This window comes from Ideonella sp. (assembly GCF_041287625.1).
Lineage (GTDB): Bacteria > Pseudomonadota > Gammaproteobacteria > Burkholderiales > Burkholderiaceae_C > Ideonella.
Window position 1 is genome coordinate 1 of record NZ_JBGGNH010000010.1, and the last position, 57261, is coordinate 57261.

The 57261-nt window shown below is 65.8% G+C and carries 47 protein-coding genes and 7 tRNA genes (1 of these 54 only partly in view); 10 read left to right on the top strand and 44 right to left on the bottom strand.

Features of this window, described 5'->3' with window-relative positions; all coding sequences use genetic code 11:
- A partial coding sequence (locus ACAH41_RS02130; RefSeq protein WP_325648138.1) for a transposase occupies positions 1-412 on the bottom strand: 412 nt, incomplete at its 3' end.
- A gap of 94 nt (positions 413-506) precedes the next feature.
- Positions 507-2762 carry a ribonuclease R gene (rnr, locus tag ACAH41_RS02135; RefSeq protein ID WP_370538147.1) on the bottom strand — a complete coding sequence of 752 codons (2256 nt, stop codon included), beginning with the start codon at positions 2760-2762 and terminating at the stop codon, positions 507-509.
- A gap of 142 nt (positions 2763-2904) precedes the next feature.
- Here rnr and ACAH41_RS02140 point away from each other — a divergent pair.
- A tRNA-Leu gene (locus ACAH41_RS02140) sits at positions 2905-2989 on the top strand.
- A gap of 137 nt (positions 2990-3126) precedes the next feature.
- Here ACAH41_RS02140 and ACAH41_RS02145 read toward each other — a convergent pair.
- The 16 genes from ACAH41_RS02145 to rlmN all read right to left on the bottom strand — a co-directional run bounded on the left by ACAH41_RS02145 (position 3127) and on the right by rlmN (position 19501).
- Positions 3127-3648 (bottom strand): phosphoribosyltransferase, encoded by a 522-nt coding sequence (locus ACAH41_RS02145; RefSeq protein WP_325648139.1) that lies wholly within the window; start codon positions 3646-3648, stop codon positions 3127-3129.
- Positions 3649-3699: 51 nt separating this feature from the next.
- A complete protein-coding gene (locus tag ACAH41_RS02150) occupies positions 3700-5052 on the bottom strand; it encodes an adenylosuccinate synthase (RefSeq protein WP_325648140.1) in 1353 nt (450 codons plus the stop codon).
- A 61-nt stretch (positions 5053-5113) separates the two neighbouring features.
- Positions 5114-6277 (bottom strand): ATP phosphoribosyltransferase regulatory subunit, encoded by a 1164-nt coding sequence (locus tag ACAH41_RS02155; RefSeq protein WP_325648141.1) that lies wholly within the window; start codon positions 6275-6277, stop codon positions 5114-5116.
- Between the two features lie 74 nt (positions 6278-6351).
- Entirely contained in the window at positions 6352-6540 is a 189-nt protein-coding gene (locus tag ACAH41_RS02160) for a DUF2065 domain-containing protein (protein ID WP_325648142.1), read from the bottom strand.
- A 62-nt stretch (positions 6541-6602) separates the two neighbouring features.
- Positions 6603-7499, bottom strand: coding sequence for a protease modulator HflC (gene hflC / locus ACAH41_RS02165; protein WP_325648143.1), 897 nt, complete (start codon positions 7497-7499; stop codon positions 6603-6605).
- Between the two features lie 34 nt (positions 7500-7533).
- Positions 7534-8835 carry an FtsH protease activity modulator HflK gene (gene hflK / locus ACAH41_RS02170; protein ID WP_325648144.1) on the bottom strand — a complete coding sequence of 434 codons (1302 nt, stop codon included), beginning with the start codon at positions 8833-8835 and terminating at the stop codon, positions 7534-7536.
- 61 nt (positions 8836-8896) lie between these two features.
- A complete protein-coding gene (hflX, locus tag ACAH41_RS02175; RefSeq protein WP_325648145.1) occupies positions 8897-10144 on the bottom strand; it encodes a GTPase HflX in 1248 nt (415 codons plus the stop codon).
- Positions 10145-10193: 49 nt separating this feature from the next.
- Positions 10194-10436 carry an RNA chaperone Hfq gene (hfq, locus tag ACAH41_RS02180; RefSeq protein ID WP_141286981.1) on the bottom strand — a complete coding sequence of 81 codons (243 nt, stop codon included), beginning with the start codon at positions 10434-10436 and terminating at the stop codon, positions 10194-10196.
- Positions 10437-10517: 81 nt separating this feature from the next.
- Positions 10518-11852, bottom strand: a complete 1335-nt coding sequence (gene der, locus ACAH41_RS02185; protein ID WP_325648146.1) for a ribosome biogenesis GTPase Der — start codon at positions 11850-11852, stop codon at positions 10518-10520.
- Positions 11853-11874: 22 nt separating this feature from the next.
- Positions 11875-13014, bottom strand: coding sequence for an outer membrane protein assembly factor BamB (gene bamB / locus ACAH41_RS02190; RefSeq protein WP_325648147.1), 1140 nt, complete (start codon positions 13012-13014; stop codon positions 11875-11877).
- Positions 13011-13679, bottom strand: coding sequence for a tetratricopeptide repeat protein (locus ACAH41_RS02195; RefSeq protein WP_325648148.1), 669 nt, complete (start codon positions 13677-13679; stop codon positions 13011-13013). The genes bamB and ACAH41_RS02195 overlap by 4 nt, the downstream gene beginning before the upstream one ends.
- Positions 13680-13781: 102 nt before the next feature.
- A complete protein-coding gene (gene hisS / locus ACAH41_RS02200) occupies positions 13782-15101 on the bottom strand; it encodes a histidine--tRNA ligase (RefSeq protein WP_325648149.1) in 1320 nt (439 codons plus the stop codon).
- Positions 15102-15213: 112 nt separating this feature from the next.
- The gene (ispG, locus tag ACAH41_RS02205) at positions 15214-16518 is read right to left on the bottom strand and encodes a flavodoxin-dependent (E)-4-hydroxy-3-methylbut-2-enyl-diphosphate synthase (protein ID WP_325648150.1); all 1305 of its coding nucleotides are present in this window, start codon (positions 16516-16518) and stop codon (positions 15214-15216) included.
- Between the two features lie 10 nt (positions 16519-16528).
- Positions 16529-17560, bottom strand: a complete 1032-nt coding sequence (locus tag ACAH41_RS02210; protein ID WP_325648151.1) for a RodZ domain-containing protein — start codon at positions 17558-17560, stop codon at positions 16529-16531.
- On the bottom strand, positions 17553-18329 hold the full coding sequence (gene pilW / locus ACAH41_RS02215) for a type IV pilus biogenesis/stability protein PilW (RefSeq protein WP_325648159.1): 777 nt from the start codon (positions 18327-18329) through the stop codon (positions 17553-17555). Before pilW ends, ACAH41_RS02210 begins: the two co-directional genes overlap by 8 nt.
- A gap of 92 nt (positions 18330-18421) precedes the next feature.
- On the bottom strand, positions 18422-19501 hold the full coding sequence (gene rlmN / locus ACAH41_RS02220) for a 23S rRNA (adenine(2503)-C(2))-methyltransferase RlmN (RefSeq protein ID WP_325648160.1): 1080 nt from the start codon (positions 19499-19501) through the stop codon (positions 18422-18424).
- Between rlmN and ACAH41_RS02225 the strand changes: the two genes are divergently transcribed.
- Positions 19439-19582, top strand: coding sequence for a hypothetical protein (locus ACAH41_RS02225; RefSeq protein ID WP_325648161.1), 144 nt, complete (start codon positions 19439-19441; stop codon positions 19580-19582). The two genes, rlmN and ACAH41_RS02225, sit on opposite strands and share 63 nt — an antisense overlap.
- Before the next feature lie 25 nt (positions 19583-19607).
- On the opposite strand, the gene ndk is transcribed toward ACAH41_RS02225, so the two are convergent.
- The 4 genes from ndk to ACAH41_RS02245 all read right to left on the bottom strand — a co-directional run bounded on the left by ndk (position 19608) and on the right by ACAH41_RS02245 (position 24654).
- A complete protein-coding gene (gene ndk / locus ACAH41_RS02230; protein ID WP_325648152.1) occupies positions 19608-20033 on the bottom strand; it encodes a nucleoside-diphosphate kinase in 426 nt (141 codons plus the stop codon).
- Between the two features lie 168 nt (positions 20034-20201).
- Positions 20202-22349 carry a pseudouridine synthase gene (locus ACAH41_RS02235; RefSeq protein WP_325648153.1) on the bottom strand — a complete coding sequence of 716 codons (2148 nt, stop codon included), beginning with the start codon at positions 22347-22349 and terminating at the stop codon, positions 20202-20204.
- Between the two features lie 10 nt (positions 22350-22359).
- Positions 22360-23142: an SMC-Scp complex subunit ScpB gene (gene scpB / locus ACAH41_RS02240; RefSeq protein WP_325648154.1), complete on the bottom strand. Its 783-nt coding sequence runs from the start codon at positions 23140-23142 to the stop codon at positions 22360-22362.
- Between the two features lie 501 nt (positions 23143-23643).
- Positions 23644-24654 carry an RluA family pseudouridine synthase gene (locus ACAH41_RS02245; protein WP_325648155.1) on the bottom strand — a complete coding sequence of 337 codons (1011 nt, stop codon included), beginning with the start codon at positions 24652-24654 and terminating at the stop codon, positions 23644-23646.
- Positions 24655-24778: 124 nt separating this feature from the next.
- On the opposite strand from ACAH41_RS02245, the gene ACAH41_RS02250 reads away from it, so the two are divergent.
- Complete coding sequence (locus ACAH41_RS02250) at positions 24779-25585, top strand: outer membrane protein assembly factor BamD (protein ID WP_325648156.1); 807 nt, start codon at positions 24779-24781, stop codon at positions 25583-25585.
- A 48-nt stretch (positions 25586-25633) separates the two neighbouring features.
- Here the strand turns inward: ACAH41_RS02250 and ACAH41_RS02255 are convergent, their stop codons facing one another.
- Positions 25634-27646 (bottom strand): ATP-dependent DNA helicase, encoded by a 2013-nt coding sequence (locus ACAH41_RS02255; RefSeq protein ID WP_370538148.1) that lies wholly within the window; start codon positions 27644-27646, stop codon positions 25634-25636.
- Positions 27647-27654: 8 nt separating this feature from the next.
- Positions 27655-27858 (bottom strand): DUF465 domain-containing protein, encoded by a 204-nt coding sequence (locus tag ACAH41_RS02260; protein WP_325648823.1) that lies wholly within the window; start codon positions 27856-27858, stop codon positions 27655-27657.
- A 44-nt stretch (positions 27859-27902) separates the two neighbouring features.
- Between ACAH41_RS02260 and ACAH41_RS02265 the strand changes: the two genes are divergently transcribed.
- Positions 27903-28670 carry a PP2C family serine/threonine-protein phosphatase gene (locus ACAH41_RS02265; protein WP_325648785.1) on the top strand — a complete coding sequence of 256 codons (768 nt, stop codon included), beginning with the start codon at positions 27903-27905 and terminating at the stop codon, positions 28668-28670.
- Positions 28671-28778: 108 nt separating this feature from the next.
- On the opposite strand, the gene zapE is transcribed toward ACAH41_RS02265, so the two are convergent.
- The 4 genes from zapE to ACAH41_RS02285 all read right to left on the bottom strand — a co-directional run bounded on the left by zapE (position 28779) and on the right by ACAH41_RS02285 (position 35778).
- On the bottom strand, positions 28779-29876 hold the full coding sequence (zapE, locus tag ACAH41_RS02270) for a cell division protein ZapE (protein ID WP_325648787.1): 1098 nt from the start codon (positions 29874-29876) through the stop codon (positions 28779-28781).
- A 95-nt stretch (positions 29877-29971) separates the two neighbouring features.
- Positions 29972-31399 (bottom strand): dihydrolipoyl dehydrogenase, encoded by a 1428-nt coding sequence (lpdA, locus tag ACAH41_RS02275; protein ID WP_325648789.1) that lies wholly within the window; start codon positions 31397-31399, stop codon positions 29972-29974.
- A gap of 80 nt (positions 31400-31479) precedes the next feature.
- Positions 31480-32748, bottom strand: a complete 1269-nt coding sequence (odhB, locus tag ACAH41_RS02280; RefSeq protein ID WP_325648790.1) for a 2-oxoglutarate dehydrogenase complex dihydrolipoyllysine-residue succinyltransferase — start codon at positions 32746-32748, stop codon at positions 31480-31482.
- A gap of 171 nt (positions 32749-32919) precedes the next feature.
- The gene (locus ACAH41_RS02285) at positions 32920-35778 is read right to left on the bottom strand and encodes a 2-oxoglutarate dehydrogenase E1 component (protein ID WP_325648791.1); all 2859 of its coding nucleotides are present in this window, start codon (positions 35776-35778) and stop codon (positions 32920-32922) included.
- A 411-nt stretch (positions 35779-36189) separates the two neighbouring features.
- Between ACAH41_RS02285 and ACAH41_RS02290 the strand changes: the two genes are divergently transcribed.
- A complete protein-coding gene (locus ACAH41_RS02290; RefSeq protein ID WP_325648792.1) occupies positions 36190-36459 on the top strand; it encodes a hypothetical protein in 270 nt (89 codons plus the stop codon).
- Between the two features lie 2 nt (positions 36460-36461).
- On the opposite strand, the gene ACAH41_RS02295 is transcribed toward ACAH41_RS02290, so the two are convergent.
- The 4 genes from ACAH41_RS02295 to ACAH41_RS02310 form a co-directional block, all read right to left on the bottom strand.
- Positions 36462-37421 carry a nitronate monooxygenase family protein gene (locus ACAH41_RS02295; protein WP_325648794.1) on the bottom strand — a complete coding sequence of 320 codons (960 nt, stop codon included), beginning with the start codon at positions 37419-37421 and terminating at the stop codon, positions 36462-36464.
- On the bottom strand, positions 37421-39211 hold the full coding sequence (locus ACAH41_RS02300) for an acyl-CoA dehydrogenase (RefSeq protein WP_325648796.1): 1791 nt from the start codon (positions 39209-39211) through the stop codon (positions 37421-37423). Before ACAH41_RS02300 ends, ACAH41_RS02295 begins: the two co-directional genes overlap by 1 nt.
- An 88-nt stretch (positions 39212-39299) precedes the next feature.
- Entirely contained in the window at positions 39300-40229 is a 930-nt protein-coding gene (locus ACAH41_RS02305; RefSeq protein ID WP_325648797.1) for an FAD-binding protein, read from the bottom strand.
- A gap of 2 nt (positions 40230-40231) precedes the next feature.
- A complete protein-coding gene (locus ACAH41_RS02310) occupies positions 40232-40981 on the bottom strand; it encodes an electron transfer flavoprotein subunit beta/FixA family protein (RefSeq protein ID WP_325648799.1) in 750 nt (249 codons plus the stop codon).
- A 278-nt stretch (positions 40982-41259) separates the two neighbouring features.
- On the opposite strand from ACAH41_RS02310, the gene murI reads away from it, so the two are divergent.
- Positions 41260-42057 carry a glutamate racemase gene (murI, locus tag ACAH41_RS02315; RefSeq protein ID WP_325648801.1) on the top strand — a complete coding sequence of 266 codons (798 nt, stop codon included), beginning with the start codon at positions 41260-41262 and terminating at the stop codon, positions 42055-42057.
- A 26-nt stretch (positions 42058-42083) separates the two neighbouring features.
- Here the strand turns inward: murI and ACAH41_RS02320 are convergent.
- The 12 genes from ACAH41_RS02320 to ACAH41_RS02375 all read right to left on the bottom strand — a co-directional run bounded on the left by ACAH41_RS02320 (position 42084) and on the right by ACAH41_RS02375 (position 53760).
- Positions 42084-42170: transfer RNA gene (locus tag ACAH41_RS02320), tRNA-Leu, on the bottom strand.
- An 89-nt stretch (positions 42171-42259) separates the two neighbouring features.
- Positions 42260-42335, bottom strand: a tRNA-Gly gene (locus ACAH41_RS02325).
- A gap of 60 nt (positions 42336-42395) precedes the next feature.
- Positions 42396-42471: transfer RNA gene (locus ACAH41_RS02330), tRNA-Gly, on the bottom strand.
- Between the two features lie 14 nt (positions 42472-42485).
- Positions 42486-42559 (bottom strand) — tRNA-Cys (locus ACAH41_RS02335).
- Between the two features lie 92 nt (positions 42560-42651).
- Positions 42652-42727, bottom strand: a tRNA-Gly gene (locus tag ACAH41_RS02340).
- A 277-nt stretch (positions 42728-43004) separates the two neighbouring features.
- The gene (gene lon / locus ACAH41_RS02345) at positions 43005-45428 is read right to left on the bottom strand and encodes an endopeptidase La (RefSeq protein WP_325648802.1); all 2424 of its coding nucleotides are present in this window, start codon (positions 45426-45428) and stop codon (positions 43005-43007) included.
- A 97-nt stretch (positions 45429-45525) separates the two neighbouring features.
- Entirely contained in the window at positions 45526-46794 is a 1269-nt protein-coding gene (gene clpX, locus ACAH41_RS02350; protein ID WP_325648803.1) for an ATP-dependent Clp protease ATP-binding subunit ClpX, read from the bottom strand.
- 202 nt (positions 46795-46996) lie between these two features.
- Entirely contained in the window at positions 46997-47605 is a 609-nt protein-coding gene (gene clpP / locus ACAH41_RS02355) for an ATP-dependent Clp endopeptidase proteolytic subunit ClpP (protein WP_141285035.1), read from the bottom strand.
- A 135-nt stretch (positions 47606-47740) separates the two neighbouring features.
- Positions 47741-49048: a trigger factor gene (gene tig, locus ACAH41_RS02360; protein ID WP_325648805.1), complete on the bottom strand. Its 1308-nt coding sequence runs from the start codon at positions 49046-49048 to the stop codon at positions 47741-47743.
- A 43-nt stretch (positions 49049-49091) separates the two neighbouring features.
- Positions 49092-49178 (bottom strand) — tRNA-Leu (locus ACAH41_RS02365).
- Positions 49179-49462: 284 nt separating this feature from the next.
- Positions 49463-52606: an efflux RND transporter permease subunit gene (locus tag ACAH41_RS02370; RefSeq protein ID WP_325648807.1), complete on the bottom strand. Its 3144-nt coding sequence runs from the start codon at positions 52604-52606 to the stop codon at positions 49463-49465.
- A 23-nt stretch (positions 52607-52629) separates the two neighbouring features.
- Complete coding sequence (locus ACAH41_RS02375) at positions 52630-53760, bottom strand: efflux RND transporter periplasmic adaptor subunit (protein ID WP_325648809.1); 1131 nt, start codon at positions 53758-53760, stop codon at positions 52630-52632.
- A 217-nt stretch (positions 53761-53977) separates the two neighbouring features.
- Here ACAH41_RS02375 and hpnC point away from each other — a divergent pair, with 217 nt between their 5' ends.
- From hpnC to ACAH41_RS02395, 4 genes are all read left to right on the top strand, one after another.
- The gene (hpnC, locus tag ACAH41_RS02380) at positions 53978-54820 is read left to right on the top strand and encodes a squalene synthase HpnC (protein WP_325648811.1); all 843 of its coding nucleotides are present in this window, start codon (positions 53978-53980) and stop codon (positions 54818-54820) included.
- Positions 54817-55668, top strand: coding sequence for a presqualene diphosphate synthase HpnD (hpnD, locus tag ACAH41_RS02385; protein WP_325648813.1), 852 nt, complete (start codon positions 54817-54819; stop codon positions 55666-55668). Before hpnC ends, hpnD begins: the two co-directional genes overlap by 4 nt.
- Positions 55665-56978 carry a hydroxysqualene dehydroxylase HpnE gene (gene hpnE / locus ACAH41_RS02390; protein ID WP_325648815.1) on the top strand — a complete coding sequence of 438 codons (1314 nt, stop codon included), beginning with the start codon at positions 55665-55667 and terminating at the stop codon, positions 56976-56978. Before hpnD ends, hpnE begins: the two co-directional genes overlap by 4 nt.
- Positions 56979-57070: 92 nt before the next feature.
- Positions 57071-57261, top strand: the start of a protein-coding gene (locus ACAH41_RS02395) for an IclR family transcriptional regulator (protein ID WP_325648817.1). The gene runs 580 nt beyond the window's last position; 191 of the gene's 771 nt are visible here — the first part of the coding sequence; the start codon lies at positions 57071-57073; its stop codon lies off the right edge, out of view.

Here is a 57261-nt window from a genome sequence, read left to right on the forward strand (position 1 = left end):
CTCGCGTTTGCAGGACTTCTCCCACCTTGGCAAACAGCGCTTCGCCCAGCTTGTGCGTCTCCAGCAGGCGGCGGAACTTCAGCAGCGTGGTGCCGTCGGGCACGCGTTCACGCCCGAGGTCGATGCCCACGAAGCGCCGCAGCGCCGTGCTGTCCAGCAGCGCCTCCTCGCAGGCTTCGTCTGCCAGGTTGAACCAGTGCTGCACTAAGTACATCCTCAGCATGCGCTCCAGCCCGACCGGCGGGCGGCCGTTGCCAGCCTTGGGATAGTGAGGCTCGATCACCTCGCACAACGCAGTCCACGGCACGATTTCTTCCATGGTCGCCAGGAAGGTGTCGCGCCGAGTCGGCTTGCGGTACTGCTCGAATCCTTGGCCTTGATCGGCTGCCATCGCGAGGGTCTGCTGCTTCATCTTCACCTGTCCGTCCGTGCTGCCACGACACATGCAAACCCCGCGCCAGATTCGACCTTATTCAGCGTTGCCCTAAGGCGCCGACCGCTGGTCTTCAAGCCCCACTGGCGCGCGACTTGGCGGGTTTGCCGCCTTTCGCAGGCTTGCCAGCAGACGCGGCCTTGCGGGCGGTCCCCCTGCCTGCCGTGCCACGTGCCGAACCCTTGGAAGCCCTGGCCGACTTGGCCGCGCTGGTCACGCGGCGCTGTGCCCGGTCGGCCGCCTGGACCTCGGCCAGTTCGTCAACCGCTTTCGGTTCGCCACGCGCCGGAGAACGACCCTTGGCCGGCGGTCGATCGGCTTCGTTTTCGCGGATCATCCGGAAGTCGATGCGGCGACCGTCGAGGTCCACGCGGCTGACCTGGATGCGGACCCGCGCGCCGATGGCGTAGCGCACGCCGGTACGCTCGCCACGCAGCTCCTGGCGCGCCTCGTCGAAGCGGAAGTACTCGCCACCCAGCTCGGTGATGTGCACCAGGCCGTCAACGTACAGCGCATCCAGCGTGACGAACACGCCGAAGCTGGTCACGGCGCTGACGGTGCCAGAGAACTCCTCGCCCAGGCGCTCGCGCATGTAGCGGCACTTCAGCCAGGCTTCGACGTCGCGCGAGGCCTCGTCTGCCCGGCGTTCATTGGCACTGCAATGTGCACCCGCACCTTCCCAGGCTGCCTGCTCCGTGGCAGACACCCTGGGCGGCTTGGCCGGGGGCGTGCCGGGCTTGGCGCCCGCCACCAGCGAGCCGCTGCTCAGCTGGAAGCGCTTGCCCTGCAGGACGGCCTTGATGACCCGGTGCACCAGCAGGTCCGGGTAACGGCGGATGGGGCTGGTGAAGTGGGTGTAGGCCTCGTAGGCCAGGCCAAAGTGGCCGCCGTTGTCAGGCGTGTACAGCGCCTGCTGCATCGAGCGCAGCAGCATCGCGTGGATCTGCGCCGCATCGATGCGGTCCTTGGTCGCCGTCGCGATGGCCTGGTACTCGGCCGGCGTCGGGTCCTCGCTGATCGTCATGCCCACGCCGACACTTTTCAGGTAGTTCTGCAGCGTCAGGCGCTTCTCGGGCGTGGGGCCGTCGTGAACCCGGAACAGGCACGGGTGCTGGGCCTGGGCAATGAAGTCAGCCGCGCAGACGTTGGCCGCCAACATGGACTCCTCGATCAGCCGGTGCGCCTCTGTGCGCAACCGCGGCACGATCTTCTCGATGCGACCGTTTTCGTCGCAGACGATTTGCGTTTCGGTGGTCTCGAAGTCCACCGCACCGCGCCGCTGGCGCGATTTCAGCAGCGCGCGGTAGACCTCGTGCAGGTGCAGCAGGTGCGGCAGCACAGCGGCACGCTTCGCAGCCTCCGGGCCACGGGTGTTGCCCAGCGCCGCGGCAACTTCGGTGTACGTCAGCCGTGCCTGCGAGCAGATCACCGCCGGGTAGAACTGGTAGGCGGTGACGTCGCCCTGCTCGTCGACCAGCATGTCGCAGGCCATCGTCAGGCGGTCGACTTCCGGGTTCAGCGAACACAGCCCGTTGGACAGCTTCTCCGGCAGCATCGGGATCACCCGGCGCGGGAAATAGACCGAGGTCGCGCGCTCGTAAGCATCCACGTCCAGCGGCTCGCCCGGCTTCACGTAATGCGACACATCGGCAATGGCGACGATCAGGCGCCAACCCCGCACCGCTGTGCGACCACGGCCGCTCTGGTAAGGCTCGCAGTAGACCGCGTCGTCGAAGTCGCGGGCGTCTTCGCCGTCGATGGTGACCATCGGCACATCGCGCAAATCGATGCGCTGCTTCAGGTCGACTGCTCGCAGCTTGTCCGGCAGGCCGGCAGCCTGGGCCAGCGTCTCGGCCGAGAAGCGGTGCGGCACCTCGTACTTGCGCACGGCGATCTCGATCTCCATGCCCGGGTCATCGATCTGGCCCAGCACTTCGGTCACCCGGCCCACGGGCTGCGAATACATCGAGGCCGGCTCGGTCAGCTCCACCGCCACGACCTGCCCTGCGATCGCATTGGCAATCGCGTTTTTCGGAATCAGGATGTCCTGGCCGTAGCGTCGGTCCTCGGGCGCGACCAGCCAGATGCCGTTTTCCTGCAGCAGTCGCCCGATGATGGGCGTCTTGCGGCGCTCCAGAATGTCGATCACGCGCCCCTCAGGCCGGCCTTTTCGGTCCATCCTCGCCACCCGCACGACCACGCGGTCACGGTGCAACACTGCACGCATTTCCTGCGGTGGGAGGTAGATGTCGGGCTCTCCGTTGCCACGCTGCACGAAACCGTGTCCGTCGCGGTGGCCGAGGACAATGCCCTCGATGTCATTCAGCATCGCGCCTGCCGTCGTGGCGGCGCTTGTATTGTTTTTGGCTTTAATGGTATAGTCCTATCTTTGGCTGCAGCGCGAATTTGCAGCTGAAACCTGTGCAGTAACGCTTTCGAATTTTCCAAATTTTCCAAAACGTACTGCGCATGCCCAGGTGGCGGAATTGGTAGACGCACTAGTTTCAGGTACTAGCGGGTAACTCCGTGGAGGTTCGAGTCCTCTCCTGGGCACCAAGCATAACAAGAACGAAGAAGAACAAAAAAGGCCGGTACGAAAGTACTGGCCTTTTTGCTTTGCGCCTTCGTTCTTGGCAGTTTGATCTTCCGAGCGACGCGCATTGCGCGCCGCCGAATGCAGGCCCGACCGCAAGTCAGACCGCAAACTTCTTGGCCAGCCCTTCGGGCCGCAGGCTGTCGTACTCTTCGAACGGCTGGTGAATCCACGGGCTGGTGGCCAGCATTTCGACGTAATAGTCCGGCGTGTAGCTGGACACGGCCTTGGTCCAGATCACCGCAGAGCGCAGTTCCTGGATCTGCGGCAGGCCACGCAGCCGGTCCACCACGGCCTTCAAGGTTTCGCCGGAGTCAGACAGGTCGTCCACCAGCAGCACCCTGCCCGCCAGTTCACCTTTGGGCATGGTGATGTACTTGGCCATGTCCAAGCGGCCCTGGATCGTGCCGGCTTCAGCACGGTAGGAACTGGTCGACATGATGGCCAGCGGCTTGTCGAATACGCGCGACATCACGTCGCCCGGGCGCAAGCCGCCACGCGCCAGGCAAAGGATCTGGTCGAACTGCCAGCCCGACTCTTGGACCTGGATCGCCAGCCGCTCGATCAGCAGGTGGTAATCGTCCCAGGACACGTAAAGGTGTTTGCCATCGTCAGTCAGCATGCGGTCTCCGGCGGGTTGGCGGTGGGCAACGAATGGGCAGTCGGGGTCACGTCAGGCCTGGTACGGGTGGCGCAGCAGGATGGTGTGGTCGCGGTCCGGACCGGTGGACACCATGTCGATCGGTGCGCCAATGTGGGCCTGCACGCGCTCCAGGTAGCGGCGCGCGTTTTCCGGCAGCCTGTCCCATTCGGTGATGCCGAAGGTGCTCCCCTCCCAGCCCGGGAAGGTTTCGTACACCGGCTGGCAGGCCGCGACTTCGTCGGCGTCCAGCGGCAGGATGTCAATCGGCTGACCGTCCAGTTGGTAGCCCACGCAGACCTTGATCTCGCTCAGGCCGTCCAGCACGTCCAGCTTGGTGATGCACAGGCCCGACACGCCGTTGATGATGATGGACCGCTTCAGCGCGGCTGCATCCAGCCAGCCGCAACGGCGCGGGCGGCCGGTCACGGTGCCGCGCTCCTGGCCCACGGTCGACAGGTGGTGACCCACGGTGCCGGGCTCGTCCATCGGCAGCTCGGTGGGGAACGGGCCCGAGCCGACGCGCGTGGTGTACGCCTTGGTGATGCCAAGGATGTAATGCAGCATCTGCGGGCCGACGCCCGAGCCTGCGGCGGCATTGCCGGCCACGCAGTTGCTGGAGGTCACGTACGGGTAGGTGCCGTGGTCGATGTCCAGCAGCGTACCTTGCGCACCCTCGAACAGGATGTTGGCGCCGGCCTGGTGAGCCTTGTGGATCCGGTAGCCCACGTCGGCCATCATCGGCTTCAAGACCTCGGCCATCTTCATCGCTTGGTCGAAGATGGGCTGGAACTCCAGCGGGCTGGCTTTCAAGTAGCCGGTCAGCGCGAAGTTGTGCAGCTCCAGCAACTCCTTCAGCTTCTTCGCGAAGCGCTCCGGATGCTTGAGGTCCTGCACGCGCAATGCGCGGCGGGCAACCTTGTCTTCATACGCCGGGCCGATACCCTTGCCGGTGGTACCGATCTTGCCGGCGCCACTGGTTTCGCGCATCGCTTCGCGCGCCTTGTCGACCTCGACGTGGAACGGCAGGATCAGCGGGCAGGACTCGCTGATGAACAACCGCGAGCGCACGTCCAGGCCAGCCTTTTCCAGGCGCTCGATCTCGCTGAGCAAATGCGTCGGATCCACCACCACACCGTTGCCGATGTAGCAATGAACGCCATCGCGCATGATGCCCGAGGGGATGAGTTGCAATGCCGTCTTGACGCCGCGGATCACCAGCGTGTGGCCTGCGTTGTGGCCGCCCTGGAAGCGGACCACGCCCTGGGCGTGATCGGTCAGCCAATCGACGACCTTGCCCTTGCCCTCGTCGCCCCACTGGGTGCCGACGACGACCACGTTGCGGCCGCGCAAGATGGTCGCGGCTGAAGAATTGCCTTGTTGCATGGCGTTCTAGCGAGTTCTCAAAAGTTGTTCGTATCGGCGCGGCGGCGGCTTCGCCAGGGGCTCAAAGCGCGCGCAGCAACCACTGTCCGTCGACCTCGCAAAGCGCACGGTCGCAGTTGAATTCTTCGGTCTGGTCGGCGTGGCCGGGCAGCATGCAGACCACTGTTTCACCCTGGGCGCGCAAGGCACGAACTGCCGCACGCAGGCCCGGGTCTTCGCCCCAGGGGGCACGCACGGCAGCATGCGGTGGCACGCTACCCGCCACGCTGGCCAGGTTCTTCAAATCCAGGCTGCAGCCCACGGCCGGGCGGTTGCGGCCGAAGACCGCACCCACCTCGTCATAGCGCCCGCCGCGCACCAACACGTTCGGCGAGCCATGGCCGTACACAGCAAAGCGCGTACCGCTGTAGTACGCGTAGCCGCTCATGTCCGAAAGATCGAAGCCAACCCGCACGTCCGGATAGGCTTGGCGGATGTGGCCGGACAGCCAGGCCAGGTCATCCAGCGCCGCATTGATGGGCGCGCGCGCCGGCAAGCGTTTGCGGGCCTCGGCCAGCACTTCGTCGCCGCCGTAGAGATCCAGCAGGGCGGCCAGGCCGTCGCGTGTGGCCGCTGGGCAGTCCCGGGCGATCTGGCGCACGGTGCTGCCGTCTTTGGCAGTCAGCGCTGCGACCAGTTCAGTCAGCGCCATGGCGTCCAGCGCCACACCCGCAAGAACAGAGCGAACAACGCGGGCATCGCCCAGGTCCAGCATCAGGCCAGTCAAGTTGGCAGCCTGAAGCCCGTCCAATGCCAGTTCGATGATTTCAAGATCGGCCTCCAGGCCGGCGTGGCCAAACAGCTCGACACCGAGTTGCAGCGGCTCACGCGTGGCGTGCAGGCCAGCCGGGCGGGTGTGCAGCACCGGGCCGCAATAGCAAAGACGGGTCACGCCTTCGCGGTTCAGCAAGTGGGCGTCAATGCGTGCGACCTGTGGCGTGGTATCGGCCCGCAACCCCAGCGTGCGGCCACTGAGCTGGTCCACCAGCTTGAAGGTCCGAAGGTCCAACTCGCGGCCGGTGCCCGAAAGCAGGGAATCCAGGTGTTCAAGCAAGGGCGGCATGACCATCTCGAACCCATATGCACGCGCCAGATCCAGCCACTGGCGGCGCAATTCCTCGATGCGCCTTGCCTCTGCGGGCAGGACATCAGCAATGTGCTCTGGCAACAGCCAAGCAGAGGACATGAAAATGCACCGGCGGTTAAAACCGGCATTGTACAGGTCACCCCTACAAACGAAGCCGGTCGCGCCGACGCTGCTCAGCTTCGGAACAGCAACAGCAGCACGAGACCCAGCACCATGCTGCTCAGTCCCAGGAATCGGATCTGCTTGTCGTCGAGCTGCGTGGCGCGCAGGAACAGCTGGCGCCAGATGCCTGGGTTGAGGAAGGGCAGCAGGCCCTCCATCACCAGCATCAGGGCCAGCGCGGTCCACATCACGTCACTCATGCGCCCTCACCCGCCTCCGTCGCCCCGCCTCGCCAGAGACCGAGCCGGCCCTGGCGCAGGATTCACTTGCGCGCCGGTGCCGCCGCAGCGGCCGCGCCAGCGCCGCGCATGGCCTTGAAGAAATCTGAACTCGGGTCCACCACCATCACGTCGTTGCGGCTGCGAAAACTGGAGCGGTAAGCCTCCAGGCTGCGGTAGAACTGCGCGAATTGCGGATCCCGGCTGAACGAAGCGGCATACAGGCTGGATGCCTCGGCATCACCCTCGCCCTTGATCTTCTGCGCGTCGCGGTAGGCCTCGGCCATGATGACCTGGCGTTGGCGGTCGGCATCGGCGCGGATCTTTTCGCCTTCTGCCTGGCCTTGCGAGCGCAACTCGTTGGCCACCTGCTGCCGCTCGGACTGCATGCGGCGGTAGACCGAGTCGGTGATGCTGGCCACAAAGTCAACGCGCTTGATGCGCACGTCCTGGATCTCGATGCCGAAGGACTTGGCTTCGTCGGCCAGGCGGGCCTTGACGTCGCTCATCACCTTCTCGCGCTCGGTGGCCAGCACGCCGCCCACGGTGCGCTTGGTCACCTCTTCATTGAAGGCTGCCTGCACGACTGGGCTCAAGCGGTTTTCCAGGCTGCGCATGTCCACGCCGTTATTGCGAATGAACTGCCGCGGCTCGGTGATGCGCCACTTGATCAGCCAGTCGATCACCAGGCTCTTCTTCTCGGCAGTGAAGATGGGCCGGGTTTCCGGGCTGTCCAGGGTCTGGATGCGGCGGTCCAGCATCACCAGGTTCTGGAACGGCGGCGGCAGCTTGAACTTCAACCCGGGTTCGACGATGACTTCCTTGATCTCGCCGAGCGAATACACCACGGCGATCTGCCGCTGATCCACCACGAAGAGCATGGACGAAGCCAGCATCAGCGCGACCAGCACGCCACCTGCAATCAGTGCTAAACGATTCATGTTCAGGTTCTCGTCTTTCTTGGCAGGCCGTGACTCAGCGCGATTCGCGATCGCGCGAACGGGCACTGTCGCGGACGCGGTTGTCGCTGGCAGCCGGTACGTCGGACTGCACTGCCGTGGCCGGCGCGGAGGTCGCGCCCGAAGCCGAGCCAATCGCGCCAGCGCCGGTTTGCTGGATCAACTTGTCCAGCGGCAGGTACAGCAGATTGGAGCCGTTACGGCTGTCCACCATGACCTTGCTGACGTTGCTGTAGACCTCGCGCATGGTGTCGATGTAGAGCCGGTCGCGCGTCACGGCAGGCGCCTTCTGGTACTCGGCGTACACGGAGTTGAAGCGCTGCGAGTCGCCTTCAGCGGTTGCGACCACGCTGGCCTTGTAGCCTTCCGCCTCCTCGTGCAGGCGCGCAGCCGTGCCTTGCGCCTTCGGGATCACGTCGCTGGCGTAGGCCTGGCCTTCATTCTTGAAACGGTCACGGTCGGCACCGGCTTTGAAAGCGTCGTCGAACGAAGCCTGGACCTGCTCGGGCACCTGCACGTTCTGGAGGTTCACGTTCTTGATCAGCACGCCGGCCTCCAGCTTGTCGAGCTGGGCCTGCACGGACTTGACCAATTCGGCAGCGATCGCATCACGGCGCTCGTACAGCACCTGGTCAACCCGGCTGCGGCCGACGATTTCGCGCACCGCAGATTCGGCCGCCTGGCGCACCGCTTCATCGGTGTTCTTGTTCTGGAACAAATATTGGCGCGCATCTTTCAGCGTGAACTGCACGGTGAAGCGGATGTCGACGATGTTCTCGTCCTGCGTCAGCATCGAGGAGTCACGCAAGCCGGTCGCCTGCGCCACCGATTGGCCGCCAACCTCGACCGAACGCAACTGCGTGGTCGGCACGATTTCGTGCGCCTGGACTGGATAAGGCATGCGCCAGCGCAGGCCTGCTTCCAGCGTGCTGCTGTAGCGGCCAAAAGTCGTCACCACGGCTTGATGACCTTCCTGCACGATGAAAACACCGCTGCCGGCCCAGATCACCACCACGACCGCGGCAATCAAACCGACACCGATGCCGGCGCTTTTCATGTCCGGCTGGAAGCCGTCCGGCCCACTGCCGCCGGGTGGCGTGGACTTGCCGCCAAACAGGTTGGACCACTTGCGGTTGAAGTCGCGCCAGAGCTCGTCCAGGTCGGGCGGACCGTCGTTGCGGCCGCTGCTGAGGGTCACGGTGGCGCCAGCCGGGCTTCGCGGCTTGCGCTGAAGCGCGCCGAGCAACAAGGCCTGGCTGGCACCGGCCAGCGCTGACAGTCGGCCGAAGAATCCGGCCCGTTGGGAAAGTTCACGCATGGTCATGCCATTCGGAGAAAGGTCGGAAAACGTCAGGGGAGTTCGGGCGCGCTTTGACAGGTCAGTCGACCGGCCAGGCCCCGTCGTCAGGGTCACCTTCGCCGCGCGCCGCTTCCACCGCTCGCCCATCAGGCAAGGTGGTGACGACGCCACGCGGATTCAAGTCCGGTGCGGGTGCAGCGTATTCGGCGATCAGCTGGCGCAGCAGGTCCAGCCCTTCGCCAGTCTTGGCGCTGACGAACACGCGCGGCACCCGCTGGCCGTTGGCCCGCGTCAGTTCGTCGCGCAGTTGGCGCGGGCGCTGGCTGCCCTCGATCATGTCGAGCTTGTTGTAGACCAGCACCTGCGGCAGGCCATCGGCACCGATTTCTTCCAGCACCCGCTCGACCTCCGCTTGCTGGTCCTGCAGATGCGGGCCGGCGGCGTCGATCACATGCAGCAGCACATCGGCGTCCGAAGCCTCCTGCAGCGTGGCACGGAATGCCTCGACCAGCTTGTGCGGCAGGTCGCGGATGAAGCCGACGGTGTCGGACAGCGAGACCGAACGCCCGGCTTCGCCGAGATACAACGAGCGGGTCGTCGTGTCCAAGGTGGCAAACAGCTGGTCGGCCGCATAGGTGCGGGCCTTCGTCAGCGCATTGAACAGCGTGGACTTGCCGGCGTTGGTATAGCCGACCAGCGACACGCTGTAAGTGCCACTGCGCTCGCGTGCGCGCCGCTGGGTGTTGCGCTGCCGCTTGACCTTGACCAGCCGCTCCTTGATCGCCTTGATCCGGTCGCCGATCATGCGGCGGTCCAGCTCGATCTGGGCTTCGCCAGGGCCACCGCGCACACCGGTACCGCCTTGCTGGCGCTCCAGGTGGCTCCAGCGCCGCACCAGGCGGGTCGAGAGGTATTGCAGCCGGGCCAGCTCGACCTGCAGCTTGCCTTCGTGGCTTTGCGCACGGGCAGCGAAGATCTCGAGGATCAGCGCCGTGCGGTCCGACACCGGCACGCCGAGGTGGCGCTCCAGGTTGCGCTGCTGCGCAGGCGACAGGGCCTGGTCGAAGATCACGCCGTGCGCGCCATGGGCTTGCACCAGCAGCTTGATCTCGTCGGCCTTGCCAGAGCCGACAAACAATGCCGGGTCTGGCGCCTTGCGCTTGGCGACCACGCGCGCGACCGCCACGTCGCCAGCCGATTCGGCCAGCAACGCGAGCTCATCCAGCGTGGCCTCAAAAGAAGAACCCGGACCCAGGTCCACACCGACCAGCACCGCGCGGGGCTGGTTGGCATTGACCTGGTCCGGGGCGGACGCGGGGGCGCTCACGGCATCATCCGGTGGCGCCGGTCGGCAATGAGGAAACGGGGAAAGGGCTTCAGTTGGTTTCGCCCGCGTCAGCGGCGTGGAAGTTGACCGCGCGGCCCGGCACGACGGTGGAAATGGCGTGCTTGTAAACCATTTGGGTCACGGTATTACGCAGCAGCACGACATATTGGTCGAACGACTCGATGTGCCCTTGCAGCTTGATACCGTTGACCAAATAAATGGACACTGGCACATGCTCCTTGCGCAGGAGGTTCAGGAAGGGGTCTTGCAGGAGTTGCCCTTTGTTGCTCACGATATGCTCCGTGTTGGAAAGATGAAGACGGCTTGCACGTTAACACAGGCCGCCCGGCGCCACATTGCGTGGCACCAAGTGTCAGTGTTCGTTTTCAGCAAATGGGTTCCCCGAAAGTTTCATCTGAATGCGCAAAGGCGTGCCCACCAGCTTGAAATGTTCCCGGAAACGCCCTTCGAGATAGCGTTTGTAGACTTCGGTGACGTGCTCCAGCGAATTGCCATGGATCACGATGATGGGCGGATTCATGCCGCCCTGGTGCGCATAACGCATCTTCGGCCGGTAGGCACCCACCCGCTTGGGATTCTGGTGCTCCACCGCCTCGTGCAGCAGGCGCGTCAGCACGGGCGTGGGCATCTTGCAGGTGGCGGACGCATGCGCGTCGGCAATTGCCTTCCACAGCGGACCCAGGCCCTGGCGCCGCAGCGCCGAGATGTTCAGCAGCGGCGCGAACTTCAGGAAGGCCAGGCGGGATTCGATCGAACGCTCCAGCGTCTGGCGCTGATAGCTGTCGATCGCATCCCATTTGTTGATCGCGATGACCACCGCACGGCCCGAGTCCAGCACATAGCCGGCGATGTGTGCGTCCTGCTCGCTGACGCCCTGCGTCGCGTCGATCATCAGCACGACCACGTTGGCATCGGCGATCGCCTGCAGCGTCTTCACGACTGAGAATTTCTCGATCGCCTCGAAGACCTTGCCCTTGCGCCGCAGGCCTGCCGTGTCGATCAGTTCGAAGCGCTGGCCGTCACGCTCCAGGGGCACCTTGATCGCGTCGCGCGTGGTGCCGGGCATGTCGAAAGCGATCAGGCGCTCTTCGCCCAGCCAGGTGTTGATCAACGTGGACTTGCCGACGTTCGGCCGGCCGGCCACCGCGAGGCGGATCGGACCGTCGGCCTCGTCTTCAGGCTCATCCTCGTCCTCGGGGAAGTCTTCCAGCGCGGCTTCCAGCAGGCTGCGAATGCCCTGCCCGTGCGCCGCCGAGATCGGGTGCGGCTCGCCCATGCCGAGCTCGTAGAACTCGGCCAGCAGCGGCGACTCCTGCATGCCTTCGGCCTTGTTGACCGCCAGCAGCACGCGCTTGTTGGCCTGGCGCAGGAAACGGGCGATGTCATGGTCCTGCCCGGACAAGCCGTTGCGCACGTCGACGACAAACACCACCACATCGGCCTCGGCCACGGCCTGGCGCGTCTGGCTCGCCATTTCCTTGACGATGCCGGTCGTGCTGTCGGGCTCGAAGCCTCCGGTGTCGACGACGATGAATTCACGGTTGCCGAGGCGACCGTCGCCGTAGTGGCGGTCGCGTGTCAGCCCGGAGAAATCGGCCACGATCGCATCGCGGCTCTTGGTCATCCGGTTGAACAGGGTCGACTTGCCCACATTGGGCCTGCCGACAAGAGCGATCACGGGTTTCAAACCAGGCCCTGGGTCAAATCAATCATTCGGGACGGAAGCCGAACAAGCCGCCATTGCGGGTCGTCACGACCATCGTGGTGTCGGACAGCACCGGCACGCCGATCACCGCCGAGCCGTCGGTCGGCAGCCGCAGCAGCGGGGTGCCGGCGTCGCGCGACAGGAAATGCACCTGGCCTTCGAAATCGCCGAAGACCACCGTCTTACCGACCGAAATCGGCGCGCTCAGGCTGCGGTTCAGGAAGCGTTCGTTGGTCCAGACGGTGCTGCCGTCGCGGCGACGGCGGGCGCTGATGCGGTCCGAAGCGTCGGCGCTGAACACGTAGTCGGCATCGGCCGCCACGCTTTGCACGCCGCCGCCCGGCATGTTCCACAGCACTGCGCCGCGGTCCGCATCGACACAGCCGACGCCGGTCTGGAAGGCGCGCATGCACAGCACGTTGCCGTTGCGGGCCGGCGGGCCGACCAGGTCGGACAGGCGTTCGACCTCGTTGGTGCCGCGCGGCGTGGCCACGGTGGCTTCCCAGCGCACATTGCCCTGCGTCGGGTCCAGCCCCAGCAGGCGCGAGCCTTGCGCGGCCAGCAACGTGTCCTTGTAGGCGGCCAACACGGAGGATTGGGCCAGCGTCAGCGCGTCGCCGGGGCGGCGCAGCGTCCAGAGCTTGTGACCGTCCAGCACGTCATAGGCTGACACCACACGGTCCACGCTCATCACGAACACGCGCTCGCCGGCCACCAGCGGCGCGGTCACCACACGGGCGTCCAGCCGGGTCTTCCACTTGTCCTTGCCGGCGTCCAGCACGACGAGTTCATTGTCCTGCGTGACCACGGCGGCAAACCGCCCGTCGCTGCCGACACCGGCGCTGAGCTTGCCGTCCACCCGGGTGCGCCAGATTTCGCGGCCGGTCGCGGCTTCCACCGCCACCACACTGCCGTTGTCGGAGGCAGCAAAGACCTTGCCATCGCGCACGACGGCAGCCATCGGGAAGCTGACATCGCTGCCCAGTGGCAGGCGCCAGACCTGGCGGCCGGCGATCTGCGGCTGGACCGGCTGCAGCGGCGCGGGCGGTGCCTTGTCGCTGGAGCAACCTGCCAAGCCGAGCGAGGCAGCGGCCAGCACGCTCAGCAAGCCACCGGCCAGCCAGCGGTTCAGCGCGCCGCTCATTTGGCGGCCTCGGAAGCGGCCGGCGCGGGTGCTGCGGCCTGGGCGGTCAACTTGGCGTCGATCACGCGGCGGTAGTCCTGCTTGTCGTCCATGGCCTTCCAGGCCTTCTGCCAGGCAGCCACAGCCTCGGCCGTCTTGCCCTGGGCCATCAGCACATCGCCACGCCTGTCATCGGCCAGCGCAGCGAATTCGGGCGACTTCACCGCGTCGACCTGCTTCAGTGCTTCGTCATAGGCCTTCTTGTCGATCAGCAGCGCGGCCAGGCGCAGGTGCGCCAGCGCCTGGTAGTCCTCGTCGCTGGCTTGCGCGGCCACCCATTCGAGCGTGGCTTGCGCGGCATCGGCCTGGCCCTTGTCGGCCTGCACATGAGCGGCCAGCAGGCCCCCTTGCTGGGCGAAGGTCGTGCGTGGGAAGCGCTGCTTCAGGTCATTGAAGACCAGTGCGGACTTGGCGGCATCACCGGCCTGCACCGCGTGATCCAGTTCGTCGAACATGGTGCCAGCCTTGGCAGCTTGGTCACGCTGATAGTAGTTCCAGCCGTTCCAGGCGGCAAAACCGGCCAGCACCAGCGTCAGCGTCCAGGTGATCAGGTTGCCATACTGCTTCCAGAACGCCTTGAGCTCGTCGAGTTGTTCTTGTTCCTGAAGGTCGAGATTGCTTGCCATGAAACACGGCCCACGCGAGGCGGGCATAGAAATCGGAACCCGGCAGGGCCAGGGCGTTTTGGGATGCATGCGGCGCCCGAAGCTTCGGGCGCCAACAGCGGATTATGCGTTGCCCGCGGGCCCGCGCAGCAGCCCGGCCCAGCGCTTCACATCTGCCAGCGGCTGCAGGCTTTGGTCACCGGTCTCGCGCAGCGGCTTCAGCGTCACCTGGCCCTGGCTCAGTTCGTCGGCGCCGAACACCAGAGCGTAGCGGGCACCGCTGGCATCGGCCTTCTTGAACTGCGCCTTCATGCTGCCGCCGCCGGCGTGCATCTGCACCGCCACGCCTTCGGCGCGCAGGCTTTCGAGCACTGGCAGCACCTTCGGCAACGCCGCAGCGTCAGGGATCACCGCATAGGCGTCGGCCGCGCCGCTGGGCACCGGCAGAGCCAGTTCCTGGATCAGCAGCAGCAGCCGCTCGATGCCCAGGCCAAAGCCGACCGCCGGCGCGCTCTTGCCGCCCAGCTGCTCGATCAGCCCGTCGTAGCGGCCACCGCCGCAGACGGTGCCCTGCGAGCCCAGGTGGTCGGTGACCCACTCGAAGACGGTCAGGTTGTAGTAGTCCATGCCACGCACCAGCCGGGTGTTGACCCGGTATTCGAGACCGGCGGCGTCGAGGATGGCGCGCACCGCATTGAAGTGCGCCAGCGTCTCTTCACCGAGGAAGTCCATCAGCTTGGGCGCGGCTTCCACCATTGCCTGCATTGCCGGATTCTTGGTGTCCAGGATGCGCAGCGGATTGCTGTGCAAGCGGCGCTTCGCGTCTTCGTCCAGCAGCTCAGCGTGGGCTTCGAAGTGCGCGATCAAGGCCGCGCGGTGCGCCGCACGTTCTGCCGGCTGGCCCAGGCTGTTCAGTTCCAGTCGCACATGGTCGCCCTCGACCAAGCCCAGCTCCTTCCACAGCCGGCGCACCAGCAGGATCAGTTCGGCGTCCACGTCCGGGCCGGCAAAGCCCAGCGCCTCCACGTCCAGCTGGTGGAACTGGCGGTAGCGGCCCTTTTGGGGCCGCTCGTGGCGGAACATCGCGCCCAGGGTCCACAGCCGCAACGGGCCGTTGTAGAGCGCGTTGTGCTCCACCATTGCCCGCACGATGCCGGCGGTCGCCTCGGGGCGCAGCGTCAGCTGGTCGCCGTTCATCGCGTCGGTGAAGGAATACATCTCCTTCTCGACGATGTCGGTCACTTCGCCCAAACCACGCACGAACAGGGCGGTGGGTTCGACGATGGGGGTCAGGATGTACTGGTAGCCGTAACGCGCCAGCACCGAGCGCACGGTGGACTCGAACCAGTGCCACAGCGCCGAGTCGGGCAGCTTGTCCTTGCGGGTCACGCTGCCCGGCAGGATGTCGTTCATCCCCTTGATGGCCTGGAGGGTCTTGCTCATGGTGGTTTGCAACTGAAATGGCAGCCTGAGCCCGGAAAGCGGCTCGGCAAAGTCAGCTAAAGCTTGCGCGGCCAGGCCGCGCAGGGTCAGCGAGCGAAGGGGTGAGGCAGCGTCAATGCGCGGCCGTGACGCTGCCGTAGCGGCGTTCGATGTACTGCTCGACCACCGTCTGGAACTCGGTGGCAATGCCCTCGCCGCGCAGCGTCATGGCCTTTTCGCCGTCGATGAAGACGGGCGCGGCCGGCGCTTCGCCGGTGCCTGGCAGGCTGATGCCGATGTCGGCATGCTTGCTCTCACCCGGGCCGTTGACGATGCAGCCCATCACGGCGACCTTCATGCTCTCGACGCCCGGATAGCGCGACTTCCAGACCGGCATCTGCGCCCGCAGGTAGTCGTCGATCTGCTTGGCCAGCTCCTGGAAGGTGGTGCTGGTGGTGCGGCCACAGCCGGGGCAGGCTGTGACGCTGGGGTTGAAGCTGCGCAAGCCCAGAGACTGCAGGATTTCCAGCGCGACCACGACCTCTTGCGTGCGCGCCTCACCGGGCTGCGGCGTCAGCGAGACTCGGATGGTGTCGCCAATGCCTTGCTGCAGCAACACCGACAGCGCCGTGGCCGAGGCCACCGTGCCCTTGGTGCCCATGCCGGCTTCGGTCAGGCCCAGATGCAGCGCGTAGTCGCAACGCTGCGCCAGCGCGCTGTAGACCGAGATCAGGTCCTGCACGCCGCTGACCTTGCAGCTGATGATGATCTGGTTGGCCGACAGGCCGATGGCCTGCGCGTCGCGGGCAGAATCCAGCGCCGACTGGATCAGCGCCTGGTACATCACCTGCTTCACCTCCCAAGGCTTGGCGCGGCGGCTGTTCGCGTCCATCAGCGCAGCCATCACCTCCTGGTCCAGGCTGCCCCAGTTGACGCCGATGCGCACCACCTTGTCGTAGCGGCAGGCGGCCTCGATCATCTGCGCGAACTGTTTGTCGCCTTTCTCGCCCTTGCCCACGTTGCCGGGGTTGATGCGGTACTTCGACAGCGTCTCGGCGCAGGCTGGATGCTCGGTCAGCAGGCGGTGGCCGTTGTAGTGGAAGTCGCCCACCAACGGCACGGCGATGCCCATGCGGTCCAACTGCTCGCGGATGTGCGGCACTGCGGCAGCGGCCTCGGGCGTGTTGACCGTGATGCGTACCATCTCCGAGCCGGCAATCGCCAGCTCCTTGACCTGGATGGCGGTGCCGATGACGTCCACCGTGTCGGTGTTGGTCATCGACTGCACGCGCACCGGCGCATCGCCACCGACCGTCACCACGTTCGATCCCCAGGCGACGCGGGCCTGGCGGCTGCGGCGTGCCAGCGGGCTCAGCACGGGGATGGGCGCACTGTCGTCGGGCACTTCGACCTGGTCACGCACGGCTTGCTCAGTCATCTTCATCAACCTATTTCAGCTCGAGGCGGACCACGTTGTCCCGCGTCAGCGATTGCAACTCGATCGGCTTGCCGCGCAGCGTCAAGTCGGTGCCTACGGCATTGCCAATCTTCACACGCATCGGGAAGGCCCCGCTCAGCCCCACGGTATCGCCAGCGGCCACTGTGCGTGCCAACAGCGTCTTGCCGCTGCCGTCGATGACCTCGATCCAGGAATCCTGGCGCGCATGCAGTTGCAGCGGGCCGGACGGATCCAGGCCAGCCGAGGCCGCCGGTTGCGGCTTGCTTGCAGCCTCGGCGGCGGCCAGTGCAGCCACACTGCTCGCAGCGGGTTTGACGGCCTGCAACGCGGCGCTGGCCGGGGCTTGCGCCACCGGCGCGGGCTGCGATGCCACAGGTGCCGGGCTGCCCGCATCACCGGCCAGCGGTGCATCGGCCTGCGGCACATTCGCCAGCGGCGCGTCGGCCATCGCCGGGGTGCCGGCGTCATGGGCGCCAGCAGCTTCACCGCCATTCGCCGCGCTGGCGGCACCGCTGTCGAACACGGCCGACGCTGCGGCCGTGCTTTCCGGCGCCGCCTGCGTCAGCCAGCGCCAGCCAGCGCCATCGCGTGGCAGCAGCCAGAGCGCCAGCGCGGCGATCACCAGCAGCGCGATCAGGCTCAGGAAACCGCGGCTGGCCAGCAGTTGCTCAGCCGGCTCACGCTTGCCACCGCGCTCGCGGAACGGCGCGTTCAGGCCGTTGCTCACATGCTCCAGCTTGTGCGCCTCGGCCCTGGGCAGCCGTGCCAGCACCGGGGCCGGATCGATCTTCAAGGCACGGCAAGCGGCCTGGGCCAGCGCGCGCACAAAGGTCGCCCCTTGCAGTTCATCGTAGCGGTCGGCTTCCAGCGCCTCCAGCTTGCGCGGCGCCACCTTCAGCTGCGTGGCCAGCGCGCCCAGGTGCAGGCCTTGCGCTTCGCGGGCGTGGCGCAGCATCGCGCCTGGCGTGGCGTGCACGTCAGCGGTGACGCGGTGGCTGTCCGCCTCGTCTGGCTCACTCATCGAATCGACCCTTTTCGAACAGCAGGGTTTCGGGCGCTTCGGGGAAACGGCCGCGCAACTGGTTGCCCAGAACCCGCACCTGGCTGTCCTGGCGCAGGCGATTCTCGACGCGCAAGGCCAGCCACAGCGACTGGGCGGTGACCAGATTGTCCTGGGAATTCACGCGCCGAACGTAGAAGCGCGCGCGCTCGAACTCGCCTTCCTTGTACAGCACCTCGGAGAGATTCACGGCTGTGGCCGGATTGGCGGGGTCGATCTCGTAAGCACGCGACAGCGTCTTCTCGGCATCGGCCAGGCGGAAGTCACGGGCCTGGCAGACGCCCTGGGCCAGCAGGGCCCGCGAAGCGTCGCGCAACTCGGGTTGGGCGACCAGGGTGTTGTACTGCGCGTCTGCCTCGCTGAAGCGGCGCTGCTGGCACAGGAACCAGCCGTAGTTGTGCATGGTGCTGAGGTCGCTGGGCGACAGCCGCAATGCATGCCGGAAGCTTTCCTCGGCCAGCTGTGGCTGGTTCAGGCTGGCATAGATCAGCCCGCGCAGGTTGTAGGCCTCGACCGAGGTCGGCTTGGCAACGATGGCCTGCTTGACTTCGTCCAGCGCGGTGGTGTTCATGCCGCGGCCGAAATAGGCCTCGGCAAGCTCCATGCGCACCTTGGCGCGGCGGTCAGCGTCGGTCTGGTCCGAAGCGGTCACCAGGTCCTTGCTGTCCCTGGGCTTGTCAGCCACACAGGCGGACAGGCTCCAGACGAGCCCCGACGCCAATCCCCACATCAGCAGCCCCCGGCCCAGCGCGGCGCGCCAAGCAGCACGGCCATGAAGAACACCGTCTTGCGAACGGCCCTGTGCGACGCCAGGAGCAAACATCATCGTAGCGGAGACCCCAGGGGAACAATGGGCACGGGCAGGCGCTTCATGCGCTCGCTCGCTCGGGTGCGGTCCTGCACTTCGCCAGCAAGCTGGCCGCAGGCGGCATCGATGTCGTCGCCGCGCGTCTTGCGCACGGTGGTCACCAATCCGCCATCCTGCAGGATCTTCGCAAAGCGCATCACCTGCTCGCGCGGCGAGCGCAGCAGGCCGGACGCCGGGAACGGGTTGAACGGGATCAGGTTCAACTTGCAAGGCACCCGGTTCGGGCCGCGGCCATTGACCAGCGCCAGCAGTGCGCGCGCGTGGTCTTCGGTGTCGTTGACACCATCAAGCATGCAGTATTCGAAGGTGATGAAGTCACGCGGCGCGGCTTCCAGGTACCGCAGGCAGGCCTGCATCAGCTCGGCAATCGGGTACTTGCGGTTCAGCGGCACCAGGTCGTCGCGCAGCGCGTCAATCGGCGCATGCAGCGACACCGCCAGCGCCACCGGGCAGTCTTCGCGCAGGCGGTCCATCATCGGCACCACGCCGGAGGTCGAGACCGTGACGCGGCGGCGAGACAGGCCGTAGGCATGGTCGTCCAGCATCACGCGCAGCGCAGGCACCAGCGCGTTGTAGTTCTGCAGCGGCTCGCCCATGCCCATCATCACGACATTCGTGATGGCACGTTCGCCTGGCTTCAGGCCCAGCCGCGCGCGCAGCTTGTGTTCGGCCATCCAGAGCTGCGCCAGGATCTCGCCGGTCGTCAGGTTGCGGCTGAAGCCCTGGTGGCCGGTGGAGCAGAAACGGCAGCCCACCGCGCAGCCGGCCTGCGAGGACACGCACAAGGTACCGCGGTCATCTTCGGGGATGAACACGGTTTCGACCGCATTGCCGGCGCCGACGTCAAACAACCATTTGACGGTGCCATCGGTCGAAATCTGCTCGGTGACGATGGGCAGCGGGCGAATCTCGGCTTTGCCGGCAAGTTTTTCGCGCAGCGATTTGGCCAGGTCGCTCATGGCGGCGAAGTCTTGCGCGCCTCTTTGATGAATCCAGCGGAAAAGCTGGGTGGCGCGGAAGCGCTTTTCACCCAGCCCTTCGCAAAACGCAGCCATGCCATCGAGATCGAAGTCGAGAAGATTGACGACGCCGGTCATGACGATGTGGCCGCTTGAGATGGCAGAAGAATCCAGCCCGCGATCAACGCGAGTGGATGTTCATGCCGGGGAAGAAAAAGGCGATTTCGACAGCAGCCGTTTCGGCGGCGTCAGAACCGTGCACCGCGTTGGCGTCGATGCTGTCGGCGAAGTCGGCGCGGATCGTGCCCTTCTCGGCCTTCTTCGGATCGGTGGCACCCATCAGGTCACGGTTCTTCAGGATGGCGCCTTCGCCTTCGAGGGCGGTGACCATCACCGGGCCGGAGATCATGAAGTCGACCAGATCCTTGAAGAAGGGACGGGCGGCATGCACGGCGTAGAACGCTTCGGCATCGGTGCGCGACAGATGCATCATGCGCGCAGCGATGACCTTCAGGCCGGCGCCTTCAAAACGGGCGTAGATCTGGCCGATGACGTTCTTGGCGACAGCGTCGGGCTTGATGATCGAGAGGGTGCGTTCGATGGCCATTTGATTTTTCCTTCAGGAGTAGTTTTCGGCGAGCGAAAGGACAAAGCCCACAATTTTAGCCTTGCCCTGTGAAACAGGAATAAGACGAAGCAGCCGCGGGGTCAATCCTGGCTTGCCTGAGCCGTCGCGGACGGTCGTTCGACCTGCACCCGCGACGCTTGCTGAACCTCAGCGGCCGCCTCGACGACCACCACCACCGCCGCCGCCGCCGTTGCCCCGTCCCTGCATCTTGCGGGTGAAGGCATCGGCGCCGATGTAGCCGACCGAGGTTTGCATCGGATCGGGCTGACCCTGACCACCGCCACCGCCCTTGCCACCCTTGCCGTTGCGCCCCTGGCTGGGGCCACGTCCGGTGTTCTGGACAAAACGCTTGTCGTAGGTCTGTTGCAGCGGGTTCGGGATCGGACCGTTCTCGAAATCATGCTCGCGCGAGCCAGCACGTTCGCGTTGGATGGCGCGCTTGTCGTAGGTCTGCTGCAGCGGGTTCGGAATGCGGCTGGGATCGCCCGGCTCCCGGTCATCGCGCGGCAGCATCGGCTCGCCCTGGTCGCGGCGGTTGGCGTTGGGGCCGGGGTTGTTGCTGCGGCCACGCGGGCCATCGGCCCTGGCCTCGTCGCGCCGGCCGCCCTGCTGCTGGCCGGGGCCTCCGCGGGCCGGGCGACCGTCGCGACGGTCCTGCTGGCCACGGTTTTCGCCGCGCGGTTCCTGGCGCGCTTCACCACGTTCACCACGCGCTTCGCCGCGCGGCTCCGGGCGACCCTCGCCGCGCGCGCCCTGGCGCGGCTCGCCACGGCGCCCGTCCTGCGGGCCGTCACGCCGGCCGTCGCGCTTCTCCGGCCGACCACCGTCGCCACGCGGTGCGCCTTGCGCCTGGCCTTGCTGGCCACCGGTCAGTTGGCGCAACGCCTTGACGTCCATCTCGCCCAAATCCACGCAGGCACCGCGCTTCAAGCCGCGCGGCAGCACCACGCAGCCGTAGCGCACGCGGATCAGCCGGCTCACCGCCAGGCCAACCGCGTCGAACAGCTTGCGCACCTCGCGGTTTCGGCCTTCGGAAATCACCACGCGGTACCAGCGGTTCACGCCTTCGCCGCCACCTTCCTCGATGGCCTTGAACGCGGCCGTCTGGCCCTCGATCTCCACGCCTGCCAGCAAGCGCTCCTTGGCCGGCTTCTCCAGCGTGCCGAGCACGCGCACCGCGTATTCGCGCTCCACGCCGAAGCGCGGGTGCATCAGCTTGTTGGCCAGGTCACCGGAGTTGGTGAACAGCAGCAGGCCTTCGGTGTTGATGTCCAGCCGGCCGACCGACTGCCACTTGCCCTGCTGCAGCCGCGGCAGTTTGCGGAACACGGTGGGCCGCTGTTGCGGGTCATCATGCGTGACGACCTCGCCCACCGGCTTGTGATAGGCGATGACACGCGGCGGCGGCGGCGCGATGCGCACGCGCACCGGCTTGCCTTCGATCGAGATGCGGTCACCAAACGAGATGCGCATGCCGGTGTGCGCGACCTCGCCGTTCACCTCGACCCGGCCTTCCTGGATCATCTGCTCCATGTCGCGGCGCGAACCGATGCCGGACTGCGCCAGCACCTTGTGCAGCTTGGGCGCATCTGCATCGGGCAGCAGCACCCGCTTCTCGGCTTGTGCCTCACCCTCGAACAGCGCCTCGGCCTCCGGCTCTGCGTCAAATTCACCCGACAGCAAGCTGGCAAACACCTCGCCTGCATCCAGCGCGCTGGGTGCCGCCACCGGCAATCCGACGCCCGCCTCAGCTTCGCTGTCAGCCTCTACCGCCAGCCCGTCCCCCGGCAAGGCCTGCGCCTGATCCGCCCCCGCCTCGGCGCGACCCGCACCCCGGCGCCCACGCCGGCGATTGCGCCCACGCTCGGCACCCGATTCAGCCTCGGCCGAAGCCTCGCCTTCGGCTGCAGCAACTGCGTCACCAGACAGCGCGCTGGTGGCCGCCTCTGCCGCTGCCACAGGCGCCGCAGCTTCGGCGACCGGGGTCACGGCGACTGGCGCCACATCGGCCACCGCCACAGCTTCGGTCACAGGGACCTGCGCCACCGGCTCATCGGTCGCAGCCGCGGTCTTGCGCGGCGCACGGGGCTTGCGTGGCGCGCGCGCCGGAGCAGCCGCTTCTTCGGCAGCCATGGGCGCAGCCGCTTCGGGTGCCGCCGTCACATCGGGCGCCGGCTCAGCGGCCTCCACCACCGCAGGCTTGCGGGTGCGGGTGCGCTTTTTCGGCGCGTCAGTGGCTTCGGGCGCCGGGTTGGCGGGCAGATCGTCGGGGGCGTCAGGTGCGTCGGAGTTCATGCTGAGAGGACTAGGGCTTGGGCGGCGCGAGGGTTGCGTCGGGTTCGGGAGGAAGTTCGGAGGCTTCGGCAGGGGCCGATGCGTCGAGAGAGGGGGAAGAAGACTGGAAAACCAGTTCTGCGGCATCGGATGGGACGCCCGGTGGTTCAGCCTGGTCGATGGGCTCGGCACTTGCTGCAACGGCCGGCGTTTGCAGCGGCTCGTCAAGCGCCAGCGCGCCCTGCTCTGTCAGCAGTTCGGGCTGCGCATCCGCCAAGCTGGCCAGTGCCGCATGGCCACCACCAGCCGAGTCCAGCAGCGGCAGGCGATCCAGGCTTTCCAGCCCGAGGTCGTCCAGGAACTGGCGGGTCGTGGCGTACAACGCCGGGCGGCCGGGGGCGTCTCGGTGGCCGATGGCTTCGATCCAGTTTCGGTCTTCCAGTTGTTTCATGATCTGGCTGGACACCACGACACCGCGAATGTCCTCGATGTCGCCCCGCGTGACCGGTTGCCGGTAGGCAATGATGGCCAGGGTTTCAAGCACCGCACGGGAATAGCGCGGCGGCTTTTCGGGGTTCAGCCGATCCAGGTATTCGCGCATTTCAGGCCGGCTCTGGAAGCGCCAACCCGAGGCCAGGCAGACCAATTCCACGCCCCGGCCCTGCCAATCCCGCCCAAGTTCGTCCAGCAGGTGGCGCAGCGTGTCCGCGCCCACCTGGTCATCGAAAAGCACGCGCAATTCGCGCAACGGCAAAGGCTGCGCCGCGCACACGAGGGCTGTTTCCAAAACGCGCTTGGCGTTCTCTGTATTCATGGACACGCGTCGATGGACCAGGCCTGGGGAAAGGCGGTTATGTCGCCCCGCAGGGCAAACTGTTTCAGCATCGTGAGCTGCATGGGCAGACAGACAGGTACCAGCGACCGGCCCCATCCTGGCAAACGGAGGGGGCGAACAACAGCGGCTGGCATGCCGACTCAATCACCGGCACAGCAAAAACCTGCGGCGGGCATTTTTCAGGGTTGCCGAATTCGGGCGAGTGGTGCGACGGGCTGTGTTGCGGCTTTTCTGCACACAGACGGTGACGACGTGGCGGCGTCTCGAGCCCTGGCTTTCAGGGCGCCGCGGGCCGGATTGAGACAATCAAGGGCCCGATGCCTGCCACGTTCGCAAAGCTTCCCAGAGCGCTTCGCACCATACACCGAGGGCTTCGAGATGCATCTGCGCGTTCAAGGCACGCCAGACCAACTCTATTCACCAACTCGGTTCAGTTTGGAATTGTACAGCCTGACCGCCCGCAGGCCGCAATAAATGGCGTCAGCCCGGCACAGAAGCCTGGTCTGGCGCATGGTCAGGCGCGATTTGAGCCCAGGCCTGGGCCAGATCGGCCGGCGGTGGTGCACGAAACAGCAGCGGCTCGCGGGTGATCGGATGCTCGAACCCGAGTTCCACCGCGTGAAGCGCCTGTCGCAGCAGGCCGAGCCCTGGCGGGCCGCCATACACGGCATCGGCCAGCAGCGGGTGTCCCCGCTGGCTCAGGTGCACCCGGATCTGATGTGTGCGGCCGGTGTGCAGCTTGCAGCGCACCGCGCTGACGCCACTCTCGAAGGCGACTGGGTAGACATCGGTGCGCGCCGGCTTGCCACCCGCCTGCACCGCCATCCGCACGCGGGTGCTGGGGTCGCGGCCAATGGGTGCGTCGATCACGAACGGACTGCTGCCGACGTCGCCATGCACCAGCGCGATGTAGCGCCGCCGCACGTCGCGTTGCGCCATGTCGCGCACCAGCGCCGTCACCGCCTCCAGGCTGCGGCCCACCACCATCAAGCCCGAGGTGTCCTTGTCCAGGCGGTGCACGATGCCGGCACGCGGCAAATGGGCCGCGCGACCGTCCAGCGCCAGCAGGCCGTTGAGCAGCGTACCCGACCAGTTGCCGGCCGCCGGGTGCACCACCATGCCGGCCGGCTTGTTGACCACCAGGACATGGGCGTCCTGGTAGACGATGTCGAGTTCAATCGACTCGGGCCGGAAGGCCAGGCTTTCGGCGGGCGGCACCAGCCGGACCACCAACACCTGCCCGGCGCGCGCCTTGCGCGACACGCTCTGGCTGGACACACCATCGAGCGTCACCTCACCTTGCTCGATCAGCCCTTGCAGGTGGTTGCGCGAAAACTCGGGCACCAGCGTTGCCAGCAGCTTGTCCAGCCGCTGGCCATGTGCCGGCGCGCCCAGTGCATGGGTGCGAACCTCGAATTCTTCGGTTGATGAAGCAGCGGTGTCCAGCGCCTCGTCGTCCAGTTCCAGGGCGGTTTCGGTCGCGGAATTCATCGACGCTGCCGCCTTGGCAGCGGGCACCTTTTTCGAGCTCTGGGCACTCATATAATCGTTTGGCTTTCTTTCTTGTGTATTCACGCTCAACCGTGTTGCGGGCGCCCCGGCGCTTGCCGGATCCATGACCCAATTTCCCGCATTCCGAGCCGCTTCCCGAATCGCCCTGGTGGCCTTGCTGGCGGTGACCGCAGCCTGCGGCTCACTCAAAGATGAGGAGATGAAGGGTACGGCCGAGAAATTGTATGCAGATGCCAAGGAAGAGATGGCATCTGGCAACTGGACCGCTGCCATCAAGGGCCTGGAGCGCGTCGAAGGCCGGGCTGGCGGCGGCCTGCTGGGCCAGCAGTCCCAGCTCGACCTGGCCTACTCGTACTGGAAGTCCGGCGAGAAGGCCCAGGCCATCACCACGCTGGACCGCTTCATCAAGCTGAACCCGTCCAGCCCCGGCCTGGACTATGCGCTGTACCTGCGCGGCCTGGTGAATTTCAATGAAGACTTCGGCATCCTGGCCGCCCTCTCGCAACAGCAGCAGTCCGAGCGCGACCAGCAGGCCTCGCGCGAGTCCTACCAGTCGTTCAAGCAGCTGGTCGACCAATTCCCGGACTCCAAGTATTCGCCCGATGCCCGCGCGCGCATGGACTACATCGTCAATGCGCTGGCGGACTATGAAGTGCACGTGGCCCGCTACTACCTGCGCCGTGGCGCGCTGGTGGCCGCTGCCAACCGGGCCCAGCAGGCCATCACCGTCTACCCGCAGACGCCTGCGACCGAAGAAGCGCTGTACATCCTCGGCCAAGCTTATGACCGGCTCGGGCTGGACAAGCTGCGCGACGACGCCAACCGCGTGCTGGCGCTGAACTTCCCGAACAGCCGCCTGCCCCAGGAAGGTTTCAAGGAACGTGAAAAGGCCTGGTGGCAGCTCTGGTGAGCCAGCCCTTCGCAGCATCCAGACAGAGCGACCCGCGGGTCGCTTTTTTCATGCCAGCGAACGCTCGCTGGCGAGCTCGCGCAGCCAGCCCAGCGCCTGCTCACCACTGGTGAGCTCGGCCATGGGTGGCAAGGCGCGCAGCAAGCGCGCGCCATAGCGGGCCTGCAGCAGCCGCACGTCGCACACCACCAGCAAGCCCTTGTCGGTCTCGGTACGGATCAAGCGACCAGCGCCCTGCTTCAGCGCAATCGCCGCTTCGGCGACGAAATAGTCGTTGAACGCGTCGCGGCCCTGGCTCTTCAGCTGCTTGACCCGGGCCTCGACCAACGGGTCGTTCGGCGGCGGGAACGGCAGCTTGTCGATGATCACGCACTGCAACGCGTCGCCCGGCACGTCAATGCCTTCCCAGAAGCTGTGCGAACCGACCAGCACGCTGTTGCCGGCCTGGAAACGCGACAGCAAGGCCCGCTTGGCAGCCGTGCCCTGCACCAGCACTTCCAAGGAGCTGCCCAGCGTCTTCAGCTCCCCCTGCAGTGCCTCCGCAATCGTGCGCATCGCGCGCAGCGTCGTCGTCAGGACGAAGGTGCGGCCGCCGAGCGCCGCAGCGCAATGCGCCGAAGCGCGGCCAACCATCACCGGATGATTGCTCTCGCTGGGAGCCGGAAAACGAGGCGGCACGTAGACCCGCGCATGGGCTGGGTAGTCGAACGGGCTGCCCAGGCGCAGCTTGCGGGCGTCTTCCAGGCCGGCGGCTTCGGTGAACCAGCTCAGGTTCTCATCGTCGCCCAGCGTGGCCGAGGTGAAGACCCAGGCGCGGCTGCCGGCAGCACGCTGCTCGCCCATCATGCTGCGAATGTCCAGCGGAGACTCGACGAAGCGCGCCTGGTGTGGCGTCAGATCGACCCAGCGCACCCGGTCCGCTGGCGTCGGCCCCTGGAAACGTGCGGCCTGTGCGGCGAGTTCCTGCGCGCGTGCCTGCAGGCGGCCGAAGTCGGGCGAAGCGCCGGTATTGGCATCCAGCGCAGCCGCGGCCGACTTCAACGCCTCGGCCAGGCCGCTCAGGCGCTCCTGCAGCGCGGCCCCTCGGCGCGTCGCCTCTTCCCAGCTCAACCGCAAGGCCGCGCGCACTTCCAGCTGCGGCCCGGCCGCAGCCAGTCGCAACTCACGCGCTGCGTGTTCGCAGGCCGCCACCAGGTCCTGCCAGGGCGCCAGGCCGCGCGCCTGCTGCAGGCCGGCAGCCAGCATGTCCTGGCCAAAGTCCAGCACCTGGCCGGTACCCAGCGTCTTGCCGAGGAACTGCACGCCGGCCTCGACCATCTGGTGCGCCTCGTCGAACACCGCCACGTCAACCGTCGGCAGCAGCTCGGCCACGCCGGTGTCGCGCAGCGACAGGTCGGCAAAAAACAGGTGATGGTTGACCACCACCACGTCGGCCGCCATGGCCTCGCGCCTGGCCTTCATCACGTGGCAGGCGTGGTACTCGCCGCACTCGCTGCCCAGGCAGTTGTCGCGTGTGGAGGTGACCAGCGGGATGATCTCGGAGCGCTCGTCCAGCCCCTCCAGCTCGCTGATGTCGCCGCTTTGCGTCGCATGGGCCCAGGTCTCGATGCGGGCCAGCGCGCGCACGGCCATGCGGTCCGGCAGCTGAGCGCCCTCGCGGGCCTGCACCAATCGGTGCTTGCAAAGGTAGCTGGCCCGGCCCTTCAGCAGCGCCACCGTGGTCGGCAGCTTCAGGACCTCGCGCAGGCGCGGCAGGTCGCGGAAGAACAGCTGGTCCTGCAGGTTCTTGGTGGCGGTGCTGACCAGCGTGCGCCGGCCCGACAACAGCACCGGCAGCAGGTAGGCAAAGGTCTTGCCAACGCCAGTGCCAGCCTCGGCGACCAGCGAACTGCGCCCGGCAATCGCCTCGGCGACCGCGCTGGCAAGCGCGGTCTGCTGCTCGCGCGGCACGAAGTTGCCGTCTGCCTGGGCAAGTGCGCCGGTGCCGGACAGCGCTTCGCGAACCGCCTCGCCCAGCTCGGCCAGATCGGCCAGCATGGGCTCGTCGGTTTCAACATTCATGGGTGGGTTCAGGCGGGCTCTTTCGGCTCCAGCGACGCTGCCAGCCGGGAAATCTGGTCGCGCAGCAGCAGCCGGCGCTTCTTCAAGCGGCGCAGCGCCAAATCGTCACGCTGCGGGGTTTTGCTGGCCTGGTCGATCAGGCTGTCGAGATCGGCGTGTTCCATGCGCAACTCGATCAGCCGCCTTTGTGGCGAATGCAAGCTATCGGGCATGGGAAGGTCGGCGTCCACAGGAGGCAGAGTTTATATTGCGAGCCATGAGTTCGACACCCCAGGGATACCGCATCGCCGCAGCCACCGGGCTGCACAAAGGCGACCGAGCCTACCAACAGGACCAGGTTTTGGTGCTGCCCCACCCTCGCGTGCAGGGCTGCGCGCTTGGCCTGGTGGCCGACGGCATGGGTGGCAAGAGCGGCGGCCGCACGGCTGCCGACCAGGTCGTGATGACCGCCAAGCAGGTGTTCGACCGCTTCACGCCAGCCAGCCAGGACCCCGGGGAGATGCTGCGCCAGTTGGTCATCGAGTCGCACCTGATGATCAAGCTCACGGCCATCACCGCCGACGAAGAGCCGCACAGCACGATTGCCGCCTTCCTGTTCCTGCCCGACCGCAGCGCCTGGACGGTGCACGCCGGCGATTCCCGCGTCTACCACTTCCGTGGCGGCGACCTGGTGCGCCGCACGATCGACCACTCGTATGTGCAGCGGCTGATCGACGAAGGCAAGATCACCGAGGCCCAGGCCAACACACACCCGCAGTCCAACCTGCTGACCGGCTGCCTCGGCACCCAGCAGGACCCGCCGATCACGCTCACGCAGCTGGACAAGCTGGAACTGGGCGACACGCTGCTGGCCTGCAGCGACGGCCTGTGGCACTACCTCAGCCCGAAAGAGCTGGGTGCCATCGTCACCGCACTGCACCCGCGCGACGCCAGCGAGATGCTGGTCAGCAAGGCGCGCCAGCGCGCCCGCGGCATGGGCGACAACCTGTCGCTGGCGATGGTCCGCTTCGACCCCTTGACCTGATCCGATCAAACAGTGGCTGGCGCGTAGCGCAGCCGGCGCCGGGCCGCCCCAAGGCGGCTGCGCCAACCCGCTCGGCGGGTGGTCTCGGGTACCCGCGAGACCGGGTGCTCACGTCAACGACGTGTCGACGTTCCGGCGTTCCAGGGACAGGTATTCCTGCGAGCGCATCTCGTGCAGGCGCGAGACGGTGCGGGGGAATTCGTGGGCCAGCGGGCCTTCGTTGTAGAGGTCTTCGGCGGGCACCTCGGCCGAGATGATGAGCTTGACGCGGCGGTCGTACAGCACGTCGACCAGCCATGTGAAGCGGCGGGCTTCGGAGGCCAGCCGCGGCGGCATTTTCGGCACCCCCGAGAGCAGCACGGTATGGAACTGGGTGGCAAGTTCCAGGTAGTCGTTCTGCGAACGCGGGCCGCCGCACAGGGTCTGGAAATCGAACCAGACCACGCCGCCGGCCCGGCGCCTGGCCTTCAGTTCGCGATGCTCGATGTGCAGCAGCGGCGACTCATCCTTGGCCTCGGCCAGTTCCTCGAAGGTCTGCTTCATCGCCGCTTCGGCGGATGCGTCCAGTGGCGTGTGGTACAGCTCCACATGCTCCAGCGTGCGCTGCCGGTAGTCGGTGCCGGCGTCCACGTTGATGACTTCCAGCTTGTCCTTCAGCAGCTCGATAGCCGGCAGGATGCGGTCACGGTGCAGGCCGTTGGGGTACAGCTCATCGGGCTTGAAGTTCGAAGTGGTGACGATGGAAACCCGGTTCTCGAACAGCGACTCCAGCAGCCGGTGCAGGATCATCGCGTCGGTCACGTCGGCCACGTGGAACTCGTCGAAGCAGATCAGCCGGTAGCGGCGCGCAATGCGCTTGCCCAGCTCCTGCAGCGGGTTCTGCAGGCCTTTCAGGTCCTGCAATTCGCGGTGCACCTCGCGCATGAATTCGTGGAAGTGCAGCCGGGTCTTGCGGGTCAGCGGCACGGACTGGAAGAAGCAGTCCATCAGGAAGCTCTTGCCACGGCCCACGCCGCCGTACATGTAGACGCCGCGGGGGATGGGCGGGCGCACCAGCATCTTGGTCAGCGCATTGCTGCGCCGGCCTTTGTAGTCGGCCCATTCGTTCTCGCAGCGCTCCAGCGCGTCGATGGCGTGCAGCTGGGCTTCATCGGCGCGGAAGCCACGCTCTTCGAGCAATTGCGCATACAGCTGGCGAACAGTCATGGCGGGGACAACCGGAAGAAGGGGCAAGGATTGAAAAGGCCCGCCGGCCTGGGCAGGCGGGCGGGCCGGAGGCATGCGCGATCAGCGCTGCGAGCTCAGAAGTTCAGCGTGCGCTTGTCCACCGCCAGCGCGGCTTCCTTGGTCGCCTCGCTCAGCGACGGATGGGCATGGCAGATGCGCGCGATGTCCTCGGCCGAGGCCTTGAACTCCATCGCCACCACGGCTTCGGAGATCAGCTCCGAGGCCATCGGGCCAATGATGTGCACGCCCAGGATCTCGTCGGTCTTGGCGTCGGCCAGGAATTTGACGAAACCGGTCGTGTCGCCCAGCGCACGCGCCCGGCCATTGGCCAGGAACGGGAACTGGCCAGCCTTGTAGGCCACGCCATCGGCCTTCAGCTGCTGCTCGGTCTTGCCGACCCAGGCAATTTCCGGGCTGGTGTAGATCACCCACGGCACGGTGTTGAAGTTGACGTGGCCGTGCTGGCCGGCAATGCGCTCGGCCACGGCCACGCCCTCTTCTTCCGCCTTGTGCGCCAGCATCGGGCCGCGCACCACGTCGCCAATGGCCCAGACGCCCGGCAGGTTGGTCTTGCACTCGCCGTCGACCACGACCATGCCGCGCTCGTCCAGCTTCAGGCCCACAGCTTCCGGGTTCAGGCCGATGGTGTTGGCCACGCGGCCGATCGAGACAATCAGCTTGTCCACCACCAGCGACTGCTCGGCGCCCTTGGCATCGGTATAGGCCACGGTCACGCTGTCTGCGGCCTTGGTGACCGAGCTGATCTTCACGCCCAGCTCAATGTTCAGGTTCTGCTTCTTGAAGACCTTGGCGGCTTCCTTGGCCACACTCTCGTCGGCTGCGCCCAGGAAGGCAGGCAGCGCTTCGAGGATGGTCACCTCGGCGCCAAGGCGGCGCCAGACCGAGCCCATTTCCAGGCCGATCACGCCGGAGCCGATCACGCCCAGCTTTTTCGGCACGGCCGGAATGCGCAGCGCGCCGTCGTTGGACAGGATCAACGATTCATCGAACTCGGCACCCGGCAGCTGGCGCGGGTTGGAGCCGGTCGCGACGATCACATGCTTGGCCTGCAGCGACTCTTCCGCAGCGCCAGCGACCTTGATCTCGTAGCCGCCATCCTTGGCTGCGACGAACGAGCCGCGGCCGTGGAAGAAGCTGACCTTGTTCTTCTTGAACAGGTAGAGGATGCCGTCGTTGTTCTGCTTCACGACCGCGTCCTTGCGGCCGATCATCTTGGCGATGTCGATCTTCAGGTCGCTGACCGAGATGCCATGGTCTGCAAAGGCGTGGCCGGCATGGTCGAAGTGCTCGCTGGACTGCAGCAGCGCCTTGGACGGGATGCAACCGACGTTGGTGCAGGTGCCACCAGGCGCGGGGCCGCCCTTGTCGTTCTTCCACTCGTCGATGCAGGCCGTGTTGAAACCCAGCTGGGCTGCGCGGATCGCCGCGATGTAGCCGCCAGGGCCGCCGCCGATCACGACGACGTCGAATTGCTTGGACATTGAATGAGGTTCCTGTCAGGTCTTGGCAAAACGCCCCCGGCGCAAGCCTGGGGGCGTTGGATCGTTCCGGAGGAAGGCGATCAGATGTCGAACAAAAGACGCGCGGGATCTTCCAGCGCTTCCTTCATCGCGACCAGGCCCAGCACGGCTTCGCGGCCGTCGATGATGCGGTGATCGTAGGACATCGCCAGGTAGTTCATCGGGCGGATCACGATCTGGCCGTTCTCCACCACCGCGCGGTCCTTGGTCGCGTGCACGCCCAGGATGGCCGACTGCGGCGGGTTGATGATGGGCGTCGACAGCATGGAGCCGAAGGTGCCGCCATTGGAGATGGAGAAGGTGCCGCCGGTCAGTTCTTCCAGGCCCAGCTTGCCGTCCTTGGCCTTCTGGCCGAACAGCGCAATCGTCTTCTCGATCTCGGCGAAGGTCAGCTGGTCCGCATTGCGGATCACCGGCACGACCAGGCCGCGCGGCGAGCCAACGGCGATGCCGATGTCGAAGTAGCCGTGGTAAACGATGTCATTGCCGTCGACCGAAGCATTGATCACCGGGTACTTCTTCAGCGCATGCACCGCCGCCTTGACGAAGAAGCTCATGAAGCCCAGCTTGACGCCGTGTTCCTTCTCGAACTTCTCCTGGAACTTCTTGCGCATGTCCATCACCGGGGCCATGTTCACTTCGTTGAACGTGGTCAGGATGGCGTTGGTGGCCTGTGACTGCAGCAGGCGTTCGGCGATGCGGGCGCGCAGGCGCGACATCGGCACGCGCTGCTCGGCGCGCTCGCCCAGGTTCTGCTGAACCGGTGCGGCCACCGCGGGCAGCGGCTTGGCCACCGCCGCCGAAGCGGGCACGGCAACCGGTGCAGCCACGGGCTTGGCAGCGCCGCCAGCCACGGCGCCGAGCACGTCGCCCTTGGTGATGCGGCCGTCCTTGCCGGTGCCCGGCACCGAGCCTGCGGCCAAGTTGTTGTCGGCCATCAGCTTGGCGGCAGCAGGCATCGCCACGTCGGACTTGGAACCGCCGGCAGCGGGCGCCGGTGCAGATGCAGCGGCCGACGCAGGGGCTGCGGCGGCGGCGGCGGGCGCCGGTGCTGCGGCACTGGCCTGGCCTTCGGTGTCGATCTGGGCGATGACCTGGTCGGCCACCACGGTGCCGCCATCGGCCACCACCAGTGCCTTCAGCACGCCGGCGGAGGGCGCCGGTACTTCGAGCACGACCTTGTCGGTCTCGATCTCGATCAGGATTTCATCGATCGCCACGGCGTCGCCGGGCTTCTTCTTCCACTGCAGCAGGGTGGCCTCGGCCACTGACTCGGACAGCTGCGGAACCTTGACTTCTACGATTGCCATGATGTTGTTCGTTGGGTGCGGAGATGGGGTTGGTCACTGGATGCGACCTTCGCCAGCACCGCTGTGAGGCCGGCGCAGCAGGTGCCCTGAGGGCGGCACCTGCGCGTTGGCCTGGACTGTGTCTGAGGAGGTTGAGCCAGAACGGCTGGATGAGGTCTGTGGACGACAGGCTTATTTCGAGAGCACAAAGCCCTTGAGCTTGCCGAAAGCCTGATCCAGCAGCGCCTTGAGCTGTTCCTGGTGCAGGTGGGCGTAACCGACGGCCGGCGATGCCGAGGCCGGACGGCCGGCATAACCCAGCTTCTGGCCGTCGAGCATGTTCTCGTGGATGTAGTGCTGCACGAAGAACCAGGCGCCCTGGTTTTGCGGCTCGTCCTGGCACCACACGATTTCCGTCGCGTTGGGGTACTTCTTGATCTCGGTCGCAAAGGCCTTGTGCGGGAACGGATAGAGCTGCTCGACGCGCAGGATCACCGCGTCGGTGGCTTTCTTCTCTTCGCGCTTCTTGACCAGGTCGTAGTAGACCTTGCCCGAGCAGGCGATCACTCGCTTGACCTTGGCATTGTCGATGTCGGGGGCAGCGTCCGGGATGACCGTGCGGAATTCGCCCTTGGTGAACTCGGACAGCGGCGAGGTCGCTTCCTTGTTCCGCAGCAGCGACTTCGGCGTCATGATGATCAGCGGCTTGCGGAACTGCCGCACCATCTGCCGACGCAGCAGGTGGAAGATCTGGCTGGCCGTCGTCGGTTGCACCACCTGCATGTTGTTGTCGGCCGAGAGCTGCATGAAGCGCTCCAGGCGAGCCGAGCTGTGCTCCGGGCCCTGGCCTTCGTAGCCGTGCGGCAGCATCAGCACCAGGCCATTGGCGCGGCCCCACTTCACTTCGCCCGAGGCGATGAACTGGTCGATCACGACCTGCGCACCGTTGACGAAGTCGCCGAACTGGCCTTCCCAGATGGTCAGCGTGTTCGGCTCGGCCGCGGCGTAGCCGTACTCGAAGCCCAGCACCGCCTCTTCAGACAGGATGGAGTCGATGACGACAAACGGGGCCTGGTTGTCGGCCACGTTTTGCAGCGGGATGTAGATGCCTTCGTCGAAGCGCTCGCGGTTCTGGTCGTGCAGCACGGCATGGCGGTGCACGAAGGTGCCGCGGCCGCTGTCTTCGCCAGACAGGCGGATCGGGTAACCCGAAGCGACCAGCGATGCATAGGCCAGGTGCTCACCCATGCCCCAGTCGATGTTCACGTCGCCACGGCCCATGGCCGCGCGGTCGGCAATCACCTTTTCCACCAGCGGGTGCAGCTTGAAGTTGGAAGGAATGGTGGTGACCCGCTCGGCCAGGCGCTTGACCTCGGCCAGCGGCAGGGCCGTGTCGGCCGCGTCGGTCCACTTCTTGCCGAGGAAGGGCGACCAGTCGACGGCGTACTTGCTCTTGAAGTCGGTCAGCACCGGGTCCACCGTGTGCTTGCCGGCATCCATCGCGGCGCGGAAGGCCTTGACCATGTCGTCCGGGCCGGTGGCCGGCAACACGCCTTGCGCCACCAGCTTGTCGCCGAACAGCTTGCGCGTGCCCGGGTGCTTGGCGATGGTCTTGTACATCAGCGGCTGGGTCAGCGCAGGCGTGTCCTGCTCGTTGTGGCCCAGTTTGCGGAAGCAGATGATGTCGACGACCACGTCCTTCTTGAACTGCTGGCGGTAGTCCATCGCCAGCTGGGTGCACCAGACGACGGCGTCAGGATCGTCGCCGTTCACGTGCAGCACTGGCGCCTCGATCATCTTGACCACATCGGAGCAGTACAGCGTCGAGCGGGCGTCGCGCGGGTCGCTGGTCGTGAAACCGATCTGGTTGTTGATGACGATGTGCAGCGTGCCGCCGGTGTAATACCCGCGGGTTTGCGCCAGCGCCAACGTCTCCATCACCACGCCCTGGCCGGCAAAGGCCGCGTCGCCGTGCACCAGCACCGGCAGCACCTGGCTGCCTTCCTTGTCGCCGCGGCGGTCCATGCGGGCCTTGACCGAGCCTTCGACCACCGGGTTGACGATTTCCAGGTGAGACGGGTTGAACGACAGGCTCAGGTGGACCGGGCCGCCAGGCGTCGAAACGTCGCTGGAGAAGCCCTGGTGGTACTTGACGTCACCGGACGGCAGTTCTTCCGGCGCCGTGTGATCGAACTCGGAGAACAGGTCCTTGGGCGCCTTGCCCAGGGTGTTCACCAGCACATTCAGGCGGCCACGGTGGGCCATGCCGATGACGATTTCCTGCACGCCTTTTTCACCGGCGCGTTGCACCAGTTCGTCCATCGAGGCGATGAAGCTTTCACCGCCTTCCAGCGAGAAGCGCTTCTGGCCGACGTACTTGGTATGCAGGTAGCGTTCCAGGCCTTCGGCTGCGGTCAGGCGGTCGAGGATGTGGGTGCGCTTCTCGGAGCTGAAGCTGGGCTTGCTGCGCGCCGTTTCGAGGCGCTCATGCCACCACCGCTTTTCGGTCGGGTCGGTGCAGTGCATGATTTCCGAACCCACCGAGCCGCAATAGGTCTCGCGCAAGGCTTGCATGATCTCGCGCAGAGTCATGTGTTCAGCCTTGCTGAAATAGGTGTTCGTGGCGCTGAACGTGATGTCCATGTCGGACTCGCTCAGGTCATAGAACGCCGGCTCCAGCTCGGGAATCTTGGGCCGCTCGGTGCGCTTGAGCGGATCCAGGTCGGCCCAGCGGGAGCCGAGGAAGCGGTATGCGGAGATCAGCGACTGGACGTGCACCTGCTTGCGCGCGACGGCCAGGTCAGTCGAGCTGGCCTTGACGGCGAAAGCGTTCGACTTGGCGCGCTGCGCGAAGGACTCGATCACCGGCGCGTGGGGCACGTCGCGGCTGTCGGAACCGTCGGCTGCCGGCACGTTTTGCAACGCGTCGAAGTATTGGCGCCAGTTGTCGGGCACGGAGCCCGGATTGTCGAGGTAAGCCTCGTACATCTCTTCGACGTACGGCGCATTGCCTCCGAACAGGTACGAGTTCGCCCCGTATTGCTGCATCATGTTTCGCTCACCTTTCGCTCCGGTTTTCAGAGCTCCGATGGGTTGATCAACCTTCCGCGGCCCGGCTAGACCGTTTGGCGGATTGCGATCCGCCTTGCTGCCGTTGAAGCGACCAGCAAGGGGACACAGAAGGATCGTGTAAGAGGCGGCACTCTAACACCGTTGTTTTGACGTGGGTTAAGCAAAACTACGTGCAAAAAAACTATCTGGTACCGCTGGCAATCCCAAGCTTACTGCTGCGCAGCGAAAGTCACAGCCTCCATCGAGGGATAACAGCACTGGCAAAAAGGCGGTCATCGACGCTTCGCACAAATCGCCGCCATGGAAACTGCCGGCATGGTTTGTCCCTCCGTCCCCTCCCGGGTCCATCGTGTGATTCGCCTGGAATTGGCAGCCCCGCCAAAGCCGGCCATGGGCCAGACCTGCAACGGTTGCGGCGTCTGCTGCGCCTGGGCGCCCTGCCCGCTGGGCATGCTGGTGAGTGGCAAGCGCCAAGGCGCCTGCCGGGCCTTGCAGTGGCAGGCCGATGCCGGGCTTTACCGCTGCGGCATGGTGGCCGCGCCGCAGCAGGTGCTGCGCTGGTTGCCAGGCCCGGCAGCAAAACTGCTGAGCCGGCTCGCGCGGCGCTGGATTTCCGCGGCCAGCGGCTGCGACGCCAACCTGGCCGTCGCGCCGGGCTGAATTCAGCGCGCCAAGATCTGCAGGCGCGAACGCGCCGTGTCGTACTCGCGCTTCAGGCGGGCCACCAGATCGGCGGTCGGCTGCACCTTGTCGATCGCGCCAATGCCCTGGCCGCAACCCCAGATGTCCTTCCAGGCCTTCTTCGCATCGCCGCCGAAGTTCATCTTCGACGGGTCGCTTTCCGGCAGGTTAGCCGGGTCCAGGCCTGCCGCCACGATGGATGGCGCCAGGTAGTTGCCATGCACGCCTGTGAACAGGTTGCTGTAGACGATGTCGTCACTGCTGCCGTCGACGATGGCCTGCTTGTAGGCATCGGCCGCGCGCGCTTCATCGGTGGCAATGAAGGCAGAACCGATGTAGGCGAAGTCGGCGCCCATGGCCTGCGCAGCGAGGATGGCACCGCCCGAGGCAATGGCGCCAGACAGGGCCAGCGGGCCGTCGAACCACTGGCGGATTTCCTGGATCAACGCAAACGGGCTCTTCACGCCGGCATGGCCGCCGGCGCCCGCCGCCACGGCGACCAGGCCGTCCGCGCCCTTGTCGATTGCCTTGTGCGCAAAGGCGTTGTTGATGATGTCGTGCATCACCACGCCGCCCCAGCTGTGCACGGCGTCATTCACATCGGTGCGCGCGCCCAGCGAGGTGATGACGATGGGCACCTTGAACTTGGCGCACATCGCCATGTCGTGTTCCAGCCGGTCATTGCTCTTGTGCACGATCTGGTTGATCGCAAACGGCGCAGCGGGCTTGTCCGGGTTCGCGCGGTCGTAGGCGGCCAATGTCTCGGTGATCTCGGCCAGCCAGTCTTCCAGTTGCTCGGCCGGGCGCGCGTTGAGCGCCGGCATGGAGCCGACGACACCCGCCTTGCACTGCTCGATGACCAGCTTGGGGTTGGAGATGATGAACAGCGGCGAGCCGATGACCGGCAGCGACAGGTTCGCGAACACAGTGGGCAAAGCCATCAGAAGGCCTCCAGGGCAAGGGCGGTGACGGCGTCTGCGCCATCGACGATGCGATCGCGCAGGCCGGGCGCCTGGGTCAGGATGTGATCGGCGTAGAAGCGCGCGGTGGCGATCTTGGCGGCCATGAAGTCGGCGTCGGTGCCTGCGGCAAGGCCTGCTTCTGCGGCCAGCAGCGCGCGGCCCATCTGCCAGCCCGCCACCAGGTTGCCCGCCAGCATCAGGTAGTTGACGCTGCCAGCGAACACCGCGTTCGGGTTGCTGCGGGTGTGGGCCGCGACAAACTCGACCACCTGCAGGAAAGCCTCGCGCGCCGCCCCCAGTCGCTTGGCGAACGAGCGCGCTGCGGCGCTGTCCTGCTGGGCCAGTTGCTGTTCGGTCGCAGCGATCTGCACGGCGATGGCGCGCGCGGTGGCGCCACCGTCGCGCGCGGTCTTGCGGCCCACCAGGTCATTGGCCTGGATCGCCGTCGTGCCTTCGTAGATGGTCAGGATCTTGGCGTCGCGATAGTGCTGGGCCGCGCCGGTCTCTTCGATGAAGCCCATGCCGCCGTGCACCTGCACGCCCAGGCTGGCCACGTCGATGCTCATCTCGGTGGCATAGCCCTTGATCAGCGGCACCATGAATTCATAGAAGGCGGCATTCTGCTTGCGCACTTCCGCGTCAGGGTGCGCATGCGCAGCGTCCGAGGCTGCGGCCGCAACCAGCGCCATCGCGCGGCAGCCTTCGGTGTAGGCCCGCATCGTCATCAGCATGCGGCGCACGTCCGGGTGATGGATGATGGGCGCGGCGCCCGGCAGCGAACCGTCGACCGGGCGCGATTGCACGCGGTCGCGCGCATAGGCCACCGCGCGCTGGTAGGCGCGGTCGGCCACGCCAATGCCCTGCATGCCCACGCCAAAGCGGGCCGCGTTCATCATGATGAACATGTACTCCAGGCCACGGTTTTCCTGGCCGACCAGGTAACCGATGGCGCCACCGTTGTCGCCGTACTGCAGCACGGCCGTCGGGCTGGCCTTGATGCCCAGCTTGTGTTCGATGCTGACGCAGTGCACGTCATTGCGGGCACCCAGCGAACCGTCTGCATTCACCATGAACTTGGGCACGATGAACAGCGAGATGCCCTTCACGCCTTCAGGTGCGCCGGTCACACGGGCCAGCACCAGGTGGACGATGTTCTCGGCCATGTCGTGCTCACCCCAGGTGATGAAGATCTTGGTGCCGAAGACCTTGTAGCTGCCGTCCGCCTGCGGCTCGGCGCGGCTGCGCACCGCCGCCAGGTCCGAACCGGCCTGGGGCTCGGTCAGGTTCATCGTGCCGGTCCAGCTGCCGTCGATCAGCTTCGGGATGTAAGTGGCACGCTGTTCGTCGGTGCCCGCGGTCAGCAGGGCTTCGATGGCGCCATCGGTCAGCAACGGGCACAGCGCGAAGCTGGTGTTGGCCGCATTGGTCATCTCGATGCAGGCCGCGTGGATCAGCTTGGGCAGGCCCTGGCCGCCGAAGTCTGCCGGGTGATGCAGGCCTTGCCAGCCCCCTTGCGCGAACTGTTGAAAAGCCTGCTTGAAGCCCCTGGTGGCGTGCACCTCACCGCCTTCGAACCACGAGGGGTGAAGGTCACCCTCCCAGTTCAGCGGCGCGATCACGTCTTCATTGAGCTTGGCGCATTCCTCGAGTACCGCCTGGGCGGTGTCGAAGCCGGCCTCTTCGAAGCCGGGCAGCTGCGCCACGGCCTCGATGTTCGCGAGTTCCTTCAACGCGAACAACATGTCCTTCACAGGGGCGCGGTAGGTCATTGGGGCTTGTCTCCGGTCAGAAAAAAGGCGCCATCAAAGGCGCCTCTGGGCAAAGCAGCCAGTGCGTTCAGCACCGGCGAGCCCTGGGTCAAAGGGCCTTGATCAACTCAGGCACTGCAACGAACAGATCGGCTTCGAGCCCATAGTCCGCCACGCTGAAGATCGGCGCCTCCGGGTCCTTGTTGATCGCCACGATCACCTTGGAGTCCTTCATGCCGGCCAGGTGCTGGATGGCGCCGGAGATGCCGCAGGCGATGTACAGGCTGGGAGCCACGATCTTGCCGGTCTGGCCGACCTGCCAGTCGTTGGGGGCGTAGCCTGCGTCCACCGCGGCGCGGCTGGCGCCCAGTGCGGCGCCCAGCTTGTCTGCCAGCGGCGTCAGCACTTCGTTGAACTTGTCGCTGGAGCCCATCGCCCGGCCACCGGAGACGATGATCTTCGCGGCGGTGAGTTCTGGGCGATCGCTCTTGGTGACCTCGCGGCCAACGAATGTTGACTTGCCGTTCGGCGCGACGGCGGTGATGGCTTCGACCGCTGCCGAGCCGCCTGAGGCCGCGGCGTCAAAGCCGGTGCTGCGCACGGTGGCAACCTTGATGGCGTCGGCGGTCTGCACGGTGGCAATCGCGTTGCCGGCGTAGATCGGGCGCTCGAAGGTGTCGGCGCTGATCACCTTGGTGATGTCGCTCAGTTGGCCCACGTCCAGCTTGGCCGCCACGCGTGGGGCGACGTTCTTGCCATGTGCGGTGGCGGGGAAGAAGATGTGGCTGTAGCTTGAGGCGATGGTCAGGACTTGCGCGGCCACGTCTTCACCCAGCTGTTCGGCCAGGTGCGGCGCGTCGGCCTGCAGCACCTTGGCGACACCGGCGATTTGCGCGGCAGCCGTTGCTGCACCACCGGCATTGCTGCCGGCAATCAGCACGTGCACGTCGCCACCCACCTGCACGGCTGCGGTGACGGTGTTGAGGGTGGCGCCCTTGAGGCTGCCGTGGTCGTGTTCGGCAATGACAAGCGTCGTCATGGTCAGATCACCTTCGCTTCGTTCTTCAGCTTGTTCACCAGCGTTGCGACGTCTGGCACCTTCACGCCCGCGCCACGCTTGGGCGGCTCGGAGACTTTGAGGGTCTTGATGCGCGGCGTGACATCCACACCTAGGTCGGCCGGCTTGAGCACGTCGAGCTGCTTCTTCTTGGCCTTCATGATGTTGGGCAGCGTGACGTAGCGCGGCTCGTTCAGGCGCAGGTCGGTGGTGATGACGGCCGGCAACGAGAGCTTCAGCGTTTCCCCGCCGCCATCGACTTCGCGGGTGACCGAGACCGAGTCGGCCGTCAGTTCGACCTTGGAGGCGAAGGTCGCCTGCGGCAGGTCAGCGAGTGCGGCCAGCATCTGACCGGTCTGGTTGCAGTCGTCGTCGATGGCCTGCTTGCCCAGGATCACCAGGCCCGGCTGCTCCTTGTCGACCAGGGCCTTGAGCAGCTTGGCGACCGCCAGCGGCTGCAGTTCCTCGGTGGTCTCGACCAGGATCGCCCGGTCGGCGCCGATGGCCATCGCAGTGCGCAGGGTTTCCTGGCACTGGGTGACGCCACAGGACACGGCGATCACTTCGGTGACCAGACCCTTTTCCTTCAGGCGCACGGCCTCTTCGACGGCAATCTCGTCGAACGGGTTCATGCTCATCTTGACGTTGGCGATGTCCACGCCCGTGCCATCGCTTTTCACGCGGACCTTGACGTTGTAGTCCACCACCCGTTTCACGGGGACGAGTACCTTCATATCGCGTTGCTCCTGTCGGATCTGCCGGTTTGATTGACGTTTACGTAAACGGGAAATTCTAGGGCGGCGCAGGTGGCACGCCATTGGGAACTGCATCAGCGCAAACTTCAGCGCCGCGCCCGATAAAACGAACGATCGTGCTATTTTAGACACAAGCCCGGCAAAAGCCAAAGCCCTCCAGCGAACAGATTGCAGACTGCCGGTCACGCCAGAACAGGGCTTGCGCCCTGCCCGCTAGACTTGCGACCTTCATGATTCATCCTGCTACAAACAGCCCGTTGATCGGCGTTTTTGACTCCGGCGTGGGTGGCCTGTCGGTGCTGCGTGCACTGCACCAATGCCAATCCGCACCGCCGCTGCTCTACACCGCGGACTCGGGCCACGCGCCCTACGGCGACCGCAATCCGGCCCATGTCATCGAACGCTCACTGAAGGTCACGCAACACCTGATCAACCAAGGCGCAGACTTGATCGTCATCGCTTGCAACACCGCAACCGCCTGGGCGATCGACACGCTGCGCGAGCAGCACCCGGGCCTGGACTTGGTGGGGGTAGAACCGGGCGTGAAACCCGGCGTGGCGATGAGCCGCAACCGCAGGGTCGGCGTGATGGCCACGCCGTCGACGCTGGCCAGCGAACGCTTTGCCAGCTTGCTGGCCCGCCATGCGAACGACTGCAAGATCACCGGGGTGGGTTGCCGCGGCTTGGCGGCCGCCATCGAGCAAGGCGAAGCCGCCCATGAACAGGTGGACCAGTTGCTGGACCTCTACTGCGCGCAACTGCGCCAGGCCGAGGTCGACACTGCCGTGCTCGGCTGCACGCACTATCCGTTTGTGGCCGAGCGCATTGCGCGGCGGCTCGGCCCGGAAGTGCAATTGCTGGACACGGCGGACGCCGTTGCCCGACAGGCTTTGCACCTCTGGGCCGTGCGTCATCCTGAGCCCTTCGCAAGGCCCTCAAGCAGTCACGAAAAAGGCCAGGTGCGGCTTCAATCGACTGGAGACGCCACGGTGCTGGCCCGACTTGCGCGGGAGCAGCTGGGGCTGCTGGCGCCGGTCGAAACCATCGCGCTCTGAACGCGCGGAAAGCAGCTGCGACGGCATGGTGCCCGGAACGGGAATCGAACCCGTATGCCTTTTACGGCGGCGGATTTTAAGTCCGCTGCGTCTACCGATTTCGCCATCCGGGCAGCGCGCCGAATTATCGCGGGCGCGATTGGCGCCGCTGAAGCCGCACCAATAAAAAAGCCGCTGCAGTGAGGCAACGGCTTTTCAGATCTGGAGCGGGAAACGAGACTCGAACTCGCGACCTCAACCTTGGCAAGGTTGCGCTCTACCAACTGAGCTATTCCCGCATGGGATACCAGACTTTTGCCTGATGCCGGAGGCGCCATGAAGCACCACCGTTTGGTATTTGGAGCGGGAAACGAGACTCGAACTCGCGACCTCAACCTTGGCAAGGTTGCGCTCTACCAACTGAGCTATTCCCGCATTGCTTCCGTGACTGGAGGCGCGATCCAGAGTCGAACTGGACTAGACGGATTTGCAATCCGTTGCATAACCGCTTTGCTATCGCGCCTTCGATTCACCGAAGGTGAGTGTACTTTCAAAGAACCCTGCGACCCGCTGACGAAAAAGGGAAGCCTGGGCTTCCCTTTCATCAAGGAAATCTGGAGCGGGAAACGAGACTCGAACTCGCGACCTCAACCTTGGCAAGGTTGCGCTCTACCAACTGAGCTATTCCCGCAAGGGTTCCTTTCGGAACACTGCTTTCCCTGATGCCAGCAAGCGGTTGGTGCCGCACTGCTTTGATCTGCTACGCTGATTTCTCTGCGCCGCGCTCCGTATCAAGGAAGCTCTTATTGTAGGAGCGTTTTCGCAATTTTGGCAAGGCCCGCAAAATTTTCCGATGCGGTCTGCGGCAAGTCACCTGGCCCACAAAAAGGGCCGAACCCTGCGGCCCAGCCCTCTTGTTTTGAACCAGCGGTTCGCAGAGAGCAAACCGTTGGTCGTATCGCTCGCGGTCAGTGCGGCAGCGTGTCGGTGCTGGTCACGGCAGCACCATCCTTGGAAGCCGCAGGCGTGGCCGCCACTGGCTCCTCATCTGGCAAAGGTGTAGGCGCCCGCTCCAACGCCACTTCCAGCACCTTGTCGATCCAGCGGACCGGCACGATTTCCAGGTGGCTCTTCACGTTGTCCGGGATGTCCTGCAGGTCCTTGACGTTCTCTTCAGGAATCATCACCAGCTTGATGCCACCACGGTGGGCTGCCAGCAGTTTCTCCTTCAGGCCGCCAATCGCCGTGACCTCGCCGCGCAGCGTGATCTCGCCGGTCATCGCCACGTCGGCGCGCACCGGAATGCCGGTCAGCGCCGAGACGAAAGCCGTCGTCATCGCCGCACCCGCGCTCGGGCCGTCCTTCGGGGTCGCCCCGTCCGGCACGTGCACGTGCACATCGCGCTTCTCGAACAGTTCGTCCTTGATGCCCAGCCGGCGGGCGCGGCTGCGCACCACCGTGCGGGCAGCCTCGACCGACTCCTTCATCACATCGCCCAGCGAACCGGTGCGGATGATGTTGCCCTTGCCCGGCATCGCGGTGGCCTCAATGGTCAGCAGATCGCCGCCCACTTCGGTCCAGGCCAAACCGACGACCTGGCCGACCTGGTTGGTCTTCTCGGCACGACCGAAGTCGTACTTGCGAACACCCAGGAAGTCATGCAGGTTCTCGTCGGTGACCACCACCTTCCCACTGTAAGTCTTGAGCTGCATGCCCTTGACCACCTTGCGGCAGATCTTCGAGATCTCGCGCTCCAGCGAGCGCACGCCCGCTTCCCGCGTGTAGTAACGGATGATGCCGCGGATGGCCGACTCGGCGACTTCCATCTCCTCGTCCTTCACGCCGTTGTTCTTGGCCTGCTTGGGCAACAAGTACTTCTGCGCAATGTGCAGCTTCTCGTCTTCGGTGTAACCCGACAGGCGGATCACTTCCATCCGGTCCAGCAGCGCTGGCGGAATGTTCATCGAGTTCGAGGTCGCCACGAACATCACATCCGACAGGTCGAAGTCGACCTCGATGTAATGGTCGCCGAAGGTGTGGTTCTGCTCAGGGTCCAGCACTTCGAGCAGCGCCGAAGACGGGTCGCCACGGAAGTCCATGCCGAGCTTGTCGATTTCATCGAGCAGGAACAGCGGATTGCGCGTGCCGACCTTGGACAGGCTTTGCAGCACCTTGCCCGGCATCGAGCCGATGTAGGTGCGGCGATGCCCGCGGATCTCGGCCTCGTCGCGCACGCCGCCCAGCGCCATGCGGACGAACTTGCGGCCAGTGGCACGTGCCACCGACTGCCCGAGCGAGGTCTTGCCCACGCCAGGAGGTCCAACCAGGCACAGGATGGGCGCCTTGACCTTCTCGACACGCTGTTGCACCGCGAGATATTCAAGGATGCGATCCTTGACCTTCTCCAGGCCGTAGTGATCCTCGTTCAACACTTCCTCGGCATTGCCCAGGTCGTGCTTGATCTTGGTCTTCTTGCTCCACGGCAGGCCGATCAGCGTGTCCAGGTAGTTGCGCACCACCGTGGCTTCGGCCGACATCGGCGACATCAGCTTGAGCTTCTTCAGCTCGGCATCTGCCTTCTTGCGCGCTTCCTTGGGCATGCGCGCAGCCGTGATCTTCTTTTCCAACTCTTCCAGGTCGGCGCCTTCTTCACCGTCGCCGAGTTCCTTCTGGATCGCCTTGACCTGCTCGTTCAGGTAGTACTCGCGCTGGCTCTTTTCCATCTGGCGCTTGACGCGACCACGGATGCGCTTTTCGACCTGCAGGATGTCAACTTCATGTTCGAGCAGCTCCAGCAGCTTTTCCAGCCGCTTGGCCACGTCGAACAGGTCCAGCACCGACTGCTTGGCTTCCAGCTTCAGCGGCAGGTGCGCGGCAATCGTGTCGGCCAGGCGGCCCGGATCGTCGATGCCGGCGATCGAGGTCAGGATCTCCGGCGGGATCTTCTTGTTGAGCTTGACGTACTGGTCGAACTGCTGCGTCACCGCACGGCGCAGCGCCTCGACTTCGGGCGAGGCCTCACCAGCCGGCTCGATCGGCATGACCTCGGCGGAGAAATGCTCCTCGCCATCGGTCACTTCGCGGGTGTTGGCGCGCTGCACGCCCTCGACCAACACCTTCACGGTGCCGTCCGGCAGCTTCAGCATTTGCAGGATGCTGGAAATGCAACCCACATCGAACAGGTCTTCGGCCCGCGGTTCGTCCTTGCCTGCCGCCTTCTGGGCGACCAGCATGATCTGCCGACCGGCTTCCATCGCGGCTTCCAGGGCCTTGATCGACTTCGGACGGCCAACGAACAGCGGGATGACCATGTGGGGGAACACCACCACGTCGCGCAGCGGGAGCAGCGGCAACGTGATCGGTTCCGAGGGAAGGATGGGATGTCCTGACATGGAATGCCTCACTTTCTCGAACCCACATGGGGCTCGAGGGTTTGTTTGCAAGGAGCCGGGCTCATCAGGCGGGGCCCGGCGGTGAGCGGCTGCGCTCTCAGGCGCTGGCCTTGGCCTGTTCGCGGTAGACCAACAGCGGTTTGCCGCCTTCTTCGATGATGTGCTCGTCGACCACCACCTTGGCCACGCCGTCCAGCGTGGGCAGGTCGAACATGGTGTCGATCAGCGATTGCTCCATGATGGACCGCAGGCCGCGCGCGCCGGTCTTGCGGGCCAGCGCCTTGCGGGCGATGGCGGCCAGCGCGGACGGGCGAATCTCCAGTTCCACGCCGTCCATCGAGAACAGCTTCTGGTATTGCTTCAGCAGCGCATTCTTCGGTTCGACCAGGATCTGCATCAGCGCTTCTTCGGTCAATTCGCCCAGCGTGGCGACCACCGGCAGGCGACCGACCAACTCCGGGATCAGGCCGAAGCGCACCAGATCTTCCGGCTCGGCGTCGCGGAACACTTCGGAGACCTTCTTCTCGGTCTTGCTGTGCACCGTGGCACCAAAGCCGATGCCTGACTTCTCGGTGCGGCGCTGGATGACCTTTTCCAGGCCATCGAATGCGCCGCCGCAGATGAACAGGATGTTGGTCGTGTCGATCTGCAGGAAGTCCTGGTTCGGGTGCTTGCGCCCGCCTTGAGGCGGCACCGAAGCCATCGTGCCTTCGACCAGCTTCAGCAGTGCCTGCTGAACGCCTTCGCCGGACACGTCGCGTGTGATCGACGGGTTGTCGGCCTTGCGCGAAATCTTGTCGATTTCGTCGATGTAGACAATGCCGCGCTGCGCACGCTCGACGTCGTAGTTGCAGTTCTGCAGCAGCTTCTGGATGATGTTCTCGACGTCCTCGCCCACGTAGCCGGCTTCGGTCAGCGTGGTGGCATCGGCGATCACGAAGGGCACGTTGAGCAGGCGCGCCAGCGTCTGCGCCAGCAGGGTCTTGCCGGAGCCCGTCGGGCCGATCAGCAGGATGTTGCTCTTGGAGAGTTCGACCTCGTCCTTCGAGGCACCCATGTGCTTCAGGCGCTTGTAGTGGTTGTAGACGGCCACCGCCAGGATGCGCTTGGCGGCGTCCTGGCCGATCACGTATTGATCAAGGCTGCTCTTGATCTCCATCGGCACCGGCAGGTCCGACTTGGCAGTCTTGCCGGGCGCAGTCTCCGCAGGGACCTCGTCGCGGATGATGTCGTTGCACAGTTCGATGCATTCATCGCAGATGAATACCGAAGGACCGGCGATGAGCTTCTTGACCTCGTGCTGGCTTTTTCCGCAGAAAGAGCAGTAGAGGACCTTCTCGCCGGAGGCGCCTTTCTTGTCGGGCATGGATGTCAGAGCCTGGGCTGTGCTGAAAAAAGCGTAGGGGGATGATAGAACAACTGGCAGAACCCCTCCCGGCGGGAAAAGCACCGGTTTCCAGGGGTTCCAACGGCTTCAGCGCGGCCTACATCGCATATGGCGGCACTCGGCAGAAGCCGGGTGCCGATCGCGGGCGACGAGATGTCAACACTTCGCCGCCGTGCGGGCATCAGGGCCGCTTGTCCAGCACTTGATCGATCAGGCCATAGGCCTTCGACTCGTGGGCGCTCATGTAGTAGTCGCGCTCGGTATCGGTCTGGATCTTTTCCAGCGACTGGCCGGTGCGCTCGGCGAGGATGCGGTTCAACTGCTCGCGGGTCTTCAGGATCTCGCGGGCATGGATCTCGATGTCGGTCGCCTGGCCTTGCGTGCCACCCAGCGGCTGGTGAATCATGATCTTGCTGTTCGGCAGCGAGAAGCGCTTGCCCTTGGCGCCTGCGGCCATCAGGAAAGCGCCCATGCTGGCCGCCATGCCGATGCACAGCGTCGAGACATCCGGCTTGATGAACTGCATCGTGTCGAAGATCGACATGCCGGCGCTGACGCTGCCGCCTGGCGAGTTGATGTAGAACGAAATGTCCTTGTCAGGATTTTCGCTTTCCAGGAACAGCAACTGGGCGACGACGACGTTGGCGCTTTGATCATTCACCGGGCCCACCAGGAAAATGATGCGTTCGCGCAGCAGGCGCGAATAGATGTCGTAGGCGCGTTCGCCGCGACCCGACTGTTCGATGACCATCGGCACCATGCCGAGAGCCTGGGTGTCCAGTGCGCTCATGAGAATCCTTCTGTGGGGCAACAGGGGAAAGATGGGGTCATTATGTCGCCCTGTAAAGCCCCTGATCGGGCAAAAAAAAGCCCGTCCAGGGGTGGTCGGGCTTCGATTGGATCAGGCCCGAAGTGGGCCGAACCCTTAGGCGGTCATCAGTTCGTCGAAAGGCAGCGACTTGTCGGTCACCTTGGCCTGGCCCAGCACGAAGTTGGTGACGTTGTTCTCGATCACAACGGCTTCCACTTCGGCCATGCGCTGGCGGTCGGACAGGTACCAACGCACCACGTCGGCCGGCTTTTCATAGCTTTGCGCCATCTCTTCGATGTGCGCTTGCAGTTGGTCCGGCTTGGCCTGCAGGTTGTTCGAACGCACCAGCTCGGAGACCACCAGGCCAAGGCGCACGCGCTTCTCGGCTTGAGCGGTGAAGATGCCGGCGGGGATCGGCGCGGTGTCCGCGTCCTTCACGCCGCGCTGCTTCAGGTCGGCGCGGGCACCTTCGGTCAGGCGCTCGACTTCGGAGTCGATCAGCGCCTTCGGCAGGTCCAGCTCGGCCACCTTGACCAGGGCGTCCATCACGGCAGCCTTGTTGCGGGCCAGCACGCGGAACTTCACTTCGCGCTCCAGGTTCTTCTTGACGTCGGCGCGCAGGCCTTCGACCGTGCCGGCTTCAATGCCCAGCGACTTGGCGAACTCGTCGTTCACTTCGGGCAGGTTCTGCGACTCGATCTTCTTCATGGTGACCATGAAGTCGGCTTCCTTGCCGGCCACGTCCTGGCCATGGTAGTCGGCCGGGAATTGCAGCGGGAAGGTCTTGGATTCGCCAACCTTCATGCCACGCACTGCTGCGTCGAACTGTTCCAGCATCTGGCCTTCGCCGACCAGGAACTGGAAGGCTTCGGCCTTGCCGCCTTGGAAGGGTTCGCCGTCGATCTTGCCTTCGAAGTCGATGGTGACACGGTCACCGGCCTCGGCGTACTGGTCGGCCGGGCGCTGCGCGAAAGTGCGACGCTGCTTGCGCAGGATGTCCACGGTCTTGTCGATCGCGGCTTCATCCACGTCGGCGCTGACGCGCTCGACTTCGGCGGCGCTCAGGTCACCGAGCCTGACTTCGGGATAGACCTCGAAGGTGGCGTCGAAGGCCATCGTGCCTTCGGGCGCTTCGTCCTTCTGGGTGATGTTGGGCGTGCCGGCGACGCGCAACTGGGCTTCGTTGGCGGCTTGCGAGAAGGCCTGGCCCAGCTTGTCGTTCATGACTTCGTACTGCACCGAGTAGCCGTAGCGCTGGGCCACGACCGACATCGGCACCTTGCCTGGGCGGAAGCCGTCGGCCTTGACCGTGCGTGCCAGCTTCTTCAGGCGCGAATCGACTTCTGTCGCGATCTCGGAGGCCGCCAGCGTCAAAGTGATGCGGCGTTCGAGCTTTTCGAGGGTTTCAACGTTGACTGCCATGATGCGAACTCTGATGTTGCGTGTGCTGTTGCGTAGTCTGGGCTGGTGCGCGGGGCCGGACTCGAACCGGCACGCCCGTGAAGGCGTCAGGACCTAAACCTGGTGCGTCTACCAATTTCGCCACCCGCGCGGCGTGCGCCCGGAACAAGCGGATGAAGCCTTGGCTTCACACCACCCGCGCCGGGCTGCCGGCCTGCCTGACTACTGCGTCGAGACCGGCCGCTTCTTGACGGGATCCTGCAGGGTGCCGGCAAAACCCGGCCTGACCCGACATGAAACCCAGAAACGGCCCGCCTCAGGCGAACCGGTAAACCGCGCATTCTATCGGCCTGCGAAGCGGACTTTGACAGACCGCCTCAAACTTCATCGAAAGCACCCCGGCAAGCGCCGGGGTTTTCTGCGACAAAAGGCTCTTCAGGCCGCCGTCACCGGCGGCAAGTCTTCCTGGCGCACGCGGAACCAGGCTGCGTACATGGCTGGCAGCGCCAGCAGCGTCAGCACCGTCGCCACGATCAGCCCGCCCATGATCGCCACCGCCATCGGCCCCCAGAAGGGGCTGCGTGACAGCGGAATCATCGCCAGCACGGCCGCCGCGGCGGTCAGCACGATGGGCCGGAAACGGCGCACCGCCGAGTCGACGATGGCGTCCCAGGTCGGCACGCCGCGCGCCCTGTCCTGCTCGATCTGGTCGATCAGGATCACCGAATTGCGCATGATCATGCCCACCAGCGCGATGAAACCCAGCAGCGCAACGAAGCCGAACGGCCGGTTCAGCAACAGCAGCGCCCCGGCCACACCAGCAATGCCCAGCGGCGCTGTCAGCACCACCAGCATGGCGCGCTGGAAGCTGTGCAGCTGCAGCATCAGCAGCGTGAGCATCAGGAAGCCCATCAGCGGCACGCCGGCAGCAATCGAACCCTGGCCCTTGGCGCTTTCGGCCACGGCACCCGCCACTTCGATCTGCATGCCCGGCGGCATGCGCTTTTGCAACTGCTGCAGCTCTGGCCACAGCTGGTTGCTGACCGATGCGCCTTGCATGCCCTCGGCCACGTCGCCCTGCACCGTGATCGCGAACTTACGCCCCTCCCGCCACATCACGCCCGGCTCCCAGCCGTAGCTGACCTTGGCGATCTGCGTCAGTGGAATGGACCGGCCACTGCTGGTCGAGACATAGGCGCTGCCCAGGTCGGTGACGGCCTGGCGCTCGGCCAGCGGCTGGCGCAGCACGATGTCGATCAGCCGGTCTTCCTCACGGTACTGGCCGATGGTGGTGCCAGACAGGCGCATGCGCGTGGCCTGGGCAATCGACTGGCTGGTCACGCCCAATGCGCGGGCCTTGTCCTGGTCCACGTCCAGGCGCAGCGACTTGACGCGCTCGTTCCAGTTGTCGTTCACGCCGCGCATGTTCGGGTTCGCCATCAGCAGCGCCTTGGCCTGGTCGGCCCAGATGCGCACCTGCGCCGCGTCATCGCCCATCACGCGGAACTGCACCGGATACGGCACCGGCGGCCCGTTGGGCAGCAGCTTCACGCGGCCACGCACCTCGGGGAACTCGGTGGCCAGCAGGTCCGGCAGGCGCTTGCGCAGTGTCTCGCGTGTCGCCAGGTCCTTGGGCAGCAGGGTGAACTGGCTGACGTTGGTCTGCGGGAAGACCTGGTCCAGCGGCAAGTAGAAGCGTGGCACGCCGCTGCCGATCCAGGCGGTCACCGCCTCCATGCCCGGCTCGCTGCGGAGGCGCTGCTCGAAGCGCAGCGCCACGCGTTCGCTTTCCATCTGCGTTGCGCCTTCGGGCAGCCACAGGTCGACCATGATTTCCGGGCGGCTGGAGTCCGGGAAGAACTGCTGCTGCACCCGGCCCATGCCGACGATGCCCAGCGCGAAGGTCAGCAGCGTCACGCCGATGGTGATCCAGCGGTGCGCCACGCACCAGTTCACCACCGAGCGGAAGCGCTGGTAGAACGGCGTGTCGAACAACTCGTGCACCTCGCCGGCCTGGTGGTCCTTGCGGGTCTTCAGCAGCCAGGCGCCGAGAAACGGCACGAAGTAGACCGAAACGACCCACGAGATCAGCAGCGCCGCAGCGGTCACCGCGAAGATCGCGAAGGTGTATTCGCCGACGGAAGACTTGGCCAGCCCGATCGGCAGGAAGCCGGCCGCGGTGATCAAGGTGCCCGTCAACATCGGCATCGAGGTGGCTTCGTAGGCGAAGGTGGCCGCGTGCATGCGGTCATAGCCCTCTTCGAGCTTGCGCACCATCATCTCGACCGCAATGATCGCGTCGTCCACCAGCAGGCCCAGCGCGATGATCAAAGAGCCCAGCGAGATCTTGTGCAGGCCCACGCCCCAGTAGTACATGGTGACGAAAGTGATCGCCAGCACCAGCGGGATGGTGATGGCGACCACCATGCCGGGCCAGATGTCCACGCGCAACGGCTTGAAATGCAGGCCCAGGCTGAGGAAGCTGACGATCAGCACGATGACCACGGCCTCGATCAGCACATGCACGAATTCACCCACCGAGCGCGTCACCGCGTTCGGCTGGTTCTGGATCTGGCTCAGCTCAATGCCCACCGGCAGGTCGGCCTTGATTTGCCCGGTGCGCGCGGTGAGCTGCTTGCCCAGCTCAATGATGTCGCCACCCTTGGTCATCGACACGCCCAGCGCGATGACCTGCTGGCCCTGGTGGCGCACCTTCACAGCGGGCGGATCGACGTAGTCACGCCGGATCTCGGCAATGTCACCCAGCCGCAGCGAGCTGGCCTGGCCGGTCGCCGGGTTGACCGCGCGGATCGGCATCTGCCGCAACTGCTCGACCGACTGCAGCGCACCGGCCACACGCAGTTGCAGGCTTTCGCTGCGAGCATCGATCAGGCCGGCGCTTTCCACCGCATTTTGTGCACCCAGCTGCGCAATGACCTGATTCAGGTCCAGCCCCAACTGGGCCAGCCGCTGCTGCGGGATCTCGACAAACAGCTTTTCCGCCTGCACGCCAAACAGCTGCACCTTGGCCACGTTGGGCACGCGCAGCAGCTGGTCACGCACGGTCTCTGCGTGCTGGCGCAGCTCTTCCGGCGAAAAACCGTCGGCCGACAGCGCATAAATCGAGCCGTAGACGTCGCCGAAGTCGTCGTTGAAGACCGGGCCGATGACGCCGGATGGCAGCGTCGAGCGCATGTCGCCGACCTTCTTGCGCACCTGGTACCAGGTCTCGGTCACGTCCTTGCCGGGCGTCGAGTCCTGCAGCTGGAAGATGGTGAGCGATTCGCCGGGCTTGGTGTAGCTGCGGATGATGTCGGCATGCGGCACTTCCTGCAGCGTGCGCTCGACCTTGTCGGTCACCTGCTCGGCCATTTCCTGCGCCGAGGCCCCCGGCCAGAAGGACTGGACCACCATCGCGCGGAAGGTGAACGGCGGATCCTCGTCCTGCCCAAGCTGGAAATAGGCCACGGCGCCCAGCACCAGCAGCACGATCATCAGGTAGCGCGTCAGCGGCGCATGCTCGAGCGCCCACCGCGAGATGTTGAAGCGCTCGCGGTGTATGCCTTGTTGTTGGCTCATGTCGGCGTGTCCTCGGTCCGGGCTCAGTGGGACGCCGCCGGAGCGGGCGTCATCGCGGGTGCGCTGGCCGGTGCCGGCTCCACATAACGCCTGACCTTCTGGCCGGGGTTCAGCATGTGGGTGCCGGCCGTGACCACCTCGTCGCCCGCCTTGAGCCCCCCGGTCACGACAACCGTGTTGCCATCCGCACCCGAAACGCTGACGACCTGCTGGCGCACCGTGCCGGCCGCCGCGTCCAACAGCCACACCGCACTCTGCCCCTTCAGCTCGATCAGCGCCGACAGCGGCAGCCGGATCACGCCGGCGCGGTCACCGCCGCTCACGCGAATGGTGGCGGTCTGTCCAAGCCGCAGCGGCGCACTGCCGATGTCGGCCTTGACCTGAAAGGTGCGCGTGGTGCTGTCGGCCGCCGCGGCGACCTCGTGGATCGTCACCGGTGTCGCTTCATTGCCGCCCCAGGGCTGCAAGGTCACGCTGCCGGTCTTGCCGATCAACGCGCGGAAATCGCCGATGCGGTCTTCCGGCACGTTGAACACCGCGTCGCGCGGACCATCGTGCGCCAGCCGCACAACCGGCGCGCCGGCGGCCAGCACCTGGCCAGGCTCTGCAGACACCGCGGTGATCACGCCTGCACTGTCGGCCACCAGGCTGGCATAACCGGTTTGGTTGCGCTGCACGCTCATCTGGGCCTTGGCTTGGTCCAGCTGGGCCTGGGCAGTCTTCTGCGCCAGGTCGTGTCTTTCCAGCTCGGCTTCGCCAATGAAGCCCTTGGCACGCAGCTCACGGTAACGCTTCAGGTCGGCGTCTGCCTGGATGAAACTGCTTTGCGCAGCCAGCAAGGCCGCTTGCGCCGAGGCCTGGCCCAGTTGCAGATCCTGCGGATCCAGCTGCGCCAGCACTTGGCCGGCACGCACCGTGTCGCCCAGGTTCACCGGGCGGCTTTGCAGCTTGCCACCCACGCGAAAGCCCAGCTGGGATTCGGTGCGGGGGCGAATCTCGGCGGCGTAGTCGCGGCTGCTGCGGGTGTTGTCGTCGCTCACCTTCATCGTGCGCACGGCACGCACCGGCTCTGGCGGCACTTCCTGTTTCGAACAGGCGGCCAGCCCCAACAGGGCCAGGGCTGCCAACATCGCGGCGACTCGTTGTGTTTGCATGGCGGGGCGATCCAGGTGCAACGGGAAACATGACAGGGCGAGCGCCCCTTCTCCCGGCGGTCGCTCACCCACTAATGACTGACTGGTCAGTAATGTAGAAGCTCTGCCCATCAGCGTCAATCGCATGTCGCGACCTGACAGGCATCGCGCGGCACGGCGCTTGGCCAGACAAGATTCCACTCGGGTCTGCAACAGCGCGCATGGACAATACGACGCTGTGAGCGTCGACCACTACGAAAACTTCCCCGTCGCCTCGTGGCTGTGCCCGCCGAGGCTGAGGCCGCCCATTGCGGCCATCTACTGGTTCGCGCGCACTGGCGATGACATCGCCGACGAAGGTGATGCGCCGGCCGAGACCCGGCGCACCGAACTGCAGGCCTACCGCGCCGAACTGCAGCGGGTGGCCCGCGGCGAAACGCCTGCGGCGCGCTGGGCGCCCATCTTCCGGCCATTGCAGCAGGCCATGCAACAGCACGCGCTGCCCCATGCGTTACTCGACGACCTGCTGGCCGCCTTCCTGTGCGACGTGGCCAACCCGGCGTACGCAACCCGCGACGCTCTGCTGGGCTACTGCCGGCTCTCGGCCAACCCGGTCGGCCGCCTGCTGCTGCACCTGCACCACATCGACGACGGCACCGCACTGGCACAGTCCGACGCGATCTGCAGCGCACTGCAACTGATCAACTTCTGGCAGGACCTCAGCGTGGACCTGCCACGCGGCCGCTGCTACCTGCCTGCGAGCGACCTGGCTCGGCACGGCCTTCAGGCCGACCGCCTGCAATCCGGCTCGGCAGCGCAAGCGATGGTGCGCGAACTGTGCGACTGGGCCCGCGAACTGATGCTGCAAGGCGCGCCGCTGGTGCACCGGCTTCCGGGCCGCGCAGGCTGGGAATTGCGCTTGGTGGTGCAGGGCGGGCTGCGCATTCTTGAGAAAATCGACCACATGCATCACCAAACATTGACGCAGCGACCCAAGCTGCGCCGCACCGATGCGCTGCCACTGCTGTGGCGCGCGCTGCGCATGCCCCGGCCCCGCCCTTCACTCGCGCTGCCCGCATGACAACGCCTCAGCAATACGTGCAAGAAAAAGCCGCCGCCAGCGGCTCTTCGTTCTACTACGCCTTCCTGTTCCTGCCGCCGGAGCGCCGCGCCGCGATCACCGCCTTCTACGCCTTCTGCCGCGAGGTGGACGACGTGGTCGACGAGGTGCAGGACCCGCAGGTCGCCGCGATCAAGCTCGCTTGGTGGCAGCGCGAGGTGGCGCAGGCCTTCGCCGGCCAGCCCAGCCACCCGGTCATGCGGGCGCTGATGCCGCTGGCCGCCGCCTACGGCATCGAGGCGCGCCACCTGGACGCGGTGATCGAGGGCTGCCAGACGGACCTGTCGCAAAGCCGCTACCTGGACTACCCGGCCCTGCAGCGCTACTGCCACCTGGTGGCCGGCGTGGTGGGTGAAGTCGCCTGCAGCATCTTCGGCCGCACGCAGGACAGCACCGTGGCCTACGCGCACAAGCTGGGTCTGGCGATGCAGTTGACCAACATCATCCGCGACGTGGGTGACGACGCGCGCCGCGGCCGCATCTATCTGCCGATCAGCGAATTGCAGCAGTTCGACGTCAAGGCCCACGAGCTGCTCAAGCGCGATGCGCCCTGGGGCTACAGCGAGCGCTTCACCGCGCTGATGCGCTTCCAGGCCGAGCGCGCCCACCGCTGCTACGACGAAGCCATGGCGCTGCTGCCCGAGGCCGACCGCGCCGCGCAGAAGCCCGGGCTGATGATGGCCAACATCTACCGCACGCTGCTGCGCGAGATCGAGCGCGAAAACTTCCAGGTGCTGCACCAGCGCATTTCGCTGACGCCGGTGCGCAAGCTGTGGATCGCCGCGCGCACCCACCTGCGCGGCAAATGAGCACGCCGGCCGCGCGCGTCGCGGTGATCGGCGCCGGTTGGGCCGGGCTGGCTGCAGCGGTCGAACTCTGCGCCGCCGGCCGCCAGGTCCTGCTGCTGGACATGGCGCACCAGCCCGGCGGCCGGGCACGCTCGCTGGCGCAAGGCGACTTGCTGCTGGACAACGGCCAGCACGTCCTGATTGGCGCCTACCGCGACACGCTGGCGCTGATGCGCCGCGTCGGCGCGTCGCCTGAACGCCTGCTGCGCCGCAGCCCGCTGACCCTGCGCTATCCGGACGGCAGCGGCCTGGTGCTGCCACCCGGCCCTGCCCTGCCGTCCTTCGCCCGCGGCGTGCTGGGCTGGCACACGCTGCCCTGGCGCGACCGTGTCGCGCTGCTGCTGCAAGCCAGCCGCTGGGGCCTGCAAGGCTTTCAGTGCGACCCTTCCTTGACCGTGCAGGCCTTGTGCCGTGGCCTGCCCGCCAGCGTGATGCTGGCCCTGATCGAGCCTCTCTGCGTGGCCGCGCTGAACACGCCTGCGGACCAGGCCAGCGCCCAGGTGCTGCTGACAGTGTTGAAAGACGCCTTGTTCGGCCCACGCGGCAGCGCCGACCTGTTGCTGCCGACCGCGCCGCTGCGAGCCCTGCTGCCAGACCCTGCCCTGGCTTGGCTGCAGCAGCGCGGCGCCGAATGGCGGCCTGGCGCACGCGTGCAGCAGTTGCACCGCCTGGCCGACGGTTGGCGAGTGCAGACCGATCAAGGGCAGGACGATGTGCAAGGCGTGGTGCTGGCCTGCAGCGCCATTGAGGCCAGTCGGCTGCTGGCGTCCCATGCGCCGGACTGGGCCGCCACCGCGCAAGCCCTGCGCTACGAACCCATCGTCACCGTCTGGCTGCGCAACCCGACACACCGTGCCTGGCCGGAGCCCATGCTGGCTTTGCAGGCGGACGCGCAAGCGCCAGCGCAGTTCGGCTTCGACCTGGGTGCACTCGGCGGGCCGGCCAACACGCTGGCGCTGGTCATCAGCGGCGCGGCGCCCTGGGTTGCGCAAGGCCTGCCCGCCACGGTCGCAGCGGTACGGCGGCAGCTGGCGCAAGCCTTGGGCAGCCGGCCCGAGTTCCACTGGGCAGACGCGCAAATCGAGCTGCTCGCCACGCGTGCCGAGAAGCGCGCCACCTTTGCCTGCACCCCGGCGCTGCAGCGCCCGTCGGCAAACCCCATGCCCGGCCTGCGGGTGGCGGGCGACCATGTGGCCGGCCCCTACCCGGCCACGCTGGAAGGGGCAGTGCGTTCCGGTCTGGCCGCTGCGCGCGCACTCATGGCCAGCTGAAATACCGGGTGGCCGGGACGACGAATTCGTGAGCACCTTCACGCCAAGCATTTCGCCATGCAAAAATGGTCGCAGATCCACGCTGCATTGCCATGACCAAAAAAGATCCCAACACGCCCAGCATCCAGGTGCTGGCACGGGCTTTTTCGCTGCTGGACGTGCTGGCCGCGCACCAGGATCCTGTGCCGCTGAAGGACCTGAGCGAGCGCACGGGGTTGCATCCGTCCACCGCGCACCGCATCTTGAACGACCTCGCGGCAGGCCGCTTGGTCGACCGCCCCGA

Bases quoted from the DNA above. Each gene is read 5' to 3' on its own strand.
- hflK (WP_325648144.1), bottom strand. From the start codon at position 8,835: ATGCGTGAACTTTCCCAACGGGCCGGATTCTTCGGCCGACTGTCAGCG.
- zapE (WP_325648787.1), bottom strand. From the start codon at position 29,876: ATGACTGTTCGCCAGCTGTATGCGCAATTGCTCGAAGAGCGTGGCTTC.
- rnr (WP_370538147.1), bottom strand. From the start codon at position 2,762: ATGCTGAATGACATCGAGGGCATTGTCCTCGGCCACCGCGACGGACAC.
- clpP (WP_141285035.1), bottom strand. From the start codon at position 47,605: ATGAGCGCACTGGACACCCAGGCTCTCGGCATGGTGCCGATGGTCATC.
- tig (WP_325648805.1), bottom strand. From the start codon at position 49,048: ATGGCAGTCAACGTTGAAACCCTCGAAAAGCTCGAACGCCGCATCACT.
- ACAH41_RS02155 (WP_325648141.1), bottom strand. From the start codon at position 6,277: ATGTCCTCTGCTTGGCTGTTGCCAGAGCACATTGCTGATGTCCTGCCC.
- scpB (WP_325648154.1), bottom strand. From the start codon at position 23,142: ATGAATACAGAGAACGCCAAGCGCGTTTTGGAAACAGCCCTCGTGTGC.
- ACAH41_RS02195 (WP_325648148.1), bottom strand. From the start codon at position 13,679: ATGGCAAGCAATCTCGACCTTCAGGAACAAGAACAACTCGACGAGCTC.
- ACAH41_RS02300 (WP_325648796.1), bottom strand. From the start codon at position 39,211: ATGACCTACCGCGCCCCTGTGAAGGACATGTTGTTCGCGTTGAAGGAA.
- hflC (WP_325648143.1), bottom strand. From the start codon at position 7,499: ATGAATCGTTTAGCACTGATTGCAGGTGGCGTGCTGGTCGCGCTGATG.
- hpnD (WP_325648813.1), top strand. From the start codon at position 54,817: ATGACAACGCCTCAGCAATACGTGCAAGAAAAAGCCGCCGCCAGCGGC.
- ACAH41_RS02145 (WP_325648139.1), bottom strand. From the start codon at position 3,648: ATGCTGACTGACGATGGCAAACACCTTTACGTGTCCTGGGACGATTAC.
- ACAH41_RS02160 (WP_325648142.1), bottom strand. From the start codon at position 6,540: ATGAGTGACGTGATGTGGACCGCGCTGGCCCTGATGCTGGTGATGGAG.
- bamB (WP_325648147.1), bottom strand. From the start codon at position 13,014: ATGAGCGGCGCGCTGAACCGCTGGCTGGCCGGTGGCTTGCTGAGCGTG.
- ACAH41_RS02305 (WP_325648797.1), bottom strand. From the start codon at position 40,229: ATGACGACGCTTGTCATTGCCGAACACGACCACGGCAGCCTCAAGGGC.
- pilW (WP_325648159.1), bottom strand. From the start codon at position 18,329: ATGTGGGGATTGGCGTCGGGGCTCGTCTGGAGCCTGTCCGCCTGTGTG.
- ACAH41_RS02285 (WP_325648791.1), bottom strand. From the start codon at position 35,778: ATGATGCAGCAATACGGGGCGAACTCGTACCTGTTCGGAGGCAATGCG.
- ACAH41_RS02310 (WP_325648799.1), bottom strand. From the start codon at position 40,981: ATGAAGGTACTCGTCCCCGTGAAACGGGTGGTGGACTACAACGTCAAG.
- ACAH41_RS02265 (WP_325648785.1), top strand. From the start codon at position 27,903: ATGAGTTCGACACCCCAGGGATACCGCATCGCCGCAGCCACCGGGCTG.
- ACAH41_RS02295 (WP_325648794.1), bottom strand. From the start codon at position 37,421: ATGGCTTTGCCCACTGTGTTCGCGAACCTGTCGCTGCCGGTCATCGGC.
- ACAH41_RS02260 (WP_325648823.1), bottom strand. From the start codon at position 27,858: ATGCCCGATAGCTTGCATTCGCCACAAAGGCGGCTGATCGAGTTGCGC.
- ACAH41_RS02250 (WP_325648156.1), top strand. From the start codon at position 24,779: ATGACCCAATTTCCCGCATTCCGAGCCGCTTCCCGAATCGCCCTGGTG.
- ACAH41_RS02370 (WP_325648807.1), bottom strand. From the start codon at position 52,606: ATGAGCCAACAACAAGGCATACACCGCGAGCGCTTCAACATCTCGCGG.
- ispG (WP_325648150.1), bottom strand. From the start codon at position 16,518: ATGACTGAGCAAGCCGTGCGTGACCAGGTCGAAGTGCCCGACGACAGT.
- lon (WP_325648802.1), bottom strand. From the start codon at position 45,428: ATGTCAGGACATCCCATCCTTCCCTCGGAACCGATCACGTTGCCGCTG.
- hpnE (WP_325648815.1), top strand. From the start codon at position 55,665: ATGAGCACGCCGGCCGCGCGCGTCGCGGTGATCGGCGCCGGTTGGGCC.
- ACAH41_RS02375 (WP_325648809.1), bottom strand. From the start codon at position 53,760: ATGCAAACACAACGAGTCGCCGCGATGTTGGCAGCCCTGGCCCTGTTG.
- ACAH41_RS02245 (WP_325648155.1), bottom strand. From the start codon at position 24,654: ATGAATTCCGCGACCGAAACCGCCCTGGAACTGGACGACGAGGCGCTG.
- hisS (WP_325648149.1), bottom strand. From the start codon at position 15,101: ATGAGCAAGACCCTCCAGGCCATCAAGGGGATGAACGACATCCTGCCG.
- lpdA (WP_325648789.1), bottom strand. From the start codon at position 31,399: ATGTCCAAGCAATTCGACGTCGTCGTGATCGGCGGCGGCCCTGGCGGC.
- ACAH41_RS02150 (WP_325648140.1), bottom strand. From the start codon at position 5,052: ATGCAACAAGGCAATTCTTCAGCCGCGACCATCTTGCGCGGCCGCAAC.
- ndk (WP_325648152.1), bottom strand. From the start codon at position 20,033: ATGGCCATCGAACGCACCCTCTCGATCATCAAGCCCGACGCTGTCGCC.
- ACAH41_RS02255 (WP_370538148.1), bottom strand. From the start codon at position 27,646: ATGAATGTTGAAACCGACGAGCCCATGCTGGCCGATCTGGCCGAGCTG.
- odhB (WP_325648790.1), bottom strand. From the start codon at position 32,748: ATGGCAATCGTAGAAGTCAAGGTTCCGCAGCTGTCCGAGTCAGTGGCC.
- ACAH41_RS02210 (WP_325648151.1), bottom strand. From the start codon at position 17,560: ATGAGTGAGCCAGACGAGGCGGACAGCCACCGCGTCACCGCTGACGTG.
- ACAH41_RS02235 (WP_325648153.1), bottom strand. From the start codon at position 22,349: ATGAACTCCGACGCACCTGACGCCCCCGACGATCTGCCCGCCAACCCG.
- ACAH41_RS02290 (WP_325648792.1), top strand. From the start codon at position 36,190: ATGGGCCAGACCTGCAACGGTTGCGGCGTCTGCTGCGCCTGGGCGCCC.
- clpX (WP_325648803.1), bottom strand. From the start codon at position 46,794: ATGCCCGACAAGAAAGGCGCCTCCGGCGAGAAGGTCCTCTACTGCTCT.